Annotated in this window: 55 protein-coding genes and 1 tRNA gene (1 of these 56 running past the window's edge); 26 read left to right on the forward strand and 30 right to left on the reverse strand. The window is 60.6% G+C overall.

Annotated features, from left to right (window positions below; genetic code table 11):
* The 7 genes from HAD_RS16495 to HAD_RS16525 all read left to right on the forward strand — a co-directional run.
* Window positions 1-871, forward strand: an 871-nt coding sequence (locus HAD_RS16495) for an alpha/beta hydrolase (RefSeq protein ID WP_035573784.1), incomplete at its 5' end; no start/stop codon positions are given.
* A 68-nt stretch (window positions 872-939) separates the two neighbouring features.
* Window positions 940-1,614, forward strand: coding sequence for a response regulator (locus tag HAD_RS16500; RefSeq protein WP_035573785.1), 675 nt, complete (start codon window positions 940-942; stop codon window positions 1,612-1,614).
* Window positions 1,611-2,615: a sensor histidine kinase gene (locus HAD_RS16505; protein WP_035573786.1), complete on the forward strand. Its 1,005-nt coding sequence runs from the start codon at window positions 1,611-1,613 to the stop codon at window positions 2,613-2,615. The genes HAD_RS16500 and HAD_RS16505 overlap by 4 nt, the downstream gene beginning before the upstream one ends.
* 130 nt (window positions 2,616-2,745) lie before the next feature.
* Window positions 2,746-3,801, forward strand: coding sequence for an efflux RND transporter periplasmic adaptor subunit (locus HAD_RS16510; RefSeq protein WP_035573787.1), 1,056 nt, complete (start codon window positions 2,746-2,748; stop codon window positions 3,799-3,801).
* Window positions 3,802-3,806: 5 nt separating this feature from the next.
* Window positions 3,807-6,917, forward strand: coding sequence for an efflux RND transporter permease subunit (locus tag HAD_RS16515; RefSeq protein ID WP_035573788.1), 3,111 nt, complete (start codon window positions 3,807-3,809; stop codon window positions 6,915-6,917).
* A complete protein-coding gene (locus HAD_RS16520) occupies window positions 6,893-7,204 on the forward strand; it encodes a DUF3240 family protein (RefSeq protein WP_035573789.1) in 312 nt (103 codons plus the stop codon). Before HAD_RS16515 ends, HAD_RS16520 begins: the two co-directional genes overlap by 25 nt.
* Window positions 7,201-8,430, forward strand: a complete 1,230-nt coding sequence (locus tag HAD_RS16525) for a TolC family protein (protein ID WP_035573790.1) — start codon at window positions 7,201-7,203, stop codon at window positions 8,428-8,430. The genes HAD_RS16520 and HAD_RS16525 overlap by 4 nt, the downstream gene beginning before the upstream one ends.
* Window positions 8,431-8,500: 70 nt before the next feature.
* Here the strand turns inward: HAD_RS16525 and HAD_RS16530 are convergent, their stop codons facing one another.
* From HAD_RS16530 to HAD_RS16540, 3 genes are all read right to left on the reverse strand, one after another.
* Entirely contained in the window at window positions 8,501-9,100 is a 600-nt protein-coding gene (locus HAD_RS16530; protein WP_035573791.1) for a hypothetical protein, read from the reverse strand.
* 123 nt (window positions 9,101-9,223) lie between these two features.
* Window positions 9,224-10,126 (reverse strand): phosphatidylserine decarboxylase, encoded by a 903-nt coding sequence (locus tag HAD_RS16535; protein WP_035573792.1) that lies wholly within the window; start codon window positions 10,124-10,126, stop codon window positions 9,224-9,226.
* Window positions 10,127-10,169: 43 nt separating this feature from the next.
* Window positions 10,170-12,005 (reverse strand): ABCB family ABC transporter ATP-binding protein/permease, encoded by a 1,836-nt coding sequence (locus HAD_RS16540; RefSeq protein WP_035573793.1) that lies wholly within the window; start codon window positions 12,003-12,005, stop codon window positions 10,170-10,172.
* A 143-nt stretch (window positions 12,006-12,148) separates the two neighbouring features.
* Here HAD_RS16540 and HAD_RS16545 point away from each other — a divergent pair, with 143 nt between their 5' ends.
* Entirely contained in the window at window positions 12,149-12,712 is a 564-nt protein-coding gene (locus HAD_RS16545) for an LOG family protein (RefSeq protein ID WP_035573794.1), read from the forward strand.
* A gap of 16 nt (window positions 12,713-12,728) precedes the next feature.
* Here HAD_RS16545 and secF read toward each other — a convergent pair whose 3' ends face one another.
* From secF to HAD_RS16595, 10 genes are all read right to left on the reverse strand, one after another.
* Window positions 12,729-13,721: a protein translocase subunit SecF gene (gene secF, locus HAD_RS16550; protein WP_035573796.1), complete on the reverse strand. Its 993-nt coding sequence runs from the start codon at window positions 13,719-13,721 to the stop codon at window positions 12,729-12,731.
* A 16-nt stretch (window positions 13,722-13,737) separates the two neighbouring features.
* Complete coding sequence (secD, locus tag HAD_RS16555; RefSeq protein WP_035573797.1) at window positions 13,738-15,342, reverse strand: protein translocase subunit SecD; 1,605 nt, start codon at window positions 15,340-15,342, stop codon at window positions 13,738-13,740.
* Between the two features lie 52 nt (window positions 15,343-15,394).
* Window positions 15,395-15,766 (reverse strand): preprotein translocase subunit YajC, encoded by a 372-nt coding sequence (yajC, locus tag HAD_RS16560; protein WP_051596415.1) that lies wholly within the window; start codon window positions 15,764-15,766, stop codon window positions 15,395-15,397.
* A gap of 92 nt (window positions 15,767-15,858) precedes the next feature.
* The gene (locus HAD_RS16565) at window positions 15,859-16,512 is read right to left on the reverse strand and encodes a class I SAM-dependent methyltransferase (RefSeq protein ID WP_035573799.1); all 654 of its coding nucleotides are present in this window, start codon (window positions 16,510-16,512) and stop codon (window positions 15,859-15,861) included.
* Window positions 16,500-17,261, reverse strand: a complete 762-nt coding sequence (gene surE, locus HAD_RS16570) for a 5'/3'-nucleotidase SurE (RefSeq protein ID WP_035573801.1) — start codon at window positions 17,259-17,261, stop codon at window positions 16,500-16,502. Before surE ends, HAD_RS16565 begins: the two co-directional genes overlap by 13 nt.
* Entirely contained in the window at window positions 17,258-18,538 is a 1,281-nt protein-coding gene (gene serS / locus HAD_RS16575) for a serine--tRNA ligase (protein WP_035573803.1), read from the reverse strand. Before serS ends, surE begins: the two co-directional genes overlap by 4 nt.
* A gap of 46 nt (window positions 18,539-18,584) precedes the next feature.
* On the reverse strand, window positions 18,585-19,739 hold the full coding sequence (locus HAD_RS16580; protein ID WP_035573805.1) for an NYN domain-containing protein: 1,155 nt from the start codon (window positions 19,737-19,739) through the stop codon (window positions 18,585-18,587).
* Window positions 19,740-19,826: 87 nt separating this feature from the next.
* Window positions 19,827-20,651, reverse strand: a complete 825-nt coding sequence (gene tatC, locus HAD_RS16585; protein WP_051596416.1) for a twin-arginine translocase subunit TatC — start codon at window positions 20,649-20,651, stop codon at window positions 19,827-19,829.
* Window positions 20,648-21,112 (reverse strand): Sec-independent protein translocase protein TatB, encoded by a 465-nt coding sequence (gene tatB / locus HAD_RS16590; RefSeq protein WP_051596417.1) that lies wholly within the window; start codon window positions 21,110-21,112, stop codon window positions 20,648-20,650. The genes tatC and tatB overlap by 4 nt, the downstream gene beginning before the upstream one ends.
* A gap of 22 nt (window positions 21,113-21,134) precedes the next feature.
* Window positions 21,135-21,350: a twin-arginine translocase TatA/TatE family subunit gene (locus HAD_RS16595; RefSeq protein WP_035573808.1), complete on the reverse strand. Its 216-nt coding sequence runs from the start codon at window positions 21,348-21,350 to the stop codon at window positions 21,135-21,137.
* Between the two features lie 84 nt (window positions 21,351-21,434).
* Between HAD_RS16595 and xth the strand changes: the two genes are divergently transcribed.
* The gene (gene xth, locus HAD_RS16600; RefSeq protein ID WP_035573810.1) at window positions 21,435-22,211 is read left to right on the forward strand and encodes an exodeoxyribonuclease III; all 777 of its coding nucleotides are present in this window, start codon (window positions 21,435-21,437) and stop codon (window positions 22,209-22,211) included.
* Here the strand turns inward: xth and HAD_RS16605 are convergent.
* The 5 genes from HAD_RS16605 to HAD_RS16625 form a co-directional block, all read right to left on the reverse strand.
* A complete protein-coding gene (locus HAD_RS16605) occupies window positions 22,208-22,984 on the reverse strand; it encodes a hypothetical protein (protein ID WP_156942319.1) in 777 nt (258 codons plus the stop codon). The genes xth and HAD_RS16605 overlap by 4 nt on opposite strands.
* 14 nt (window positions 22,985-22,998) lie before the next feature.
* Window positions 22,999-24,597 carry an MFS transporter gene (locus tag HAD_RS16610; RefSeq protein ID WP_035573812.1) on the reverse strand — a complete coding sequence of 533 codons (1,599 nt, stop codon included), beginning with the start codon at window positions 24,595-24,597 and terminating at the stop codon, window positions 22,999-23,001.
* 110 nt (window positions 24,598-24,707) lie between these two features.
* Window positions 24,708-25,613 (reverse strand): alpha/beta fold hydrolase, encoded by a 906-nt coding sequence (locus HAD_RS16615; protein ID WP_156942320.1) that lies wholly within the window; start codon window positions 25,611-25,613, stop codon window positions 24,708-24,710.
* Between the two features lie 284 nt (window positions 25,614-25,897).
* Window positions 25,898-26,710 carry a metallophosphoesterase family protein gene (locus tag HAD_RS16620; protein ID WP_051596418.1) on the reverse strand — a complete coding sequence of 271 codons (813 nt, stop codon included), beginning with the start codon at window positions 26,708-26,710 and terminating at the stop codon, window positions 25,898-25,900.
* Window positions 26,711-26,795: 85 nt separating this feature from the next.
* Window positions 26,796-27,620, reverse strand: a complete 825-nt coding sequence (locus HAD_RS16625) for an enoyl-CoA hydratase-related protein (protein WP_035573816.1) — start codon at window positions 27,618-27,620, stop codon at window positions 26,796-26,798.
* Between the two features lie 232 nt (window positions 27,621-27,852).
* Between HAD_RS16625 and HAD_RS18835 the strand changes: the two genes are divergently transcribed.
* Entirely contained in the window at window positions 27,853-27,981 is a 129-nt protein-coding gene (locus HAD_RS18835) for a hypothetical protein (protein WP_277813281.1), read from the forward strand.
* 103 nt (window positions 27,982-28,084) lie between these two features.
* Here HAD_RS18835 and HAD_RS16630 read toward each other — a convergent pair whose 3' ends face one another.
* Together HAD_RS16630 and HAD_RS16635 are read right to left on the reverse strand one after the other, a co-directional pair.
* Window positions 28,085-28,552 (reverse strand): GNAT family N-acetyltransferase, encoded by a 468-nt coding sequence (locus tag HAD_RS16630; protein ID WP_035573817.1) that lies wholly within the window; start codon window positions 28,550-28,552, stop codon window positions 28,085-28,087.
* Window positions 28,553-28,573: 21 nt separating this feature from the next.
* Window positions 28,574-30,106, reverse strand: a complete 1,533-nt coding sequence (locus tag HAD_RS16635; protein ID WP_035573818.1) for an acyl-CoA carboxylase subunit beta — start codon at window positions 30,104-30,106, stop codon at window positions 28,574-28,576.
* Between the two features lie 212 nt (window positions 30,107-30,318).
* Between HAD_RS16635 and HAD_RS16640 the strand changes: the two genes are divergently transcribed.
* The 6 genes from HAD_RS16640 to HAD_RS16665 all read left to right on the forward strand — a co-directional run bounded on the left by HAD_RS16640 (window position 30,319) and on the right by HAD_RS16665 (window position 37,704).
* On the forward strand, window positions 30,319-31,059 hold the full coding sequence (locus HAD_RS16640) for a polysaccharide deacetylase family protein (protein WP_035573820.1): 741 nt from the start codon (window positions 30,319-30,321) through the stop codon (window positions 31,057-31,059).
* Window positions 31,060-31,129: 70 nt separating this feature from the next.
* Window positions 31,130-32,200 (forward strand): hypothetical protein, encoded by a 1,071-nt coding sequence (locus HAD_RS16645; protein ID WP_035573821.1) that lies wholly within the window; start codon window positions 31,130-31,132, stop codon window positions 32,198-32,200.
* Window positions 32,187-33,599: an MBOAT family O-acyltransferase gene (locus HAD_RS16650; protein WP_035573822.1), complete on the forward strand. Its 1,413-nt coding sequence runs from the start codon at window positions 32,187-32,189 to the stop codon at window positions 33,597-33,599. Before HAD_RS16645 ends, HAD_RS16650 begins: the two co-directional genes overlap by 14 nt.
* Before the next feature lie 124 nt (window positions 33,600-33,723).
* Complete coding sequence (locus tag HAD_RS16655; protein WP_035573823.1) at window positions 33,724-34,389, forward strand: hypothetical protein; 666 nt, start codon at window positions 33,724-33,726, stop codon at window positions 34,387-34,389.
* An 84-nt stretch (window positions 34,390-34,473) separates the two neighbouring features.
* Window positions 34,474-36,297 (forward strand): DUF1800 domain-containing protein, encoded by a 1,824-nt coding sequence (locus HAD_RS16660; protein WP_035573824.1) that lies wholly within the window; start codon window positions 34,474-34,476, stop codon window positions 36,295-36,297.
* A gap of 9 nt (window positions 36,298-36,306) precedes the next feature.
* Window positions 36,307-37,704, forward strand: coding sequence for a DUF1501 domain-containing protein (locus HAD_RS16665; RefSeq protein ID WP_084332030.1), 1,398 nt, complete (start codon window positions 36,307-36,309; stop codon window positions 37,702-37,704).
* A gap of 76 nt (window positions 37,705-37,780) precedes the next feature.
* Here the strand turns inward: HAD_RS16665 and HAD_RS16670 are convergent, their stop codons facing one another.
* Genes HAD_RS16670 through crcB form a run of 4 tightly spaced genes read right to left on the reverse strand, consistent with a single transcriptional unit; the run spans window position 37,781 to window position 40,662 of the window.
* Window positions 37,781-38,497 carry an ATP12 family chaperone protein gene (locus HAD_RS16670; protein WP_051596443.1) on the reverse strand — a complete coding sequence of 239 codons (717 nt, stop codon included), beginning with the start codon at window positions 38,495-38,497 and terminating at the stop codon, window positions 37,781-37,783.
* A 49-nt stretch (window positions 38,498-38,546) separates the two neighbouring features.
* Window positions 38,547-39,239, reverse strand: a complete 693-nt coding sequence (locus HAD_RS16675; RefSeq protein ID WP_241765397.1) for an HAD-IA family hydrolase — start codon at window positions 39,237-39,239, stop codon at window positions 38,547-38,549.
* Window positions 39,236-40,282 carry an RluA family pseudouridine synthase gene (locus HAD_RS16680; protein ID WP_035573825.1) on the reverse strand — a complete coding sequence of 349 codons (1,047 nt, stop codon included), beginning with the start codon at window positions 40,280-40,282 and terminating at the stop codon, window positions 39,236-39,238. Before HAD_RS16680 ends, HAD_RS16675 begins: the two co-directional genes overlap by 4 nt.
* Entirely contained in the window at window positions 40,279-40,662 is a 384-nt protein-coding gene (crcB, locus tag HAD_RS16685; protein WP_035573826.1) for a fluoride efflux transporter CrcB, read from the reverse strand. The genes HAD_RS16680 and crcB overlap by 4 nt, the downstream gene beginning before the upstream one ends.
* Window positions 40,663-40,756: 94 nt before the next feature.
* On the opposite strand from crcB, the gene HAD_RS16690 reads away from it, so the two are divergent.
* The 4 genes from HAD_RS16690 to HAD_RS16705 all read left to right on the forward strand — a co-directional run bounded on the left by HAD_RS16690 (window position 40,757) and on the right by HAD_RS16705 (window position 45,002).
* A tRNA-Gly gene (locus HAD_RS16690) sits at window positions 40,757-40,830 on the forward strand.
* 295 nt (window positions 40,831-41,125) lie between these two features.
* Window positions 41,126-43,450, forward strand: coding sequence for a TonB-dependent receptor (locus HAD_RS16695; RefSeq protein ID WP_035573828.1), 2,325 nt, complete (start codon window positions 41,126-41,128; stop codon window positions 43,448-43,450).
* A 48-nt stretch (window positions 43,451-43,498) separates the two neighbouring features.
* Window positions 43,499-44,410: a sulfite exporter TauE/SafE family protein gene (locus HAD_RS16700; protein WP_035573829.1), complete on the forward strand. Its 912-nt coding sequence runs from the start codon at window positions 43,499-43,501 to the stop codon at window positions 44,408-44,410.
* A gap of 124 nt (window positions 44,411-44,534) precedes the next feature.
* Entirely contained in the window at window positions 44,535-45,002 is a 468-nt protein-coding gene (locus tag HAD_RS16705) for a MaoC family dehydratase (protein WP_035573830.1), read from the forward strand.
* A 6-nt stretch (window positions 45,003-45,008) separates the two neighbouring features.
* Here HAD_RS16705 and HAD_RS16710 read toward each other — a convergent pair whose 3' ends face one another.
* On the reverse strand, window positions 45,009-45,929 hold the full coding sequence (locus HAD_RS16710) for a fatty acid desaturase family protein (RefSeq protein ID WP_035573832.1): 921 nt from the start codon (window positions 45,927-45,929) through the stop codon (window positions 45,009-45,011).
* 64 nt (window positions 45,930-45,993) lie between these two features.
* Between HAD_RS16710 and HAD_RS16715 the strand changes: the two genes are divergently transcribed.
* Both HAD_RS16715 and HAD_RS16720 read left to right on the forward strand, forming a co-directional pair.
* On the forward strand, window positions 45,994-46,812 hold the full coding sequence (locus HAD_RS16715; RefSeq protein WP_241765398.1) for a hypothetical protein: 819 nt from the start codon (window positions 45,994-45,996) through the stop codon (window positions 46,810-46,812).
* Between the two features lie 93 nt (window positions 46,813-46,905).
* Window positions 46,906-48,546, forward strand: a complete 1,641-nt coding sequence (locus HAD_RS16720) for an MFS transporter (protein WP_035573834.1) — start codon at window positions 46,906-46,908, stop codon at window positions 48,544-48,546.
* 9 nt (window positions 48,547-48,555) lie between these two features.
* Here HAD_RS16720 and HAD_RS16725 read toward each other — a convergent pair whose 3' ends face one another.
* The 4 genes from HAD_RS16725 to HAD_RS18240 form a co-directional block, all read right to left on the reverse strand.
* The gene (locus tag HAD_RS16725) at window positions 48,556-48,972 is read right to left on the reverse strand and encodes a c-type cytochrome (RefSeq protein ID WP_051596420.1); all 417 of its coding nucleotides are present in this window, start codon (window positions 48,970-48,972) and stop codon (window positions 48,556-48,558) included.
* 91 nt (window positions 48,973-49,063) lie between these two features.
* Window positions 49,064-50,788, reverse strand: coding sequence for an adenosylcobalamin-dependent ribonucleoside-diphosphate reductase (locus HAD_RS16730; protein ID WP_051596421.1), 1,725 nt, complete (start codon window positions 50,786-50,788; stop codon window positions 49,064-49,066).
* 24 nt (window positions 50,789-50,812) lie between these two features.
* On the reverse strand, window positions 50,813-51,268 hold the full coding sequence (locus HAD_RS18235) for a DUF3775 domain-containing protein (protein WP_051596422.1): 456 nt from the start codon (window positions 51,266-51,268) through the stop codon (window positions 50,813-50,815).
* A gap of 11 nt (window positions 51,269-51,279) precedes the next feature.
* The gene (locus HAD_RS18240; RefSeq protein WP_156942321.1) at window positions 51,280-52,185 is read right to left on the reverse strand and encodes a universal stress protein; all 906 of its coding nucleotides are present in this window, start codon (window positions 52,183-52,185) and stop codon (window positions 51,280-51,282) included.
* A gap of 72 nt (window positions 52,186-52,257) precedes the next feature.
* Here HAD_RS18240 and HAD_RS16745 point away from each other — a divergent pair, with 72 nt between their 5' ends.
* From HAD_RS16745 to HAD_RS16760, 4 genes are all read left to right on the forward strand, one after another.
* The gene (locus HAD_RS16745) at window positions 52,258-53,001 is read left to right on the forward strand and encodes an ABC transporter ATP-binding protein (protein ID WP_084332032.1); all 744 of its coding nucleotides are present in this window, start codon (window positions 52,258-52,260) and stop codon (window positions 52,999-53,001) included.
* Window positions 52,995-55,370: an ABC transporter permease gene (locus tag HAD_RS16750; protein ID WP_051596424.1), complete on the forward strand. Its 2,376-nt coding sequence runs from the start codon at window positions 52,995-52,997 to the stop codon at window positions 55,368-55,370. The genes HAD_RS16745 and HAD_RS16750 overlap by 7 nt, the downstream gene beginning before the upstream one ends.
* A gap of 2 nt (window positions 55,371-55,372) precedes the next feature.
* The gene (locus HAD_RS16755) at window positions 55,373-56,605 is read left to right on the forward strand and encodes an efflux RND transporter periplasmic adaptor subunit (protein ID WP_084332033.1); all 1,233 of its coding nucleotides are present in this window, start codon (window positions 55,373-55,375) and stop codon (window positions 56,603-56,605) included.
* Window positions 56,606-56,690: 85 nt separating this feature from the next.
* Window positions 56,691-57,128 carry a host attachment protein gene (locus HAD_RS16760; RefSeq protein WP_051596426.1) on the forward strand — a complete coding sequence of 146 codons (438 nt, stop codon included), beginning with the start codon at window positions 56,691-56,693 and terminating at the stop codon, window positions 57,126-57,128.
* A 5-nt stretch (window positions 57,129-57,133) separates the two neighbouring features.
* Here the strand turns inward: HAD_RS16760 and HAD_RS16765 are convergent, their stop codons facing one another.
* Window positions 57,134-57,671 carry the 3' end of an MgtC/SapB family protein gene (locus tag HAD_RS16765; RefSeq protein WP_035573835.1) on the reverse strand. The gene runs 716 nt beyond the window's last position, so 538 of the gene's 1,254 nt are visible here — the last part of the coding sequence; the start codon falls outside the window, past its right edge — the gene reads right to left on this strand; the stop codon is at window positions 57,134-57,136.

Below are 57,671 nucleotides of genomic sequence, written 5' to 3' on the forward strand. Positions count from 1 at the left end.
ACCGCCGCCACCACCACCGGCTGTCCCAACCAGCCAAACCGATGTGGTTTATGGGAGCGGCCTCCTGGCCAGCGGGTCGAAGTCCCTTCTTCTTGACGTTTATCAGTCCGGCGATGCATGTACCGCGGCCCGGCCGCTCGTCGTTCTTGTCCATGGCGGCGGATTTGAGGATGGAACGAAACAATCGGCGCCATGGCCTTCGATTGCCTCCGACCTGAGTGGCCAGGGCTATGTCGCCATTTCCATCGACTACAGGCTGGCGGGCGATAATCCCGTTCCGTCAGCAGAATTCTATCCAGTCCGGGACGCCATCCTGAATGCCGGCGTCAGCCCCATCATTTCGAACAATCAGACGGACCAGGCGAACATCATCACCAGTTCGATCGAGGACACGACGAAGGCGCTGCGCTGGATCGAGGACAACAGCGCTGACTTGTGCGTGGACATGTCCCGTTTCGCCATTTGGGGGGGATCTGCGGGATCGGTCATCGGCCTCCACATCAGCTACGGCCTGGACGAATATTCAATCTACGCGCCCAAGCCGGAGGTGATGATCGATTACTGGGGACGCTTTATCTATAGTGGCCTGATGGATGCTGGCGAACCGCCCCTTTTGATCCTGCATGGCGACCAGGATGATGTTGTGGACTATTCCTTCGCCCAGGCCATCCAAACTGAAGCCGACTCCAACAGTATATCCTACGCTTTTTATACCGTATCCGGAGCGCGCCACAGCTTCGGCGAAATTCCGATCAACAGTCTCACCATAGATGGCAAGACGCTGCTGCAGATCACTTACGACTTTATCGATGCACACCTGCAGGCGGGGACACCGGTATATGAAACGAGAACTGTGCCGCTAAACAACTGACGCAACCGGTCAGGACGGCGTCAGCTTTTGCTGATAGGATCCGAGAAAATCCCGGACTCCACGAACACATGCGAACGCTGATCATCGAAGACAATCACGAACTGGCCAGCCTGCTGGCGGAGCGGCTCGGCGCGCGCGGTATCGACAGTGATATCGCTGGCGGCATTGCTGAAGCGGACGATCACATGGCTGTTGGGCAGTTCGACGTGATCATGCTGGACCTCGGCCTGCCCGATGGCGATGGCATTGACTGGCTGCGCAGCCTACCTGCCGATCGTCCGCCCGTCCTGATTCTGTCGGCGCGCAGTACGCTGGATGATCGCGTCACAGGGCTGGACACAGGCGCGGACGATTATCTGGTCAAACCCGCCGAAATCGATGAAATCGCCGCTCGCCTGCGCGCCCTGATCCGCCGTCCCGGCCGCCGCGACCCTGTCGTCCTGACGGTGGGCGACGTCACGTTCGACACGACGACCCGGCAGGCAGAGCTTTCCGGCCGCCCGCTCGCGATCGGCCGGAAAGAAGCAGACTTCCTTGAAATCCTTTTGCGGAATGCAGGCAAGGTCGTCCCTCGCGAGCGGATTGAAGGTGCGCTGTACAGCGCCGCAGATCCGGTGACGCCGAATGCGCTGGAGGCCGTGGCGTCCCGCCTGCGCCGCCGGTTCGCCGAAGTGGGGGAAGACGACATCCTCCACACCGTCCGCGGCGTGGGCTATCTGTTCGGAAACCGGAGAGTGTCATGAACTCCATCGCTGGCAGATTGCTTCGTGGCCTGTTGATCTCAAGCTTGGTTGGCGGCGCCGTGCTGACCATCATGGTCATCTATGAATACGGCCTTCTCAGCGCGAACCCGCCCCCGCTCTGGAAAACGGTCCGCGAGATCACCGAACACGTGCTTGTGCCCTTCGGCGTCTTCCTCCTGCTCTTCGGCACCGGCGCGCTGCTGGTGGTGCGCCGCGTAGAGGGGCAATTGAAAGGAATCGCCGGCGATGTCCGGCAAGCCGCTCAGGAACTCCGCAGTTATCAGACGCCTCCCGACGCGCTGCCCAGAGAACTGACCCCCTTTACGGAAGCGGTGAATGAACTCACCAGCCGGTTGGCAGCCCATGCGCGGCGGCAGGAGGCCTTTGCGGCCGACGCGGCACATGAGCTCAAGACCCCGCTCTCGATCCTCGCGCTGTCCCTCGACAAACTGCCAGCGGAAGACGCTGCGCCTTTGCGGGCCCAGATCCGTGCTCTGTCAGACATGGTCGACCAGCTTCTGCTGCTGGCCCGCAGCAACGCGCCCGACACGGCACAGCGCCGGAGCCTGATTGAGCCTGATGCCCTCGCGCGCCGCATTGTGGCTGAACTCGCGCCTGCCGCGATCCAGGCCGGACGTGAATTGTCGGTGGAATCCGATCATCCGGCCCCTTTCCGGGGATTGGAGGAGGCGGTCGCCGCATCCCTCCGGACTTTGATCGTCAACGCCCTGCGCGCCGCGCCGGAAGGCAGTGAAGTGATTGTCCGCGCGGGCCCCGGTGCGAACCTCGCCGTGATCGACGGCGGACAGGGCCTGACACCGGACGAGCTGGACAAACTTAAAGCGCGCGGCATCCGGGCAGATCGCGCGCCGGGCGGAGAAGCCGGCCTCGGCCTCGCAATTGCGGACCGGATTGCCGATTCCCATGGCGGTGAACTGGTCACTTGCCAGCCGGCATATTCCGGACTTGCCCTTCGCTTCCCCGCCGCACGCCCTGCCTGATCTTTCAGCAAACTGTCACTGACATTATCGCATGCCACGCATGCAGATGCTCAATTCCTTGTCAGGATGGCGTCAGTGAGACCTGTCAGAACGTCGTCATGGACAGAAACCACGACACGGCGAGAAGACGATGGTGAATTGGGTATTGCGCACAGCGCTGGCGATAACTTCTCTGGCAATTTTAGGCGAACCGGCACTTTCCCAGACGGTTGAAGTGTCCGCCGCAAGCCGGAAAGCGCTTGGCATATCGACGGCCCCCGTTCGCGCAGAAAGCGCGATCGAAGGCACAAGGACGTTCGGAACGGTCATTACGCCGCCCGGCAACTCAACGCCGGTCGCCAGCCCGTTTGAAGCGGTTATTCTCGAGACGCTGGTAATCCCCGGCATGCAGGTGAAAGCTGGAGACCCGGTCGCCCTACTCTACAGCCCCGACTACGAAACGGCCCGCGCGGAACTCGAATCCCAGCGCATCATGGCCGAACATATGGACCACCTGCTCGAACGCGCCCTGGAACTTCGCGAGCTTGGCCTGCGCTCGGCGCAGGAAGCAGATGAAGCCGAGCATGACTCGAAAACAGCCCACCTAAACCTCGCTGCGTATCAGCGGCGCCTGAGCGCCGTTCGCAGCACCGGAGAGGCTGGCCGGTTCAAACTCGTTGCCCCCGCCTCCGGCACGGTCGCCAGCGTGTCTGTCGACGCCGGGGAAGCGGTTGGCATGTCCGAACCTTTCCTCTCCATTTTTGACGGCAAACGGTACTGGCTGGACGTCGCCTTGCCTGAGCGTGTGGCGAACACCTTCTCCATCGGTTCGACGGTGTCACTGGCAGGCTCTGCCGGAAAAGGCACCGTTGTGGCGATCGACCCGACCGTCGATGCGCGTCTGCAGTCAGTCCGGATAAAGATTGAACTTCCATCCTCGACCTCCTGGCGCCTCGGCCAACTGGTCAATCTCTCACTCGATGCGGCCGGCCAGGAAAACAATCTCATCATTCCCGCGCAGGCGATCGTCCGTATCAACGGCGTTGACTGTGTCTTTATTGATACCGGCAGCGGCTTCCGCCGCGCGGAAGTCAGCGTGCTGACCCGCAGCCGGGAAGATGCCGTATTGAGTGGTGGCGTCTCATCCGGCGACCAGGTTGCGGTCTCCGGCCTCGCTGCCCTCAAAAACCTTGCTGAAGGAGTCTGAGGACCGTGTTGGATCGCCTTGTCTCTTTCTCGCTGACACAGCGGATCTTCATCCTCGGTGCAGCCCTCCTTCTGGCAGTCTCCGGTCTGTATGCGTCGGCAAAGCTGCCGATCGACGCCTTTCCCGAGATTGCTCCGACCCAGGTCAAGATCATTCTCAAAGCGCCCGGCATGACGCCGGAAGAGGTCGAATCCCGTGTGGTCCGGCCGCTGGAAATGGAACTGCTGGGCATTCCCGACCAGACCATGATGCGCGCCAAGGCGAAGTATGCGATCGCTGACGTGACCATCGACTTCAAGGAAGGCACGGACATCTATTGGGCCCGCCAGCAGGTATCCGAACGCCTGACCGCGGTGAGCGGCGACTTCCCAGAAACCGTTTCCGGAGGTCTCGCACCGATTTCCACTGCCTTGTCGGAAGTCTTCATGTTCACCATCGAGAGCGATGACCTCTCGCTGGAAGAACGCCGGTCCCTGCTCGACTGGGTCATCCGCCCGGCCCTGCGTACATTGCCCGGCGTTGCTGACGTCAACGCGCTTGGAGGCCGGGTTCGGACATTCAACATCGCACCGGATGAAGCCGCCATGGCGATGGCCGGGATCAGTCTGGACGACATCCGCACTGTACTCCAAAACAACAATCGCAATGACGGTGCTGGCCGGATGTCCGAAGGAGAGGAGGCGCTCGTCGTCCGCTCCATCGGCGCAACCGAAAACGAGGACGACATCGGCGCACTCGTCGTTCGTGAAATGGACGGGCAAGTGCTTCGCCTCCGCGACATCGCAACGGTCCAGCTGGACAGCCTGACGCGCTATGGATCCGTTACCCGCGATGGCGAGGGTGAAGCCGTTGAAGGGATCGTCGTCGCCCTCCGAGGCGCGGATGCCCGGACGGTCGTCAAAGGCGTTGAAGACAAGCTCGCCGAACTCCAGAGCAGCCTGCCGGAAGGCGTCTCGATCGAAGTCTTCTACAACCGGTCTGACCTCATTGAAAAAGCCGTCTGGACCGTCACCGAAGCCTTGCTGATCGCTGTGGCTCTTGTGATCGCCCTCCTGATTGTTTTCCTCGGAGACTGGCGCGCGGCCCTGGTCGTGACGCTGATCCTGCCTGCCTCTGCGCTGGCAACATTCCTCCTGATGAAACTGTTCGGCCTGTCGGCCAATCTGATGAGCCTTGGGGGTCTCGCGATCGCCATCGGGATGATTGTCGACGGCGCGATTGTCGTCACCGAAAATGCGGTCGAGCGCCTGAATGAAAACCCTCAGGCAAGCAAGCTGCACGTGATCTACCGCGCAGCTTCCGAGGTCGCGCTTCCAACAGCCGCGGGCATCTTTATCATCTGCCTGGTCTTCGTCCCGCTACTCACTTTGCAGGGACTGGAAGGCAAGCTGTTTGCCCCGGTGGCGCTGGCGATCGTGTTCGCCCTCGGATCTGCCCTTCTGCTGGCCTGCACGCTGATCCCGGTCCTCGCATCTTTCCTGCTCAAATCCTCGGGGGCACATGAAACCTTCCTGATGCGGGTCCTCACCCCGGCCTATCGCAGCATGCTGAACCGCGTCCTGAACATGCCGGTGATCGTTTATGCGGTGGCCGCCATCAGCGTGGTGTTTGCCGCCTTCGCCTACACCGCAACGGGCAAAACCTTCATGCCCACGATGAATGAAGGCTCGGTGGTGATGCAGCTGGCCGCGCTTCCTTCCATCAACCTCAACCAGAGCGAAGCCGACGCCATGCGCGCCCAGGCAGCGATCATTGAGAACGTCCCGGAAGTTGAGCACATCATCGGCCGCATCGGCTCTGATGAGCTTGGACTCGACCCGATGGGCCTCAATGAATCCGACATGTTCCTGGAACTGGCCCCGCGCGAAGAATGGCGTGGTCCGGATACGGAATGGCTTGTGGGTGAAGTCCGCAGTGTCATGGAAAGCTTTGTTGGGATCGAATCTTCCTTCACCCAGCCAATCGAAATGCGTGTCTCCGAGATGCTGACCGGTTCACGGGGCGATCTGGCCGTAAAGATCTTCGGCCCGGACTCCAACGAATTGGCCGATCTGGCTGGCCGTGTGGAGCAAGCCATCGCAACCGTTCCCGGGGCTTCGGATGTCTTTACCGCCTCCAATGATGTATCCGAATATCTCCAGGTGGAAATCGACCCGGTCCGGGCGGGCCGGCTGGGGCTGGACGTCATCACCATCCAGGACGAACTCCGTTCGCGGCTGGAAGGCGTCGTGGCCGGTGAAGTGATCGAGCCGGGCCGGCGTACGCCCATTGTCATTCGCAAGGATCAGACGAAAGGCACCGCCGCCTACGACTTTGGAAACCTGTTGATCGTGAACCCGGCCGGGGAAATGGTGCGCCTCTCCGATGTCGCAACCGTATCCCGCGTTGCCGGGCTGGCGTCGGTTGCCCGGGAGAATGGCTCTCGCTACGCCGTCGTGCAGGCCTTCGTTTCGGGACGCGACCTGGTTGGCTTCGTGGCCGATGCGCAGGCCGCCGTCGATGCAATGGGCCCGCTCCCGGCTGGCTACACGCTTGAGTTCGGCGGCGAGTTCGAAAACCAGCGCCGCGCGTCGGCCCGCCTGTCCCTGATGGTCCCGCTGTCGCTTGCCCTGATCTTCGTCGTCCTGTTCGGCACACTAAGGTCCACGCGGCAGGCAATCCTGATCCTCGTGAACATACCGTTTGCGCTGGTCGGCGGTATCATCGCGCTCAGCCTGTCCGGCGAATATCTTTCGGTTCCGGCATCGGTTGGCTTTATCGCGCTCCTCGGCATCGCGGTTCTCAACGGACTGGTTCTGGTCACCTGCTTCAACGACCTGCGTGCGCTTGGGCTCGATACGGAGCAGGCCGTCCGGCAGGGATCGGAACGCCGCCTGCGTCCCGTCCTGATGACCGCTGCGACAGCGGCTCTCGGGCTCGTCCCGCTCCTGTTCGCCCACGGCCCCGGTTCTGAACTCCAGCGTCCGCTGGCGATCGTTGTGGTCGGCGGTCTCGTCTCATCTACCATTCTGACACTGTTCCTTATGCCGGTGCTTTACCGCCGCTTCGGTGTCGACCGCACGCCTTCCGGTGTGCCGCAAGGAGAGGTCCAATGGATACGCCCCTACGCAAACTGACCCTCGTCTGCCCTAAAAGCATCGAGCCGACCCTGCTCGATACGCTGGACGGACTGGATCCACCCCTGCCGGGCTATACCAGCCAGGACGGTCTCGGCCGCGGCAGCTCGATGGATCTCGCCTCGACGGCGGAGAAGGTGAAAGGCGCAATGAAAATTTTCACTGTGCTGATGGTTCTGCCGGAAAACGCCATCCCGCTCGTGCTGGAAGCTGTTCGCCAGGCCTGCCCACGCCGCCAGATCTCATACTGGATCGAACCCGTACTCGATTTTGGACGCCTCCAATGAAACTTCCCCTTCTCGCTGCCGCACTTCTTGGTTCTCTTTTCCTGGCCCTGCCCGCTGCCGGCCAGACCGATCCGGTCGTAGATCTGATGGAGCAGTCCATCCGGACGAGCCCGTCTTTCCGGTCTGCCCGGGCGGATATCGACAGGGCGAGCGCCTCGGCCAACCGGATCGCGTCGGGCCCTTATGAGTTCGAGGTGAATGCCAGCGGTGGCCAGCGCAAGATCGACGACCCGCTCGCTGCTGAAAACCGGTACACGGAATGGTCTGCCGGAATTTCCCGCACCGTGCGCCTTCCGGGCAAGCGGCAGGTGGACACCAATCTCGCCCGGCTGGAGATCGACCTTGCCGGAACCGGACTCGATCAGTCCCTGTTTAACGAGCGCCAGAAGTTCGCGACCCTGTGGAGCACATGGCGGCGGGCGGACCTGCTGTCGGAATCCTCCGCGTCCCAGGCTGCCGAGGCGTTGCGGATTGCAGAGCTGCAGCAGATCGCTGTGGACAAGGGCGCCGAGCGCCAGATCCGCGCGGATCAGCTGGCTGCGGAGGCCGGGCTGCTGCAGCTGCAGGCCGAGCAGGACCGGACAGCCACCCAGGTTGCTCGCGCGGCCCTTGTTGCCCGCTATCCCGACATCGTCTTTCCGGAGCGGACCACACCGCTTGATGTCTCCGACGAGATGATCACCCCACTCTTCGAGACCGATATCGAGAATACGCCGGCCTATCGCCGCGCTGGCCTGGTTGCCGAACAGGCCCGGCTGAAAGCCCAGCGGGCCAGGATGGAGAAGCGACCGGACCCCACTTTCGGCCTCGACTTCGGCAACGAGTTTGGCGGGTCCGAGACCAGCGTCATGGCCCGGGTCAGCATTCCCATCGGCGGGTCGGCCCGCCAGGCCTATGCGCGGGAAATGTCTGCCAGCGCTACGGTCGCCGAACTCGACCGCGTCACCGCCCAGCGGGAAGCCTTCCAGGCGGTCCAGTCGGCGCGGCAATCCATTGGCGCAGCCATGACACTTTACGAGAAATCCCTCGAAACGGCCGAGTCCTCCCGGAAGATCCTTGAGACGATCCAGAAGGGCTATGAGTATGGTGAGATCACCATCACCGAGTTCCTCAACGGCCGCCGGGCCTATATCTCGGCCCAGCGCATGGTGGCGGAACAACGCGCAAGGCTGGAAGGCGATGTGCTGCACCTGCTGGCGCTGACGGGCGGTCCGAAAGCGGAATAAGCATATCGCCCAGCACGTCCGCCCGGACACGCCTATGGCGCTCCGGCGAATCTCCTGATTGTTGAGAAACTCAGCTCGTGTCGGCGGCTGGCCAGTCGCGCAGCGCTTCGATCAGCTGCACAGTCAGCCCGCCGGAAACGATGCCGAGCGCGGCGGGCATGGCGTGCGTCCTGGGGATGGGCACAATGTAGGGCCGGGCTTCGCCTTCGGCTTTCCAACGCTGGATCGTGCGCGCGAGACAATTCGCCCGGCGCTTGTGATGTTTCAGCGTGTCGAGCATCGCCTCCCAGCGGGCGATCAGCGGCGCGGCGGGGACAGGGCCGCGCGTCGGCACGGTGATCGGGCCGTGGAGAAAATCCGGCGCTTCACCTGCAGGCACAGGCAAGACGGAAAAGACCACCTTGCGCGCTTCCGGTTCGCCGTCAGCTTTCTCGAAATAATTGCTTCCCGGACGCGGTTTCACCGGGGCCAGCTCCACCTGCAGCGCCATCAGGAAGATCAGACGGCGGAGCAGAACGGCCAACCGCTTCAGCTCTGCCGAGACGCGGCGCTTCAGCGTTTTCGGGATCAGTTCCGGATGTTTGAACAGGTCCGCATTCACGCCAGCTTCGGCCACGGCGCGGGCAATCGTGTAATAAGCGTGAGTCAGGAAACCGGTGGGATGTGTCATGCCGGGAAGCCTGGCATGAGGGATTATCGGGCGGATACGGTGTGGCCCTCACCTCCCACACGCGTTGGAAACGCACAGCGAAGCTGTGTCAGAGGTGAAGGATAAGCCCCGATCTGTCCCCGCTCAATCGCCCTCTTCGGACCGGCGGGCGGCTTCGCGGAGGCGGGCGAACAGGACAGCGGGGTCTTCTTCGGAGACTTCCGCTTCATCCGGGGAGACGTATTGCTCGTCATCCTCGTCCTCTTCCGCAATCACGGGTTCGAACGGGTCTTCCTCCGCAACACCGGCGGCGGCTTCACGCTGGACTTCGAACGCCTCTTCGATCTCGTCGTCATCCACTTCCCCTGCATCGGAGCGCAGGCGGCCGATGACGGTCTCGCCGCCGACAAGCGTCTGGCCAGGCCAGATGAGCTGGCCGGAACTGGCCGGGATGTAGAGGTCGCACCAGCCGCCAAGGCGGCGTGTCCCGCAGGGCTTGCCGAGGCGGGCAATGTCGCCCGCATTCACGTCGATCTCGATCCGCGGGCCGAACCCGCCGGACGCAAGGCGGATGCCGACCTGCTGGCCATGGCTTTCAAAGCACATCCACGCCCGGGCGAGGCCTTCATCATCCGCCCGCATGGCGATGGGGATGGAGGAATCGCCTTCTTCGAGCGTGACGTGTTCCAGGCTGCCGGAGATCGGCGTGTAGACCTTGTTGGTGGAAACAGGCGCCGACGAGATGCGGACGCGCGTGACCACCGGGCTGTGCAGCCGCAGTTCGGGCGGCGCTTCGACCTGATTGACCGACACGACGATGCCGTCGCACGGCGCGACGATCCCGCTGGCAAGCTCTGGCGGCGTCCGCTGCGACCAGCGAGTGGCCAGCAAGGTGGCGATGAAAGCAATGAAGCCCAGCCAGAACAGCGGCGCCCAGAGCCAGCCGAGCAGCAAGGCCCCCAGAAATACGGCGAAGGCCACGACAATGCCTTCAATGTCGAAGCCGCCATTCAGCCAGGGCGTGGACTTGTGGTCCAGATCATCCATGATTCAGCACGCTTTCTGTTTCGATCCCGACTTTTCAGGGCCCTTATTCGGCCGCGAGTTTGAGATTCGCACTGCGGGCCTGTCTTTCCCACATATCAGCATATTTCCCGTGCTTTGACAGCAGGGTTGCGTGATCTCCGCGCTCGATTACCTGCCCGGCTTCCAGCACGAGGATTTCGTCGGCCGACTTCACCGTGGACAGCCGGTGGGCCACCATCAGCGTGGTGCGGCCCTGAGAGGCCTCGTCGAGGGCTTCCTGAACGGCCTGTTCGGTGGCGCTGTCGAGGGCCGAGGTTGCCTCATCCAGCACGAGAATGGCCGGGTCGGAGAGAATGACGCGGGCGATTCCGACGCGCTGCTTCTCCCCGCCAGAGAGTTTCAGGCCGCGTTCCCCAACGCGGGTTTCCCAGCCCTCGGGCAGGCTTTCGATGAATTCCAGCAGCTGCGCCCGGCGGGCGGCGTTGCGGACGTCCTCATCCGATGCGTCCGGCCGTGCATAGGCAATGTTGTGCCGGATCGTGTCGTTGAAGAGGACCACATCCTGCGGCACGAGGCCGAGGGCACGGCGCAGGGATTCCTGCGTCAGGTCGCGGACGTCATGGCCGTCGACCAGGACCCGGCCGGACTCCACGTCATAGAAACGGAAGAGGAGCTTCAGCAGCGTCGACTTGCCGGCGCCAGACGTGCCGACAAAGGCGATCTTCTTGCCGGGCGCCAGCTCGAAACTGACATCCTGTACGCCGACGGCGCGGCCTTCATGGCTGAACGACACGTTCTCGAAGGCAACGCTGCCGACCGGATGGGCAAGCTCCAGTGCGTCTGGCGCGTCGGTGATCTCGGGCTTCATGCCGAGCAGGCCGTAGAGCTTCTCGAGGTCCACCGCGCCCTGCTTGATCTCCCGCCAGGCCCAGCCGAGGATGTTCAGCGGGGCATAGAGCGACAGCATCATCAGCATCACGGCCGTCAGGTCGCCGATCTCCATCTTGCCGTGGATGACGTTCCAGGCCGACAGGACCAGCACGGCGGCCAGGCCGCCATTCATCACCAATGCCTGCGTGGCATTCAGGATGTACATGGACCGCACGGTCTCGACATAGTGGTGGTTGTAATTGGCCATCGCCTTGCCGAAGCGGGACGTCTCGCGGCGCTCTGCAGCGAAGGATTTCACCGTCTCGAAATTGGTGAGGATATCGACCGACGTGGCGCGGAAATGCGTGTCCGCCTCGTTCATCTTCCGGCGCTGGCGCACGCGCCACTCAGTGATGATGACCGTGACCACGACATAGATGGCGATGGTGCCAACCGCGATCAGCGAGAGCTTGTAGTCATAGGCGACGCCCAGCGCGACCGAGGCCAGGATCAGGCGCACAAAGGTGGGCCCGATATTGAAGGCGAGGAAGCGGATCAGATAGTCGATGGCGCTGGCGCCGCGCTCGATCACACGGTTCAGGGCGCCCGTGCGGCGGGTCTGGTGGAAGTTCAGCGACAGGAGCTGCGCATGGCCGAAGGCGTCGACGCTGGCGACGCGCTGGGCGTCCTGGCTGACCGGCGAGAACAGCCAGTCGCGCAGCTGGGGCATCGCCCCGGCCGCAAAGCGTACACCGATCCCGAAGGCGAGCCAGATGGCTGCCGTGCCGAAAGCAGCCGGGGCGCCGCCTGCCGGAGCAACCTGGTTGATGGCATGGCCGACGACCAGCGGAGAGACGACCTCCAGCACGGACGCGCCGAGCGTCAGCAGGACCGCGATCGCAATGACAGGGCGCCATTTCGACAGTTCCGGCCGCCAGAGCAGCTTCAGAATGCGCACAATGGACGGGCCGAGGCCGCCATCGGCGCTTTCGATCGTGTCGTGGTTCGGGCTGGTGTGTGGAGGACTCATTCCCCGGGATATGGGGCCGTTTGAGCCCACAGGGAACCCGGAAGCGCCGCTTTGGGCCTGAAATGGCCTGAATTTCGCGCTAGCGCGGGCTGATGGCGCCCCATATGAGGGGAAGAATGAGAAAAACCAATGAGGGTCAGGGGATGTCGAATTTACGGTCAGTCTGCGTGTATTGCGGCGCGTCGGGCGAAGTGCGTCCGGACTATATCGCGCTGGCCGAACAGCTGGGCCGGGAACTCGCCAAGCGGGATATCCGGCTGGTCTATGGCGGCGGCGGCGTCGGCCTGATGGGCGCCTGCGCCCGCGCTGCGCATGAATCGGCCGGCGACGTGCTGGGCATCATGCCCCGCTTCCTGCTGGAGAAGGAACGCATGTACCAGGATGTGGAGCACCGCATCGTCGAAGACATGCACACCCGCAAGCAGATGATGTTCGACGAGGCCGATGCGTTCATTGTGCTGCCGGGCGGCATCGGCACGCTGGAAGAGGCGGTGGAGATCCTCTCCTGGGCGCGTCTCGGCCTGCACGCCAAGCCGATGGCCTTCCTGGACGAGGACGGCTTCTGGGCGCCCTTCTTCGAGCTGATGAGCCACATCATCGACGGCAAGTTCACGCCGGAAAGCTTCCGCGCTGCGCTGGTCCACAGCGACACGCCGGAAAAGGCGATCGACGCCCTGTGCGAACGGATCGTGATGCTGGGCCAGTAAGGCCCGGGGGCCTGCGTCAGACGCCGGTGAAGCCCTGAACTTCCTCAACCGTCTTCTTGGTGAAGTCCATGCCGAGCGACAGGACGAGCGCCGAAGCGATGAAGATTGACGAATAGGTCCCGATAAAGATACCGAAGATCAGCGCGAAGCTCATGCCCTGCAGCACGGGGCCACCGAGGAAATAGATCGCGAACAGCGAGATCAGCGTGGTGCCTGAGGTCAGCAAGGTGCGCGACAGCGTGACGTTCAGCGACAGGTCGATGACTTCGCGGTCGGGCATCTTCTTGTACTTGCGGCGGTCTTCCCGGATGCGGTCGAACACGACGACCGTGTCGTTCATGGAATAACCGATGATCGTCAGCAGCGCCGCGATGGAGGTCAGGTTGAACTCGATCTTCAGCAAGGCAAACATGCCGAGCGTGATGATCACGTCGTGCGCCAGCGCCGCAATGGCACCGACAGAGAACTGCCATTGGAAGCGGAACCAGATATAGACGAGCATCATGGCCAGCGCGACGACCAGCGCGGTGATCCCGTCCGTAAACAGCTCCTGCGAGACTTTCGGGCCGACCGAGTCGTTGCGCAGGAAATCCCCGTTCTCGACGCTCAGATTGAACTCTTTCGACAGGGTCTCGACGATCAGCTCGTTGGTGGCGCCGGAGGCGCGCTCCGCCTTCTGGTCTTCTGACAATGACTTGAAGTCTTCGCCCAGCAAGTCCGGCGGGGCTTCCCCGAATTTGACCACCACAATCTCGCGCCCGTCCGTACCGCGGGCACTGTTGACCTCGGCATTGATCGGCATCGCGGCGCGAACCGCCGGCACGGTGACCGTGTCGGTCTTCGCCAGTTCCATGACGGTACCGCCGGCGAAGTCGACGCCGAAATTGAGGCCGCGCGTTCCGAGCAGGAACGCCGAGGCGGCAATCAGGACCATGGAAAAGAGCGCCCCTGCGACCCGCAGGCTCATGAAGGGGATTTTTGTCCGGTCGGGCCAGTATCTGATCAGCATTGCGTCTCTCCTGCCCCTAGATTCCGAACCGCTTGGGTTTCATCAGTTTCATGTATCCGACCGTGATCATCCGGGTGACGACATAGGCCGTGAACACCGAGGTCACGATACCGATCGACAGGGTCACGGCGAACCCTTTCACCGGGCCTGAGCCCAGCAGGTACAGGATAGAAGCCGCGATCAGCGTGGTGATGTTGGCATCCATGATGGTCGAGAGGGCGCGTTCATATCCGGCCTGCGTCGCCGTCCATGGCGACCGGCCTTCCCCCTGTTCTTCCCGGATCCGTTCGAACACCAGCACGTTGGCATCCACCGCCATACCGATGGTCAGGATGATACCGGCGATACCCGGCAGGGTCAGCGTGGCCCCGACGCCGGACAGGCCTGCAAAGATCAGGACGATGTTGCAGGACAGCGACAGCACGGCGAAGAAGCCGAGCGTGCCGTAGATCAGCATCATGAAGACGGCGACCGCCGCAAGGCCGATCAGCGCCGCGGTGTAACCGGCATTGATCGAATCCTGCCCGAGGGTCGGGCTGACGGTCCGTTGATCGAGGAACTGAAGCTTGGCCGGCATCTCACCTGCCTCGATGATGGCGGCCAGGTCGATCGCTTCCTGCTGGGTGAAGTTACCTGTGATGCGGACGTTGCCGCCGGGAATCGGCTCGTTGATGTTCGGCGCCGACATGACATGGTCGTCCAGCACGATGGCAAACCGTTTGCCGGTGTTCTTGCTGGTCGTTTCATAGAACTTCCGCGCCCCGTTGCCGTTCAGGCGGAACGTGATCTGCGGGCGGTTCTGCTCGTCAAAGCCTTGCGCAGCATTGGCGATGTCGGAGCCAACAATTTCAGGAATATTCTTGACCAGAAGCGGCCCCGTCTCGTCACCCGTCAGCAGGCGGTAGCCGGGCTTCACAGCACCCGCCTGCGCTGCCTGGACGGCCGCAGGGCTGGCATCGACCAGGTTGAAGGTCATCCGGCCATCGCGGTTCAGCAGGTCCTTGATGCGCTGCGGGTCCGGCTCACCCGGTGCTTCCAGGATGATGCGGCTGTTGCCCTGCGGCGTGATCGAGATTTCAGACACGCCTTCCGGGTCGATGCGGCGGCGCACGATGGTCATCGTCTTGCTCAGCGCATCCTTCAGCAGCGATTCCTCGGCGGCCTGCGGCACGGTGATGGTGATCGTGTCCTTGCCGGAAATCCGCATGTCGTACATCTGCGCGCCGCCGATAACGCCGCCAACGGGGCCGTTCAGCTTCTCAAGGCGCTTCAGCGCGTCCCCGGTGCGGAAATTCCCATCGGCATCCGGGCGGGTCAGCCGTACGACCAGTTGCGTGCCCTTCACTTCCGGCAGGTTGAAGATCCGGTCGGATTGCGGCGTGGTCAGCGTGGAGGAGACATCGCGGGACAGGACGTCCAGCCGGTTGGCCACCACCTCATCCGCCTGGATTTCCATCATCAGGTAGACGCCGCCCTGCAGGTCCAGCCCCAGATTGACGCCCTTCTTCGGCATCCAGCCCGGCGCGCCGGACATGTTCACCACATTCGGAAGCGCCAGGATGACGCCCCACACAAGAACCAGGAAAATCAGGCCTAACTTCCAGGGTGGAAACTGAAGCATGTGGGAATCCTTGAATGGCCGCGCCGGTGGGCGCCGGGCTCAGTCGTTGGGCCTAGTCGTTTGCGGCGACCGGCTCGGCTTTGCCGCGCACCTCGATCACCATGGTCTTGATCACGCGAACCTTCACGTTTTCACCCAGGTCGAGGGAGACTTCGTCATCGAACACCTTGTTCACCTTGCCGACGAGGCCGCCGGAGGTGACGACCGTGTCGCCCCGCTTGAGCGCGGTCAGCATGGACGAATGCTTCTTGGCGCGCTGCTGCTGCGGCCGGATCAGCAGGAAGTAGAAGATGGCAACCAGACCGATCGGCATGATCAGCAATTCGAACATGCCGCCGCCCGGACGGCCGCCTGCTTCCTGGGCAGCTGCCGGAAGCGCTGACAGGGCAGCCCCGATAAGCATCGCAACGTGCTTGTTCGTCATGATTTTCCTCTCTAAAGGCCCCAAAAAAGATACGCCCCTATAGCTGTGGCCGCGGGGATTGGCAAACAAGGGCTGCAGGCGCGAAGTCGCAGTCAAAGCGCCTGTGCGGGGCCTTCGCGCAACAGGGGCAGCGCATGCCGGAAGCCCAGCCGCTCGCGTTCCCCATTCTCGTGCAGGCGCATCAGCACCTGCCCGTCCGGCGCCGCCACAGGCGCGACAAGCAGGCCGCCCTTTCCCAACTGGCCGAGCAGCGCATCCGGAATGTCTTCCACGGCCCCGGCGAGCAGGATCCGGTCGTACGGGCCCCGTTCCGGCCAGCCCAGCAAGCCGTCGCCGCAGCGCACCGCCAGGTTGGACAGTTCGAGGTCCAGGATCCGGCGCCGGATCGCCCCGGTCAGCGCGTTGAATCGCTCAACCGCGAACACGTCAGCGGCCAGCTGAGCCAGCAGCGCCGCCGTGTAGCCGGAGCCCGCCCCGATCAACAGGACACGGGATTCATTGCCTTTTTCCAGGTCGAGCGCCTGAATGAGCTGGCCCGTGGTCACGGGGCGCGGAATGATCTGCCCGCACGGGATCGGCACCATGGCATTCTCGAAAGCGAGATTTGTCAGCTCCGGGTCGTCGATGAAAGCGGCGCGGTCGATGGTTTCCATGGCCCGCAGCACACCATCATCGGTCACGCCCTCCTGCCGCAGGTGGAGGACGAGCCGGGCGGCTCGGAAAGGATCGGCGATCAGGCCTGCCATGACTCCCGGAGCTTTTGGAGGAACGCCTCGTGCGTCAAGTCCACATGTAGCGGAGACACCGAAACATAGCCCTCATAGATCGCTCTCAGGTCAGTTCCTTCGTCCGGCTTCGACAATTTGCCCTTGTAGCCGATCCAGTAATAGTCGTTGCCGCGCAGGTCTTCCCGCCGGTCGGTGTGGATGATCGACTCATCACGGAAGCCCTGGCGGGTGATCTGGATGCCGCGGACATCTTCCGGCTCAACGTCCGGGAAGTTCACATTCATCACCACGTCGTCCGGCCAGCCCATGTCGATCAGCGGGCGCAGCGTTTTGGCGCCCCAGGTCCGCGCCGTGTCCCATGGCAGCGACCCGCGCTCGCGGAAATTCTGGGACTGGCTCACCGCGATGGATGGAATGCCCAGCTGCATCCCGAACATGGCCGCGGCGATGGTGCCGGAAAAACTCGTATCCTCGGCGATGTTCTGGCCGCGATTGACGCCGGACAGGACGAGGTCAGGCTTGTCGGGCATCAGGTCATGCGTTGCCAGCAGCACACAGTCAGACGGCGTGCCGGTGATCGCGAAGGCGCGGGCGCCGACCTTGCGGGTGCGCACCGGATGTGTCAGCGAGATCGCGCGGCCCTTGCCGGACTGCTCCTCCTCCGGCGCGGCGATCCAGATATCGTCCGACAGCTCCCTGGCGATCTCCTCCAGCACCGACAGGCCGGGGGCGTTGATGCCGTCATCGTTTGTGAGGAGGATTCTCACGCGATCACCTCAAGCCCGCCCATATAGGGCCGCAGGGCTTCGGGCACGGTGATGGAGCCGTCTTCGTTCTGGTAGTTCTCGATCACGGCGACCAGCGTGCGGCCGACAGCGAGGCCGGAGCCGTTAAGCGTGTGCACGAATTCCGGCTTGGCGCCGGCTTCCGGGCGATAGCGCGCATCCATGCGGCGGGCCTGGAAGTCCCCGCAATAGGAGCAGGAGCTGATTTCGCGATAGGTGTTCTGTGACGGCAGCCAGACTTCGAGGTCATAGGTCTTGCGCGCCCCGGCGCCCATGTCGCCCGTGCAGAGCAGCATACGGCGGAACGGCAGGTCGAGCCGCTTCAGCACAGCCTCGGCGCAGGTCGTCATGCGCTCCAGCTCCGCCAGCCCCTCTTCCTCATTCGCGACCACCGAAACCAGTTCCACCTTGTTGAACTGGTGCAGCCGGATCATGCCCTTCGTATCGCGCCCTGCACTGCCCGCTTCCGACCGGAAGCACGGCGTGTGTGCGGTGAAGCGGCGCGGCAGGTAGGATGCTTCGATGATCGTCTCACGGACGATGTTCGTGAGGGGGACTTCCGCGGTGGGGATGAGCCAATGGTCGGCCGTCGTCTTGAAAAGGTCTTCCGAGAATTTGGGCAACTGCCCGGTGCCGACCAGCGCCTGGTCTTTAACCAGGAATGGCGGTGAGCATTCCGTGTACCCATGTTCGAGGGTCTGCAGGTCCAGCATGAACGAGGCGAGTGCCCGTTCCATGCGGGCAAGCTTGCCGGAGAGCAGCACGAAACGCGCGCCGCTCATCTTCGCCGCCGTCTCAAAATCCATCATGCCGAGGGCTTCGCCGAGGTCGGCATGGTCTTTCGGACCGTTCAGCCGCTTCGGATCGCCCCAGCGATGCTGTTCGACGTTTGCTTCTTCGTCCTCGCCTTCCGGCACATCGTCCAGCGGCAGGTTCGGCAGGCCGTAGAGCAGCTCGTTCAGCTCCTTGCGGGCGGCCTCTTCCTGCTCGGCGCAGGCCTCGATCGTTTCCTTCGCGTCGGCCACCACTTTGCGCAGGCGCTCGAACTCCGCCTCATCGCCGGAGGCTTTCGCCTTGCCGATCAGCTTGGACGTTTCATTGCGCAGCTTTTCGGCTTCCTGCTTGTCGGTCAGGGCCGTACGCAGGGCCGCGTCGTGGCGGTGAATATCGTCCACCGCATCGCCAAGCCCCGGCTTGCGCCGGTTCCAGGCCTTGCGGAAGGCTTCGGGATTCTCGCGGATCGCGCGGAGGTCAAACATCGGATCGGGCCTTTGATGACTTTAGGGTCTTCTACAGCCCCTGCCTCTAATCCGCTGCGGCGGATGCGTCCACTCGCGTTTCCGCCGCAGACGGCTTTTCGTCCTGTTTGTTGGCGGGTTTGTCGGCAGAGCCGTCGATCACTTTTTCCGGCGCTTTGCCATTGGTTTTCCCGTCAACTGGTTGCGGGGCCGCCTCTGATGCTTCGTCCGGGACATTCCTGGACGGTTTCTTCGGCGGCGGGCCGAGCGGCGACGGCACACCGACCATGCGCCCGCGCCGTCCACGCGGCCCGCGGACGCGGCACACGATCCGCACCGTCTTGTCGGCCAGTTCGGTGACTTCGATGTCCGGGTTTTCCTGCGACAGCTTGCGCATCAGGGTTTTGAAATTCTTCTGCCCCAGCCAGGGTTTGATCCGGTTGCCATACTTTGTCTGGAAGCCTTCGACGCCCTCCAGCGCGCGGATCACCTTGTTCCGCGGCAGCGGCTGGTCCGGCGTCCGGGCGCCGAGCTGCATCACGATCTCCGCGGCGAGGCGAATTTGCTGCACCGCGCCCGGCGTGCCGTTTGCCTTTTCCACACGCACGGCGTCGCGCACCTTCTTCATCAGGGGCGAGCGCCGTTCCGCCTGTTGGCGCAGCGGGGCGATGACCGGTGGATCAGAGCGCAGCCTGTACCATTTGCGGGGCGCGCGCTCGTAATCGAAGGCCGCCTTCAGCGCACCGATATGGATCACGCCATCGGCATGTTCGGAATAGAGCTGGTAGGTCGGGTCCGTTTCCTTGCCGGCGGTCACGACACGCAAGCCGGCCAGCTGCAGCCGGTTCACCACGGGCACGAAATCGGAATCGGTGGTCAGGATGACCATTTCGTCGATGCCGCGCATCGTGTGGCGCAGCTCGATCGCATCCATGGTGATGACGATATCGGCCGAGGACTTGCCCGAGGCGATCTTTGTCTTGGCATGGGCCCGGCAGTCAAACGTGTCGAATCCTGCGGCCTTGAAGGCTTCCCGGTGAACATCATACTGGCTGTTCCAGTAGACGCGCTTGGAAACAAACTTCCGGCGTTGTCCCTTCTCCGACAAGGCACCATCGGCCAGCCACAGAAGCCAGTTTGGCAACGTGTCGACCATGGCCATGCCCGTGGCAGCGAAAATATTGTCGAAATCCACGAGCAGTACGCTCTTCAGGCGCGCCACGGTCTACTCCTTGCTTCTCAAGGCCAGGCTCGAATGCAGGGTTCTACATCCGGGCGGTCATTTCAACAGCGGCCGACAGCGCAGCGGTCATTCCGCGGCGGAAGTCGCCTCCCGCTCGGCTTCTTTCTTCTCAATCATCTTCACGCTCAAGATGCCGATCTCATAGAGAAGCAACACGGGCGCCGCCAGAAGGATCTGTGAGATCATGTCCGGCGGGGTAAACAGGGCGGAAAACCCGAGAATGCCGACAACTGCGAATTTACGGCCTTTGGACAGTCCTTCGGAGCTGACCACGCCAATCTTGCCCAGCAAGGTGAGGACGAGCGGCAGCTGGAAGGAAATGCCGAAGGCCAGCATCAGCGCCATCACAAGGGACAGATAGTCCGCCACCCTGGGCAGCATCGTGATGTTGGCGACTTCGCTGTCGGTCAGTTCCATTCCCACGGTGAAGCGGGCCAGCATGGGCAGCATGATATAGTAGACAAAGGCCGCCCCGGTCGAAAACAGGATCGGCGCCAGAACCAGGTACGGCCAGAACGCGCCGCGCTCATTCTTGTAGAGACCGGGCGCGACGAACGCATAAACCTGCCAGGCGATAAAAGGGAATGCCACGAAGATGCCTGCAAACACGGCCAGCTTCAGCTTGGCGAAGAAGAACTCCATCGGCGCGGTGTAGATGAAGTCCAGCTTCGTACCGCGGATCTCCTGCGCCATGCGGGCGAAGGGGTTCAGAAGAAATTCGTAGATGTCCTGGGCAAAGAAGAAACAGCCGATCGTCGCGACAGACAGGGCCAGCAGGCTCCAGATCAGGCGGGAGCGCAGCTCTGTCAGGTGTTCCAGCAGCGGCGCGCGGGAGGTCTCAACCTCGTCCACGATTTCCGGCTGTTCGTCTTCCGGGGGCGTATGGGTCATGCCGTATCCCCCTTCGGTTCAGCTGCGGGGCCTGTGTCTGGCTCTGAGTCTGGCCCGGATTTCGGCCCAGATTCCAGCTTGGCGTCCGGCCCGGCTTCCAGTTCGGATTTAGCCTCAGGCGTTTCCGGCGAGGTCTGCTGTGCCAGCTTGTCTGCCGCTTCCGAGCGGGACTCGGCCATGACGGCAGAGTTCACGTCCTTCTCATAGTCGGACAGGTCGTTCGTCGCCTGTTTCAGGGAATTGGACAATTTGAGGTCCTCGATTTCCTTGCGCAGGTCGTCGAGTTCGCTTTGCCGGGCAATATCATCGAAGGCAGCCTGAAATTCGCGCGCCATGGCGCGGCCCTTGCCCACAAACTGGCCAAGGCGGCGCATCATCATTGGCAGGTCCTTGGGCCCGACAATAATCAGGGCCGCAACGGCCAGCACCATTAATTCGGTAAAACCGATTCCGGGCAGCATGGGGTGCGCCCTCCGTCAGGGTTCAGGACGAAGCCTTGGTCTCGTCCTTCTGGGGCGTGACATCGACCATGTCTTCCTTGTCGACGGCCTTCGGATCGTCTTCATCCTTGAGGCCTTTGCGGAAGGCGCCGATGCCTTTGGCCATGTCGGTCATGATACCGGAAATCCGGCCCCGTCCGCCAAACAGCAGTAGCGCGACGATCACAACGATCAGCATTTGAATCCAGCTGGGGGCCATGCCGGGTGTCTCCTTGAAGTTTCTGCAAGTATAAGCGCCGTGACTGTCTGGAACAATGGGGCGAAGCTGCTTAAAGGTCAGCTCATGCGTATTGCCACTTGGAACGTCAATTCGATCAAAGCGCGCTTCCCCACTGTGCAGGAAGTGCTGCAGAACATCGATTGTGATGTCGTCTGCCTTCAGGAACTGAAGTGCGAGACAGATGCCTTCCCATACATGGAACTGGAAGAAGCGGGCTGGAACTGCGCCGTTCTGGGCCAGAAAAGCTATAATGGCGTCGCCATTCTCTCGAAATATCCGCTCGAGGATGTGACGAAAGGCCTCCCCACCATGGAGGACGACCAGGCCCGTTTCGTCGAAGCGCTGGTCCTGGCCGACCGGCCCGTGCGCGTCGGCGGGCTCTATCTGCCGAATGGCAACCCGGCGCCGGGCCCGAAATTCGACTACAAGCTCGAATGGATGGCGTGCTTGCTGGACCACGCGCGGGAGCAGCTGAAGGCCGAGGAGCCTTATGTTCTCTGCGGCGACTACAACACGATCCCCACGGCGGTAGATTGCTGGGACGAGACCAAATGGGCGGACGACGCCCTCGCCCTGCCCGAAACGCGCGAAGCCTTCCGCCGGATCACGAACCTCGGCATGGCTGATGCCTTCGAAATCACCGACGGTCGCGCCCACCAGTACACATTCTGGGACTATCAGGGCGGCGCCTTCCAGAAGGACCACGGCATTCGGATCGACCATTTGCTGGTCTCCCCGCAGGCGGCAGACAGGCTCCAGTCCGTCGAAATCTACCGCAAGGCCCGCAGCCTGGAGAAGCCGTCAGACCATGTGCCCGTGATCGGCGTGTTTGAGGACTAGTTCACCGAGCCGTAGGTTGCACCGGCGTCCTGGAAGTAAGCGCGCCAGAAGCCTTTTACGTCTGCGACCGGCAGATCATAGATCTGGCGTGGCACGACGCGGGCGACGACGTCGACGCCTTCCAGTTTGGGCTTCGTCTTGGCCAGTTCCGATTCCAGATAGGCGTCATAGTCGGCGCCCATCTTGTAGAAGGAGAAGCCGCCGGAATGCTGCATCAGGTCTGACACCATTACGACGCGGCGCCCGGCCTGTTGCGGCTGGAAGTCTGCCCGGTCGGAGATGGAATAGATCGCCTCGCTGAGCGGAGAGCTTGGCTGCTCCTTGTCCATCAGCGCTTCTTCCACCGTGCCGACCAGGGGCTGGTAGAATTTGTTCTGCCAGGCCTGTTCGATCATCTTCGGATTCTGCGTGATCGGGTTGGCGGCAGCGGCACTGCCCGGAGAGCAGGACGTATACAGAACTTTCGGATTGTACGGCTCGGCTGCGTTCGGGACCATGACGCTCAGCTTGCCGTATTTCGGCAGGGCGCGGGCTTCATCGTTCACCAGCTCGCGCACCCAGTCCATGTCGTTCGGATTGAACGGATCCGACTGGTCGATCAGGAGGATCGTATGCGCCGGGTCCTTGCGGTCCACCCGGCAGTTGTTCTCCGGCATCACGGCAGGCGGCTGGCTGAAAGCAACCAGTGCGAACAGGCCGAACACGCCGGCCAGCATGGCACCAATGGTACCGCGCCAGAACCAGGGACCTCGAGTACTCCTGCGTCTTGCCATGACCAGTTATCTCCTCAGGCGCGGCGGGCCTGATCAACAGGGACATGGGTGGAACCCTTGACCTGCTTGACCTCACGGACCTTGCCGATTTCTTCAGCAACTTTTTTCTCGATAGACGACAGGCCCTGCTGAACCTGCTGGATATGCTGTTCCAGCCACTCACGGCAGATGTTCAGGGCCGTGATGTTGTTGTCGATCGTCTGCATCGCGGCCTGTGCCTGCTCTCGTTCCTTGGCCATCTCGTAAGACGGCAGCTGGGGCGTGACGATTTCATCAAAATAGGCCGGGCACGGCGCCTGGTCGCCCAGACGGTCACGATTGGCGTTGCGAGCGCGGCGGTGCGCCTGCCGGTACGCCACTTTCAGGCTACGCTCCTGATCCGCAGCGCGCGAAGCAATCGCGATGGCAAAGTCACGGCGGGCATCGAGCAGGTTCATCGCCTTCTCGATTTCACGCTTGGCCGCGACATGGCGTGACTGTTGAGTCTCGAACCACTGGCGGCAGCTGGTGAAATAGTCCGACAGGTCATCCCGCACGGCGTTACGCACGGCCTGACGGCGCTCATAAGCCTTGCGTTCCTTGCGCCAGACACGGCCATAGCCGGGATAGCGATCCGAAATCCGGTCATAGCCTTCATAGACGGCCAGTCCGAAAACGGTCAGCCCCATGAACAACAGGCCGAGGGCGACAAAACTGTCGAGCGCGAAGATGTTCGGGAACATCGAGATGAACACTTCCGTCGGCGAAATCGAGAAGAGTGAGAACCCCCCCACCTCTCCGGCCGCGTCAGCCGTATGCAGCCCCGTTTCCACGGCGTCGCGGAAGTGCGCCACGAAGAAGTTCAGCAAAAGACCGGCCAAAATGCCGACCGTCGCGATTGTCCCGCCAAAGATCCGCCAGCCGATATTTGCATGGTTGAAGGCATATCTCAGGCCGAAGAAGCCGGCGACGACACCGATGCAAACATTCACAGCACTCACGCCGAAGGCGATCATCATGCCACCGATCAGGCCGTTCGCCTGGGCGTCCTTGAACAGGAGCGCATTGAAGCCGCCCTCAAGGATCATGATGAAGACAAGAATCGCGATCGCCTGCTCGACATTCTTCTTGATGTCCGGGGTCCGGTCACCAATGCGGTCACCATGGCGGGCACGGAACTGCTGAAGTTCCACGATCGCCGCGGAATGCGATTCCTTGGCTTCCGTCGTGTCATCCGTCTCGTAGTGACGATATTCGTTTTCTTCCGATTTGATCGCCTCACGCAATTGATCAGGATGAATATCGATGGGCGTGTAGTCGGCCACATAATTGCGAACCGTGGCAGACGCCGAAGACATCCAGGTCCCCAGACCGCGCCGCACTTCCTCGGCACGCTCGGCAACCATCTGCTCGCGTTCGCTCCACTGGTCCTGCGTCAGGGCTTCTGACACAGGCAATCCATCCTGAGCATCAGCCCTGGCTTCCTTGCGCGTCATGTGGCGGCTGATTCCCAGCTCACCCTTCGCACGCTTTCCTTTCAGGCCATGTTCGGCCAGGTCGTTGCGAAGCTCCAGTGGCTTCACCTTGGTCTGACAACCGACATCTGCGCCCCAGCGCACAGTGTTCTTCGCCATAACGCATCCTCATTAACAATACGGGCAAGAAAATTAACTGTCCGCAGAATGCGCAGGCTTGGTTACCAACTAGCTAAAGGCACCGTGTTATGTGCAATTCGTAATGTTGATCAGAGCGCGTCGGCCACAATCTCGAAGAACTCGCTGGCAGATTGGTAGATCACCGCCATATCGCCCGAAGACAGATACGCGACAGACGGCAGGCCAAGCCGCTTCACTTCCTTCTCAATGCCATTCTTCCAGCTACCTGTCGTCTCAGTGCCTGAAACAGTCATCGCCGGAACGCCCCTGAAACAGCCGTCAGACAGAATCGGATCGTCATTCAGGGCATTCCCGAGTTCGAACGTGAACGTCGGCACATCAAGCCGCGCCTGCAGCATTGATATGGCTTCATACATAAGCTCAGGATTGTTTCGAAGAAAAGCGATGTCGCCGAGGCTCTTGCGCCACAAATTCTCGAAAACCCATGTCTGACCGAAGATGCCCCAGGAACTCTTGAGGGCCATCAGGGACAGCCGTCCGCCAGCCGGGCTGGAAAGGGCTTGCTGAAGGGCCTTCGAGATCCATTCCGGCTGGAACTCGTTTGCCTGGTCGTAATTAAAGCCGCAGTTCGCGAAGACGGTGAACCCAATCCGCGAGTCCCCGGAAAGCGTCACACGCTCGCAAATCGGGTTCGAACTGCCGAGTCCGACTAGAATTACGTCTTGAAGGTCCTTTTCCTCGAGAAAATTCCGGACCAGCTCCGCCTGTGACTCCCGATCCGTCAGCGGAGAATTGGCACCGAATCCCGGACGGCGGACAGAGATGACACAAAAGCCTGCCGCATTTGCAGCCTGGCAGAAGCTCTCTGCCGGCCAGCAGCAGATATCCAGCGACTGCAGGATGACAAGGGGACGCAATTGCCGAGCCCCAACCACCATGAATTCAAGAGACGCCTGGTCGTTTTGAAAACGCTGCACCTCCCGCCCGAACGGATCGACCGACGCCGGCCAGGTCGGAACGACACGTTGATCCATCCCCAAGATGCGCCTGTAATCCAGCATCGCCACCATCCGTTACAAAAAAGGCAGATTGAGCATGGGCAGAATACCCGGCTGCGAATCGTTGCCATTTTACGACACATTGCCCTCGGCTGAAGGCCTCCGGGTCAAAATTGTCCCATTCTTTCGCGCAAACCAGCGCATGCTTGCCTGTCACGTCAGGCAAGGCGCCATGAAGCAGAACCTAATCCGGATTGCCGGTCTCTGTCGACCGCGCTGGTTTTTGGCTGCTCGGCAAGGGACGCGGATAGCCGGAAGAGTCACGGGCGGATGAGCTTCAACGCGCCGCCCGGGTGATCTGGCCATTCGGCCGTTTTACGAGGGGCGTAGTCGATACCGGGGACGCTTTTGAAGTACGGCGCGCCCGTTTGCGGCAGGACAAGGGCTGTCAGAGTCCCGCCATGAACCGCTGCCGTATCGAGACCTGTGGCATGCGCGAAGCAGGCCGGGCCGTCCAGCCAGGGCTGATGGCCAAAGATGACATGGCCGAACCGCCCGTCGTAGACCTCCGCCCAGAACGGGTCGTCCGGCTGGTTCGCACCCAGCGCGAGATACTCGCCCGTTTCTGCCGAGACATATCGCGTTCGCAGGATTTTCCGGAACGCCTTGGCCCGTCGGCCATGCCACAGGCTGGCCTGCTCCACGGTTTCGGGAAAGCTGCGATGGGTGCCGGGAATGCCGCCATGCACGACCAGTGCGCCCCATTCCGGCAGGTGGAGGAACGGAACGGCCGTGGCGAGAAAAGCGCGGTCGCTTGCTGACAGTTCAGCATCCAGCGCAGTCAGTTCCGGCGCGTCGGCCGCCATGGTGCGTGCCACCTTCGGGCGCTCGGCCGTATTGATATGATACCGCCGGTGCCGGTCTTCGTGATTGCCTTCGATGAGGATCACTTCATAGGGGGCCGTTTCGCTCAGCTTGCGGACGAATTTGACCACGCCAGCGGAGTCCGGGCCCTTGTCGACCAGATCGCCGACAAACACCAGCCGGTCACCCGCGCAGAGGTCAAGCGCCGCCACCAGCGCCTGAAGCGGTCCGATTGCGCCGTGCACATCTCCGATGATCGCGGTTTTCATGTGCTGGCCCCTTTCCTGCCACAGGCGACATCTCCAGCCATGTGGCGCTCATGGAGCCAGGCATCAAGGCCTGAGCCGGCGCCGGTCAGCGCCCCTGGAACACAGGCTCCCGCTTTTCAACGAATGCCTTGGTCGCGTTGCGGTGATCCTCGGTCTGGGCGCAGTGGACGTGGTGGGTGGCTTCCAGATCCATACAGTCGAAGACATCGCCGGACGACATGGCCCGGTTCAGGTTTTCCTTCATGTAACGATAGGCAACCGACGGACCGGAGGCGAGGCGTTTCGCGATCTCCATTGTCTTGTCCACCAGCTCTTCCGGCTCGCATACCCAATTGGCGAGGCCGAGGGCCTGCGCCTCGTCCGCCGAGACGCGCTCCGACAGGAAGTAAAGCTGGCGGGCTTTCGCCTGGCCCACCAGCTGGCTGAGGAAGAATGTACCACCATAATCGCCGGAGAAACCGACGCGGGCGAACGCCGTGGTCATGATGGCGTTGCGCGACATGATCCGCATGTCACAGGCGAGCGCGAGGGACAGGCCCGCCCCGGCCGCCGCGCCCGGCAAAGCCGCAAGGGTCGGTTTCGGGATCGTGTAGAGCTTGCCCGCGGTGGCACGCTGGTTGAGGCGCTGAGTGTGGATCGCCTCGTCGATCGTGGTCTGGCGCTCTTCGCCCGTGTTGCGCGCGTTCATGCCTTTGACGTCACCGCCCGCGCAGAAGCCCTTGCCGGCACCGGTCAACACGATGCAGCGCACCTCGGGGTCCAGCTCCGCTTTCGCCAGCGCCGCGCCCAGCGCCGCATTCATCTCGCCCGACATCGCATTGCGCGCCTCGGGCCGGTTCATCGTCAGCGTCAGCACGCCGCCATCCAGCGCGGCGAGCAGGTGATCGGTTCCGGTGTTCGTGATGGTCATGCGCGTTCCTCCTGATTTTGGAGGAATGTGTAGGACATGGGGCGGGTTTGTATAGAGCGGGCCGTCCCTTACAATCGCAGCTGTTCGGGCCTATGTATGTACCACGCCATTGCGCCCGATTCGGCGCAAGCATGCGGCGTGGTTCTCCCCGACAAAATACCAGACGGACCTGATGTCCGCACACCGGGCGCCCGGTTCCCCGCCCCGACTCTCTCCCCAAAGGATCAAGACCATGGCCAAAGGCCAGAAGAAATCGAACAAGGAAATCCGCAAACCCAAGGCCGACAAGCCGAAGACCAATGCCTCAAACCCGACGCTGAAGACGGATTCGATGCTGGGCGTGGAGAAGAAGCGGCGCTGAGGCCTCTGAAGCTCGCCCGCTTCACAGGGGAGGATGAAGGCCGGAAGCGCGGCATGGTCATCCTCCACCGCCTACGGGGGAGGTGCCCCGTCTTCCCCTCACCTCAGCCCAGTATTTTCTCAAGCAGGACGGTCGTCAGACCACTGTTCCATTCGAGGTCCGGGTACTGGTCGATCTCGCGGAAGCCGCGGGCGGCGTAGAAGGCGCGGCTTCTTGTGTTGAACGTGTCCGTTTCGAGCCGCGCAGTGGCGTGCCCCGCGCGGCCGATCTCGCTCTCGGCGAGGTCCATCAGCTGCGTGCCGACGCCGGTGCGGGCATAGTCGGAATGGACATGCAGCGCGTGAACGAAATCATCCCGCCAGTGAACAAAGCCAGCAACAATGCCCACACGTGGCACGATATGGAATTCCTGCCAGCACTGACCAACATAGGTCTCCGGACGCTTCGACGCCCTGAAAGATTCAGCGGCCTGCTGGGTGATGTTGGGCCGCCACGTGCTTTCGAACGTGTCGTAGAGGATGCCGATCAGGGCATCCTTATCCGATGGGTTTGCAGAGCGCGTTACGTCTATCCCGTCACCTCGTGACCCGCCTTACAGCGGAATGTTGTCGTGCTTCTTCCAAGGGTTTTCCAGCTGCTTGTTCTTCAGGCTACGGAGGGCCTTTACAACGCGGCGGCGGGTTGAGTGGGGCATGATGATGTCGTCGATATAGCCCTTGCGCGCGGCGACGTACGGGTTCGCGAAGTTGTCTTCGTACATCTTCGTGTGCTCAGCGATCTTGTCGGCGTCGCCGATGTCCTTCCGGAAGATGATCTCGACCGCACCCTTGGCGCCCATCACGGCGATCTCGGCCGTTGGCCAGGCATAGTTCACGTCGCCGCGAAGGTGCTTGGAGCTCATCACGTCATAGGCGCCGCCATAGGCTTTCCGTGTAATGACGGTGACTTTCGGCACAGTGGCTTCAGCATAGGCGAACAGGAGTTTCGCGCCATGCTTGATGAGGCCGCCATATTCCTGCTTGGTGCCCGGCATGAAGCCCGGCACGTCCACAAAGGTGACGATCGGAATATTGAAGCAGTCGCAGAAGCGCACGAACCGCGCCGCCTTGCGGGAGGCGTCGATGTCCAGAACGCCGGCCAGCGTCATCGGCTGGTTGGCGACGAAGCCGACCGTGGAGCCTTCGATACGGCCGAAACCGCACAGCACGTTGGCGCCGAATTTCGGGCTGATCTCGAAGAAGTCGCCTTCGTCGGCCACTTTCTCGATCAGCTCGCGCATGTCGTAGGGTGAGTTCGGGTTCGGCGGGATCAGCGTGTCGAGGCTCTCGTCCACGCGCTCGACATCGTCGAACACGTCACGCACCGGCGGGTCTTCGCGGTTGGAGCCTGGCAGGTAGTCGATCAGGCGGCGCATCTGCACCAATGCTTCGATGTCGTTCTCGAACGCCCCATCCACCACACCGGACTTGGCCGCATGCACCGATGCCCCGCCGAGCGTCTCGTGGGTCACTTCCTCGTTCGTCACGGTTTTCACCACGTCCGGGCCGGTGACGTACATGTAGGACGTATCTTTCACCATGAAGATGAAGTCCGTCATGGCCGGGGAATAGACGTCGCCACCGGCGCAAGGGCCCATGATGACAGAGATCTGCGGGATCACGCCGGAGGAGAGCACGTTCTCCATGAAGATATCGGCATAGCCGGCGAGGCTGTCGACGCCTTCCTGAATACGCGCACCACCTGCATCGAAAATGCCGACCACCGGGGCGCCGACGCGGGCAGCCGCCTGCTGGACCTTCACGATCTTCGCCGCGTGCGCCTTGGACAGCGAGCCGCCGAAGACGGTGAAGTCTTTCGAGAAGACGTAAACAAGGCGGCCATTGATGGTGCCCTGCCCCGTGACGACGCCGTCGCCGGGGATACGCTGGCTTTCCATGCCGAAATCGGAGCACTGATGCTCCACGAACATGTCATACTCTTCGAAGCTGCCTTCATCGAGCAGGACGGCGATCCGTTCGCGGGCCGTCAGCTTGCCTTTGGCGTGCTGGGATTCGATCCGCCGCTCGCCGCCGCCGAGGCGGGCCTGTTCGCGTTTCTGCTCCAGTGCTTCGATCACATCCTGCATCCGACCCGGGCTCCTTGCCAAAAGAGTGTCATATATTTTGTACGAGTTGCTTGATAATCGCACCACATGGCTTGGCAAGTGCAAGCTGCTGGCAATCTCGCCGCTGCCCTCGCGGATTGCCCCTGCGTCAGTGTATCTTCGCTCTGGCCTGCTGACACGACGGCCCGTTCCTTGCTACCGTCCGGCCAACCCTTCCGGAACGGGATTCTCCGATGCAAACTGCCCTGCGCCCCTTGCTGCGAGCAACCGCCATTGCGGGCCTGATCCTGTTATCTGCTTGCCTTGAAGGCGCTTCAGAAGCCGAGTGCGGACCGGACGCGCTCGGTGTCTCGCGTACGCTGACGCTGACAACAGAGTCCCGCCCTCCCTATGAGCTGCTGAAACGCGACGAAGTCATCCTGACGTTTGATGATGGTCCGGCCTGGTCCCGCACCAAACGGGTGATGAAGGAACTGTCGAAGGAATGCACGCGGGCCACCTTCTTCCTTCAGGGAAACCAGGCTGAAACCTGGCCTGGCATCGCAAAGTCGATCCGCGAGGCGGGACACACGGTGGGCAGCCACAGCTGGGATCATGCGAATCTGGCTGAGCTTCCCCTGCCGGAAGCCATCGAAAACGCGAAACATGGCCAGTCTGCCGTGTCCGCCGCGATCGGGCAGGAAACGCCGCTGTTTCGCTTCCCCTTCATCGCCACGACGCCGGAATTGTCCGAAGCGATCCATGCAGCCGGCTTGATCGACGTGACCGTGACCGCAGATGGGGCAGATTGGACTGATATTTCCCCGGAAGACGCAGTCGCCCAGATCCTGGCCATGCTGAAACAGCACGACAGGCGCGGCATGGTCTTGCTTCACGACCCGTTTTCGAAGTCTGCCAGACGGACCCGCCTTCTGTTGCAATCATTGAAGGCTGAAGGTTACAGCGTCGTTGCGCTGGAGCAGCCGGAAGGCTAATTCCCGTATCTGGCGAACTGGCACACATCCTGCACCGCCTGCCCGATACGAAACTCCTGCTCCGGCTGCCATGATTACCCAGATCCGAACTGCCCTGTTTTCTGCCATCCTGTTCGCTGTCGGCTTCGTCGTCGTGGCGGTACCGCTGTCACTTGGCCTGCGCGCTGCGACGCCCATGCCGGACCTTCTGGTCCTCAGCCCCAAGCTGGATGCCTACAAGGCGGCGCCGGAGAAATACGATACAGTGTTCATCGGCAGCTCGCGCACTTTCTACCACATTCTGCCGGACGCCGTGGAACGCGGCGCGGCAGAGGCAGGCTGCCCCGGCTGGAACGTCTACAATCTCGGCGTTTTCGGTCTGACCGGCGCCGAGCAGGACTGGATGATCGACCAGGTTGTGGCTGCTGGCGGAGACTCGCTGAAGCGCATCGTGATCGAAGACGCCCTGCCAAACGAGCGCACACTGGACGGCGTCACCACCAACCGGGCGCGCTATTTCAACAGCCCGGACATGTGGCCCGCGCAGATTGCCAGCATCACATCCTATCCGGAATCCCTGCCGAAACGCGTTTTCCGGGCAGGCATGCTGACACTGGGCGCAGGATTTGACCTGTCAGGCGTCGGCCGGGGGTCTGAGCTCCTGTTCCCGCCGGGTGATGCGCCCGAGCCGAAAGACTTCGACCTGTCGAATGACGGCTTCGAAGCGCTCGGCTCGATCATGACGCCGGATATTGAAGCCCGCCGCAAGGATTTCGAGGAGAAGCCTGAACAGTTCGAACAGGACCTCGCCCTCTACGGTGCGCATAGCGACGAAGATGTCAGCGCACGCGCCGCCTACCTCGCCAAAAGGCTGGACCAGCTGTCGGCCCGGGGCCTGAACGCAGCGCTCTACATCTCGCCCGACCTGCCGGAACTCGACCGCACGCCCCGCACGGGCGAGGCCGTGAAGGCACTCGGCGATTACAAGGTCCTGAATTTCAACAGGCCAGATGTCTACCCGGACCTGTTCGACCGCGACCTCTGGTTCGACTTCAGCCATTTCGGCGAAACCGGTGCGCGCAAGCTGAGCCTCAAAGTCGGTGCGGAATACTGCGCCATGTCCTCCACCGGAAAGGAATCGGTCGCCAATGCTCTTCGTTGAAGCCCGCTTTTTCCTGTTTTTCGGCCTCGTTTTTGGCCTCGTCTGGGCGTTGCGCAGCAATCTGTGGCGCAAGCGAGTCCTGACGCTGGCCTCATACGTATTCTATGGTGCCTGGGATTGGCGCTTCCTCGGCCTGATCATGATGGTGACGATTGTCAGCTACCTGGTCGGCAATGCGGCCACCCTGCCTGAGTCAGAAACGAAAAAACGCAAATGGGCGTTGGGGACCGGTATCGTCTTTGCCCTGATCGTGCTCGGCCTGTTCAAATACTTCAACTTCTTCGCTGACAGTTTCGTCGATTTCGCGGGCCTGATGGGTTTCAATGCCGGTCATGTGACGCTGAACCTCGTCCTGCCGGTCGGCATCAGCTTCTATACCTTCCAGGCCATCTCCTACATGGTGGACGTGCACCGCGGCGTAATCGGCGCACGGCGCAGCTTCCTTGATGTCGCTTTTTACATCGCCTTCTTTCCCCAGCTTGTCGCTGGCCCGATCGTGCGCGCCTCAGACTTCATCCCCCAGATGGACACCGCGCGGAAGTGGAGCGATGTGGCCGTGCGGGCGAGCGTCGCGCTGTTCCTGGTCGGCTTCTTCAAGAAGGCCTGCATATCGGACAATATTGCGCCTTATGTCGACCTGATCTTCGCGGATCCCTCCGCCTACACCGCGCATAGCGTCATCGCAGGTGTGCTGCTGTACGGCATCCAGATCTATTGTGACTTCTCAGGCTATTCTGACATGGCCATCGCAACGGCCGGCCTGCTGGGGTACAAATTCCCACCGAACTTCAACTCGCCATACCTGTCGCGGGACATCCAGATCTTCTGGCGCCGCTGGCATATCTCGCTGTCCAGCTGGCTGCGTGACTATCTCTACATTCCGCTCGGCGGGAACCGGAAAGGCGATATGCGCCGCGATGTGAACCTGATGACGACGATGGTCCTCGGCGGACTGTGGCACGGCGCCTCTTTCAACTTCATTATCTGGGGCTTCCTGCACGGCCTCGCCCTGATGGTCGAACGGACCTGGAGCGACCATGTGGCCAAACGCTTCAACCCGATGGGCCTGATCGGCATCATCATCGGCACAGCGATGACCTATTACTGGGTAAATCTCGCCTGGATCTTCTTCCGCGCACCGACACTGGAAGAATCCCTGGCCATCGCAAAAACATACCTGACATTCAGCTCGGAAGGCGTTCAGAACCTGCCCGCCGTCGTGTGGCCATTCATCCTCGCCATGGGCGTGTTCCATATCTTCAGCCACCGGATCAAACTGGGCGAGATGCTGGCGCAGATCCCGCCTGCACGGTTCGCCCTGACGACCGGCGCATTGGCAGCCCTTGCCTTGTCCTTCGTGCCGCTCGGCTACCGGCCCTTCATCTATTTCCAGTTCTGATACCTGCCTGACATCGCATTCTGACAAGAAACGCCCCGGATGTTCAGTCCGGGGCGTTCCCAATGTTTCCGTCAGTCCGACAGGAAAGATTTATCCGCGGCTACCAGCGTCTGTCGCGGCGGTCATGGCGCCGTTCACCGCGGTGATGAGGGATGCCCTGTATATCCGTGACGTGACCACGACGAATGGTGCAGCTCACACCTCGTTCAAAGTCATGCCGGCGGCCCTCAAATTCCACTTCCCTGAAGCGTACGGTATATCCGTGTCGACCAAAAGGTTGGGCCCAGGCACGGCTATCAAAGTCTACGTCACGGAATCCCAGCCTGCGCGCTTCGTGCCGGATGCCTTTCCGGCAAGCCTGAATAGCCTTGCGGCTCAACCGGTCACGATGGTTCGGCGCATATCCTTGTTTGGCGCCGCGATAGCTATAGGCAGCCGGACGATAATCATGCCCGCCATGCCCGACCTCGATGAAGAGGGTGGAATTGTCACCAATACTGGTGGCAACAGCCGCCCGGACCGGCGGACTGTCCGCAGCAGCGGGGAGTGCGATGAGAGCCGACGCAGCAAAGGCAACGGCGGCCGCTCCAGAAGTTATGACGTGTTTCATCATGCCATTCAGAAAACATGCCGTACCGGAACCGTGCCTGAAATGAGCGTTCATATCCCGTTGCCGGACGAATTGGGCAAGCCCCATTCGTTTCGACACAAAAACGACCACATTGGCCACAATTCGCGTTTCAGGCGAACAAAGTGGCGCGCAATACGTGTGCAGCTGCTTTTTTTCTAACCATTCCGATATTTAAGGTGACGAAACTTCGTGACACAGGCATGCGAGGGGATAAACGGACAATCCAGAACGGATGGTGGAGCCATGAACAAATCATTGGCCTGGAAAATTACGGCTGTGTCCCTCGCGGTACTGATGACTGCGTGCGGCGGCGGTGGAAGCGGCACAGGCAGCGGTGGCGGCGATGGGGGCGTGCCAACGCCTGTTTCTCCACCACCTCCACCGCCACCTCCTCCCCCGCCACCGCCCGCTACTCAGGGCGATTCCGGTTTTGCCACACAGGAGAGCACGTCCCGCCTTCTGACACAGGCAACATTCGGACCGACTACGGAAGATATCAGCGCCTTGACCGGCACCAGCGCCTCCCAATGGCTGGTGCAGGAGTTCGCCAAACCGGCGAGCCTCAACCTCAATTGGGTCGTCAATTACATGGACCTGCCGAATTCGCGCACGGTCGACGGCTACATCAATGATCGCGGCGGCGAGGCGCCAACCTACTCCTTCTGGATCAACGCCATCACGGCGGACGACCAGCTGCGCCAACGCGTCGCTTATGCCTTGTCCCAGATCATCGTGGTCTCCCACCACGAAACCGCCAGCGCGACCTACAACCGCCCCCGGGCCGTTGCGTACTATCAGGATATCCTGACACGGAACGCTTTCGGCAATTATCGCGACATTCTGGAAGAGATCACCTACTCTCCGGCGATGGGTCTTTATCTGACATATTATCAGAGCCAGAAAGAAGACCCGGCCACACAGCGCATGCCGGATGAAAACTACGCGCGCGAAATCATGCAGCTGTTCACAATCGGATTGAATGAGCTGAACCATGACGGCACCGTCAAGACCGGGGGCGACGGTCAACCGATACCAACCTATGACAATACCGATGTTACGGGACTGGCAAAGGTCTTCACCGGCCTGAGCCTCGACAGCGCAGACTTCTTCGATTCCATATGGAACCTGCCGGAAAGCCTGCAATCGACGCCTATGAAAGTGTTCCCGGAATACCACTCAACATCGGAAAAGTCGTTCTTGGGCACAACCATTCCGGCCGGCACCAGCGGAACGCAGAGCATCGAGATCGCGCTCGACACATTGTTCCAACACCCCAATCTGGGGCCCTTCATCAGCCGGCAGATGATCCAGAGAATGGTCACAAGCGACCCGTCGCCTGCTTATGTCGGCCGCGTCACAACGGCGTTCGAAACAGGTCGCTACACCTTGCCGGATGGCACGGCCATTGGGGATGGTAAGCGCGGAAACATGCAGACCATGGTCGCAGCCATCCTCATGGATGCCGAAGCCCGGTCTGACGAGATGCTCGCCTTCGACACGTTCGGCAAAATCCGCGAGCCAGCGATCCGCTTTGCGCAATGGGCCCGGGCATTTGATGCCTCCGGCGTTACACCGCAAAACTCATTCGACCCGTATGACCCGACAACGCGCGCTGAACTCGGCCAGGAGCCTTACAAATCGCCATCGGTGTTCAACTTTTACCGGCCCGGCTATGTTGCACCAGGCAGCGCGACCGGCGCGGCTGGCATGACGGTACCGGAGCTGCAGATCACAAACAGCTCCACGCTTGTTGGCTATGCCAATTTCATGGCGCACTTCGCTTTTGCCGAGGCGTTGAACGGGAACGACCAGCACAGCTCAAGCTTCATTCCGGATTATACGGATGAACGCGCGCTGGCGAACGATCCCGCAGCCCTGGTGGATCATCTCGACATGTTGCTGGCATCCGGCCAGCTGACAGACACGACCAAGAACAACATTGTCCAGACGGTACAAGCTATTCCGCTGACCAACGAGAACATCTTCAACTATGACGGCCCCCTGACCCGGATCGGCACCGCCGTTCTCATGGTCATGACGTCCCCAGAATACCTCGTACAGCGCTAGGAGACGGACATGAGCATTTCGCGGAGACATCTCCTCAAAGGCATTGGTGCTGGCGCTCTCAGCGCAGCAACGCTCACAACACTGGGCAATGCCATGCATGGCTTCCAGTCCGCCAATGCCGCGGAAGTCACCGACTACAAGGCGCTGGTCTGCATATTCATGCTGGGCGGGTGCGACACGCACGACGTGTTGCTGCCTTACGATCAGGCCTCGTACGACAGCTTCCGGAATATCCGGGCATCCATGTTTGGCGGATACAATGGCAGCCGCGACCGCAACCAGCTGTTGCCGCTTTCGCCGGTGAATTCCGGTGACTTCGGCGGACGTCAGTTTGCCATGCCGCCAGAAATGAGCGGCCTGCACGGCCTGTTTGAGTCAGGTCAGGCTGCTTTCGTCGCCAATACCGGGCCATTGATCAGCCCGCTCAACCGGACTCAATGGCAAAGCGGCTCAGTCCCTGTTCCCAAACAGCTTTTCTCTCATAACGACCAACAGTCCACATGGGCAGCGAGCGCACCGGAAGGTGCACAATTTGGCTGGGGCGGACGCTTTGCCGATGCCGCCGTCACCTCTGGTGCAAACACCAACCGGGAGTTCAGCACAATCACGGCAGTGGGTAATGAGCTGTTCCTGACGGGACAGGAAGTCCTGCCTTATCAGATCGGTCTCAGTGGCGCTGACGAAATCAATCTGTTGAGCGAGTTCGACAATGCCAATATCTCGAACCTGCTGCGACGGCACTTCTCAGCCACGGACTTCAACCAGAGCAATCTGATCGGACGCGACGTCGCGCAGATTGCGGATAAGTCAGTGGTTCTGAACGAATCCTACAACCAGGCGGTCGCCAACCTCATTCCGCTTTCGACGCAATTCCCTCAGTCCTATCTCGCATCACAACTGCGTGCGATTGCGAACACAATCGCAATCCGGGACAGCTTGTCGGTACGCCGCCAGGTCTTCTTCGCCGCCGTCGGCGGGTTTGATACGCACTCCACCCAGGCGGCCGATCTGCCCGGCCACCTGTCGGACGTCTCCGCCGCGATCACCGCCTTCCACTCCGCCATGCAGGAGCTCGGCGTCGGAAGCAGTGTGACGACATTCACCGCATCTGATTTCGGTCGCACACTGGCAGCGAATGGTGACGGCACAGACCATGGCTGGGGGTCGCACCACCTCGTGGTCGGCGGCGCGGTACAGGGCCAGCGCATTTATGGTGACGTTCCTCCATCGGAGTTCGGACACGCGCAGGATGCTGGCAGTGGCCGCATGATCCCGACCATTTCGGTGGAGCAATATGCCTCACCGATGGGCCGCTGGTTCGGTTTGAACGACAGCGAACTTGCCGCGGCATTGCCAAACCTCAGCACGTTCACCGCGGCGAATCCGGTTCAGAACATCCTCGTATAAGCCGCTCCTGAGCGGGGGCCAGACGACGAAAGCAGGTCGTGGTCACCCGCCAGCGCGGGTCGTTCTTAATGTCAGCTCAGCCGAGCCCGCGCATCCACGTTTCCAGCGCGCGCGCCTCTTTGCGGCGGGCCTCTGTCACCTGCTTGGCCTCTTCGTCCTCGCCCCACTGTTCGATTTGCCAGACCTCATCGACGCGGGAGACTTCGAACGCATCGGCCGCAGACAGCTGGCCTTCAGCCACCGCCAATGCCAGCAAGGCGGAGCCGAATAGACCGCAACCAAACAACGCGCCGGTGAGACGAAAATCATCCATCTCAAGTGCCACCTGCCGGGCCGCTTCGAGCGAGGCATCCGGTTGCGGAGATGGAATCACGCCCTCAACCGGAACCAGCAGGATATCCAGCTCCTGGCCCGCCCAGTCGCGCACAGGTCTCCAGTATGCGTCCTGCCGCTCGACCAGTTCGACCGGGCTTTCTGCAAGATGGCACAGCAAGTCTGTCTCGCAGTAGCGGGCCATTTCGTCCGCCATTTCCTCCCGCACTTCCGGTGTACGGTCGATGGCGACGTTCGCGAGGCGCGTCAGGTGCATGGCGGCGAGATCTATACTCTCGCCTTGTTCGTTCCACTCGGCGGCCACTGCACGCGCCAGGCGCTGGCTTGGCAGGCAGAGTGCGGCCCGGGCCGGCGTCTTGATGGTGCGCCCGTCAAGGGCGACCGTCCAGCCGCCCGGCATCTGTTCGGCGGCGGCCTCTTTGTAAAAGCGCTTCGGATTGTCGGAAGGAGAAGTCATCATGGCCGCGCATGTACGCCGTGCGAACGCGGTTTCCAAGAGGCAACTGCGTTCAGCCGCGCGTGTCCTTCGAGACCGGATTGAAATTCAGGACACTGCCGCGAAGAGTATCGAAGGCATGGTGCACCTCGTGTGCGCCCGCCTCTTCCAGTTCGTGGGCAGCGCCGAAACCCCAGCTGACGCCGAGGGTCCGCACGCCCGCGGCACGCCCCATGGCGATGTCGTGGATGGCATCGCCGATCATCAGGCTCGCCCCCGGTTCCACACCGAGTGCGTCCATGGCCTGCTCCACCATGTGGGGATGCGGCTTGCCCGGGCCGTCATCCGCGCACCAGATCGTGTCAAAGAAATGCTCCAGCTTGTGAAGCTCAAACAGGCTCTGAATGCCGCGCCGTGTCTTGCCGGTGGCCATGGCGATCAGCCAGCCTTCATTCCGCAGGGATTCCAGCGTTTCCAGCGCACCGTCATAAAGCGGCTGGGAGAAATCCGGCCGGGCGCGAGCGCGCACCCAGGTGCTGCGGTAATCGGTGACCAGCCGCTCAATGTCATCTTCAGAAGCACCGGGCGCCAATTGCCCGCAAGCTTCGTGAAGGCTGAGCCCAACGATCCGTCGCGTGGCATCATATTCCGGCGGGGTCAGGCCGGACTGGCGAAAGGCCTCCACCATGACATTGTGGATACTCTCCCGGCTGTCGACGAGGGTTCCGTCAACATCCCAGATGGCAAGACGCAGCTCAGTCATCATACGAAAGGCGCCAGCGGATCCTTGCCTGCTTCCTGCTCAAGGAACCCGAGTGCCTCAAAAGTCTGCTTCATATGTGGGGGCAGCGGCGCCACGATCTGAAGTGGCTTCGCATTCGGACGCGGTATGAGGAGTGCACGGGCATGCAGGTGCAGGCCTGGCGCAAGGCCCTGAGGCACTTCCCGGCGGCATTGATATTTGAAGTCGCCGAGGATCGATGTGTTCATCTCCAGCATGTGGAACCGCAGCTGGTGCATGCGCCCGGTCAATGGCTTCAGGGCAACCCATGCGGCACGCTGGCCTGCCGTGGAGATGACCGCATAGTCGGTGATCGAGTGGCGCGCGCCCTCAACGCCCTGCGCCGAACGGAACATGCGTTCGCGATCAGAATCCCGGCGCCCGCGCGCTTTCGGGTTCACGACGCGATAGCCGTCTTCTTCATGCTCGTCCGGCACGCCCTTCACCATCCAGCAGCGGATCTGTCCGAAGGGAGGATTTGGTACGGCAATGGTGACGGCCCAGTAGACCTTGTCCATATCGCGGCTGCGGAACAGTTCGGCCAACCGGGCTGCCGCCGCCGGATGCTTCGCGACAAGGAGGACGCCCGATGTGTCCTTGTCGAGGCGGTGCACCAGGACCGGCCGATGTGTCCCATCACTCAGAGACGCCAGCATGCCGTCTATATGCTTGCCCTGCCCTGAGCCCCCCTGCACGGCGAGACCGGCAGGCTTATTGAGGGCGATCATGTCGTCATCTTCGTAGAGCGTGATCTCGCGCAGGAAATCGCGATCTTCTTTCGACAGTTTGGTGGCCTTGTCCGGAGGAGGCTTGGTCGCATCGCCGCTGAGAATCGGCAGACGCACCTGCATGCCGGCAGACAGGCGCGTGTTGGACTTCGCCCGCGCGCCATCAACACGGATCTGTCCGGTACGGAGCATCTTCTCCACCTGGCCTTGAGTCAGCTGCACCCGGCGCTTGATCCAGCGATCCAGCCGCGTGCCCTCTTCCTTGGGGGTTACGGTTTCGGTGACGATCTGGCCGCTCATGCGAACGCTTTCCGGGCCAGCCACAGGCCAAAAAACAATGCCATCAAGCCCAGAACGACCGACAGGGCGGCGTAAGCCGCTGCTCTCGTCATGTCTCCGGCGCGAACAAAGTTCGCCACTTCAAGCGAGAAGGCTGAGAATGTCGTGAAACCGCCAAGCAGCCCTGTTGCCAGAAACAAGCGCAGTTCCTGTGGCCCGCCTTGCCCGCGAAAGGCCAGCCAGCTGATCAGGAACCCCATGAAAAAGCTGCCCACAATATTCACCGCAAATGTGCCATAGGGCCAGTGATCGGGCATGTGGCGCACCACGACCTGGCCCACCCCATGGCGCATGGCCGCGCCAAGGGCGCCGCCTGCTGCAACTGCAAGAAATCCGTTCATGCCCCGCCTTCTAGCCCTAACTGTCGCCCGGCGCCAGCGACATGCCCAGCCCTCTTGCGCTGGCACGGAAACGAGCTCTAATACCCCTAGGCACGCGGGTGTAGCTCAATGGTAGAGCAGCAGCTTCCCAAGCTGACGACGAGGGTTCGATTCCCTTCACCCGCTCCAGTCTGTCCCGGAAGACGGACCTGACCGGCCAGCAATCCACGCAAGCAAATCCCCGCTCCCGGGAGCCTTTGATTGTGCCGTGTCCACCTCAGATTGCCCAAACGCTAACCATCGACTCAACAATGTCCGGATCCGCGTCGTGATGCATTGCACAAGAAACATTCAGGTCTGCTCATTTACGCCCGAATGCAGGCACGGGGCCGCTTTTAACATGTGCACTTTATAGTGCGCAGTTCCCGCATCCCCTCCCCGCAGACATTTTGCGCGCATTCAATCTGCTACTTGGAGTAAAGAGATGCGTCGCCTGACCAATCACCTGAAATTCGGAATATGCCTTGCCTCGCTGATCGCCGCGTCGATGACGACCGTCGCGAATGCACAGGAAACAGCCGATGCAGAAGAACAGGCCACGATGAAAGCGGTGGTCGTCCAGGGCCGCCGGGTCTCGACCGCTGATACCGCTATCGGCCAGGGTGAAGCGACCAACACCGTCGCCGTCACCCGGGACGAACTTCTCTCCGCGCCGGGCGGCATCTCCGGCCTGAAAATGCTGGAATCCCTGCCGGGCTTCAACGTGCAGACAGACGGTGCGCTCGGCCTCTACGAATTCGGCAACTCGGTCACCGTGCGTGCCTTTAACCTGCAGCAGATCGGCTTCGTGCTGGACGGCGTGCCGATGGGCCGCTCCGATGCCTTCGGCGGCAGCCCGATCTTCCGCTATGTGGACAATGAAAACCTCGGCTCCGTTGTCGCGTCCCCGGGCGCCGGCGACGTCTCCCTGCCGAGCTACTCCTCGCTGGGTCCGATCGTCTCTTATAATACGGTCGACACGTCTGACACGCCCGGCGGCATGATCTCCTACACGATGGGCGACGACAATCTCGAGCGTAGCTTCATCAAGCTGGAGACCGGCAACTGGAACGGCCTGTCGGCCTATGTCAGCCGGTCCAAGACGGACAGCGACCTGTGGCGCGGCCCCGGCACGATCGACCGCGAGCACATCGAGGGCAAGATCAAGTACGAGTTCGACGAAGATACGTTCATCAAGTTCGGCTACGTCCACAATGACTTCCACGACTACGACTCACCGTCTGCCCCGGAGTCTGTGTTCGACAACGACTATTACTACGCCTACCTGGATGCCATTCCGGAAACTGGCTGTATCGAACCGATTTCCAACGTCTACGACTATAATGGCGACAGTGTCATCGACGGGAATGACTTCTCGCCGATCTTCACCGGCTCGGCCTGTACCAGATATTATGAGGACCGGATCAACGTCCGCGACGACAGCCTCTACTCGCTCAACTTCCAGACTGACATCACACCGAACCTGATGTTCACGGCCACGGCTTATCAGGAAGAAAAGGACGGCTTCGGTGTTTCGCCGGACAGCTACTCCAACTCGCTCGGCATCTATGAACGCCAGGTGCTTGCCGGCCTCGACGTCGTGCACCCGCGCGGCGTGCAATACGGCCTCTCCGGTGTTGGCGGCACGCGCAAGGGCGCCGTCGCCGGTCTGGAATGGCAGGTCGCCAACCACAAGGTTGAGTTCGGCGCCTGGTATGAAGACGAAGACTACAACCGCACCCAGCAGCGTCTCAACAAGACGAACGGCTCGGCTGACGGCGACGTGATCTGGGATGAAGTGGCCTACTACCGCCGCAATTACACCTCGACCCGCAAGACGACCCAGCTGTTCCTGAAAGACACGATCAGCCTGATGGAAGACAAGCTGAACCTCGAAGTCGGGGTGAAGAGCCTCAGCGTCGATTACCAGCTGAGCGGTTATCGCGACTATAACGACTATGAAATGTTCGGCCCGCAGACGGTCGGCGAAGATTACAGCGACAACTTCCTGCCCATGCTCGGCGCAGTCTACGACATGAACGACAGCGACCAGCTGTTCGCTTCCTACTCGCAGAACTATGCGCTCCCGCGCGGCGCGGACGACATCTTCTCCATCGCGTCCACCGATGCATCGACCGAACCGCTGCCGGCACCGAAAGGTGAGGAGTCCCAGAACTTCGAAATCGGCTACCGCACCAACCGCGCGCAGTTCTATGGCTCTGCCGCGCTGTTCTTCACCAGCTTCGACAACCGTCTTGTGGCTGGCAGCGTCATCAACCCGGCTACCCAACAGCCAGAAGCCTTCTACATCAACGCCGGCAAGACCGAGGCTTACGGCTTCGAACTTTCAGGCGTCTATCAGCCAGCATTCCTTGACGACAAGGTCTACCTGGACGGCAATCTGACATACAACCACGCCGAAGATGAAAGCGGCTTTATCCTGGCCGACAGTCCGGAATGGCTGTTCACCGGCGGCGTAACTTACGAACCGACCGAATGGATGGTTGCCAACATCTCCGGCAAATACACCGGCAAACGTTATGCCGATTATACCGAGGGCTACAAAATGGACAGCTACGCCGTGCTGAGCGGTTACCTGGACCTAGGTGGCCCGAACGATTTCGGTGTGCCGGAAAATGTCAGCCTGCGGTTCAACGTCGACAACCTGCTCGACGAGGAAGTGACGACGGCCTTTGTCTTTGCCGGCTCCGCCTATTTCCGTCCACTGAACCCACGCACGTTCCAGGCAACCCTCACGGTCCGCTTCTGATCGTGCCGGACAGCAAAATGACTTCACAAACATCACCGAGTAAAACCAATGTTAGCTGATGCTCTACCACTAATTCTCTCCATGCTGGTTGCCGGTGCTTTCGCCGGCCTCCTGGCGGGACTGTTCGGAATCGGCGGCGGCTTTGTCGTCGTGCCGGCTCTCGCAGCGGTCTTCACCATCCTGTCGACAACGGGGCAACCGATGTCTGAGGACAAAATCATGCACGTGGCCATCGGCACCTCGCTGGCCACGATCATTTTCACCTCGCTCCGGTCCGTGCAGGCACACGCAAAGCGAGGGGCTGTGGATTTCAATATCCTCAAACAATGGGCGCCCTGGGTTGTCCTCGGCGTCGTGCTGGGCCTCAGTGTCGCCCGCTTCCTGGACGGTAAATCGCTGAAGATCATCTTCGGGGTCGGCGTGTTCATCATGGCCTGGCACTTCCTGTTTCCGATCCTGTCCAAGCGGACCGTGTCAGATCAGATGCCGAAAGGCATGGCCCGCGGTGGGCTTGGCAGTTTCCTCGGCGGGTTCTGCACCCTGCTGGGTATCGGCGGCGGAACACCGGCCATTCTGATCATGACTCTGTCCGGCCAGCCGGTGCACCGGGCCATCGCGACGGCGGCAGGCTTCGGGACGATCATCGCCGTACCCGGAACCATCGGTTCGATTATCAGCGGCCTCGGCGAGACCGGCCTGCCCTTCGGTTCGGTCGGCTATGTGAACGTTGTCGCAATGCTGGCAATCATCTCGATGAGCATGATCACGGCACCAATCGGCGCGGCACTGGCCCACAGCCTGGATTCCGCAAAGCTGAAAAAGGCGCTCGGCATCTACCTGCTGTGCACCTCCAGCCTGATGCTGTGGACAGCGTTCCACCATGCTCCTGCCAAGAATCCGCTGACAACAGCTTCAGCTGTCCAGGTCACGACGGAACTGCCACACATGGGCGGGCGCTAAGCTTATCTGGCTCCGGACGCTTCCGTTCAGGGAGCGGCCGGAGTCACTGCTTGGCATCCTTGCCTGACGTAACGCGAGCCGCGCCAATCAGGCGCGGCTTTCTTTTGGGATCAAGGACCTGCTCATGCGGTATTATGAAGACCTGGTGATTGGCACGCTCACAAAATCTGAACTGACCTACGAGGTCACACGAGAAGAAGTCATCGACTTTGCAGGAAAATACGACCCTCAGCCGTTTCACCTGGATGACGACGCAGCGGCGAAGACCCATTTCGGCCGCCTGTCTGCATCCGGCTGGCACACTGCAGCAATGGTCATGCGAATGATGGTCGAAGGATGGAGCACGCAGGAACCAACCGCCTCACTCGGCTCACCGGGTGTGGACGAACTGCGCTGGCGCAAACCCGTTTATCCGGGCGACACATTGCGCGTGGAATCGAAACTCATCGGCAAGCGCCGCATGAAAAGCCGCCCGGACATGGGCCTGACGAAGACAGAGCAAACAGTCTACAATCAGGACAATGAAATCGTCATGACCATGGTGTCGAACGGCTTGGTACAGGTTCGTGATCCGGAAAGCAGCGCCGAATAAGTCGACCTATTCTGCAGGCACCATAGCCGGTTTATCGTCCGGTCGCACGGCACGGCGGATGACATCGACATAGTCCTTTGAGATACATTCAAAGCCATCATAATAGCCGCGAGAAGCCAGCAACTGGTGCAAACGTTTCAACCGGTAAGGCGGGATGGAAGCGAACATGTGATGCTCCAGATGATAGTTCACATCATTCGGAGCGATCAGCACCCTCTGCCAGAACGGGGCCGTCGTGGTACCGGTATTGAGACGCGGATCCAGTTGAGTACGGTCCTTGGCGGTGCCGTGTTCGCCAATCTGGCGCAGACGCACGATGGCCGGATAAACAAAGAGTTCCGCAGCCCACCACATCAGGTATGCCCACGGCGCTCCGGCCAGCGTCAGCGTCCCCAACAGCAGGATGTGGAATGAAAGCCACGGCCAATTGCGCGAGAGTTTGAAATTCCGGATTTTCCGAATCGTGTCGCGGATGCCGGTACGTCCAGTGAAATCACGCACGAACTTGCGGCGAAGGCTGTCCTTCGAGACCGGGTAATTCTTCACAAACACGATATCCGGGTCATCCGGCGTGCCGGCATATTTGTGATGTTTGAGATGATAGGCCCGATAGGCCGGCAGCGAGATGTTCATCGGCGCCCCAACGACAAAGTGACCAACAAATTCGTCCACCTTCGGGTTCTTGAAGAAAGCGTGGTGAGCACAATCATGATTGATGATGCCAAGACCCAACTGGCGTCCACCCAGAATGATTATCCCCGCCAGGATGGTCAGTGGGTTTGGCCAAATGATCGCCACAGCAAACGCCGCAGCGATCAGGGCCCAGTTCCAGCTCAGTGTGGCAAACGCCCTCAAGTCAGACTTCTGGCGCAATTCGCGCAACTCGTCTTTTGTCAGCACATCAGATAGTTTGAGCTGGTTCGCCACGGCAGTTTTCTCCCATTGAACTCTTTTAACGAATATTACGCACTTTAGCAGTATGAGTCAATCTGTGTATTATTTTAAACCTCTCGATCCGAAAGACGTGTCGCCTCGTGCGCTGGTCTTGTCATTGATGAGCAGCGCGTTCACGGCGCCGCAATCGATCAGCCGCCTTATCAGCGCTGCAGCACTTTTCGACATCGAGCCGGCAACTTTGCGCGTGGCCGTGACCCGTCTTCTGAAAGATGGCCTGCTGGAAAGCCCGGACCGGGGCGTCTACAAGCCGGGACCAAAATCGAAGGCGCTGACCAGACGTGTGCAAGGCTGGAAAGATGTCGCAAGCCGGATCGTTCCATGGAACGGCGACTGGCTGGTTGCACTGACCGGGCACCTTGGACGTACTGACCGCAAACAGCTGCGATTACGCGAGCGGTCGCTCGCACTGTCCGGCTACAAAGAGACAGACGCCGGCTTTTGGGTTCGGCCAGCCAATCTGGCACGCGGGCTTGAAGACCATCGCGCAGACCTGATTGGCATCGGGGCGGACGATGGCATCTCTCTGCTGCGCGTCAGTGATCGGGCCCTTCCGGAAGGCGGTCGCTGGGAATCCCTCTGGTCGACAGACGAATTGGCTCACACCTATGCGGAAGCCAATGATGCCATGATGAAAAGCCTGGAACGGCTGGCCAGCCTGCCCTGTGACCAGGCCGCGCGGGAATCACTGCTGATCGGCCAGGCCGTGATCCGCACCATCAATTTCGATCCCCTTCTACCACCCGAACTCGGCAACCAAGACGCATTCCTGCGGATGGTGGAGACAATGGTCCATTACAACAATGTCGGCCGGAAATGCTGGCAGGCGTATTACACAGCAATGGACGGGGCGTGAGGCTTGCCCGGATCGGCACACCGTGAAAACGAAGCCTTGAACCCCGCCGAATTCACTTCCACGATTGCCTGCCGAGACTCACTACAGGACATCATGCCAGACAATTCCGCCCCGCCGCCCTTTTCCATCCCGCTTTATCGGCGGATCTGGGTAGCAAATGTGGCCTCGCAGTTTGGCAGCCTGATCCAAAGTGTCGGCGCAGCCTGGCTGATGGTCGAGCTGGGCGGCACGAAGACACAGATCGCCCTCGTGCAGGCATCGGTGACCCTGCCCATCATGATCCTGGCGCTGCTTTCCGGCGCGATCGCGGACAATTATCCCCGCCGCCTTGTCATGCTTGTTTGCCAGAGCTGGATGTTCGTCTTGTCCATTACACTCTGCGCCTTTGCCTGGTTCGGGCACCTGACGCCCTGGGCATTGCTTGGCTTCACCTTCCTGATCGGCTGCGGAACGGCCATGAACGCGCCGTCATGGCAGGCAACCGTCGGCGACATCGTTCCCCGCGGTACAATTGCCGGCGCCGTCGCAATGAACTCCATGGGCTTCAACATGGCCCGCACCGCAGGTCCGGCGCTTGGCGGCGCAATCGTCGCAGCATTCGGATCGGCCGCGGCATTTACAGTCAACGCCTTCAGCTATCTTGGGATCATTTGGGTCCTGTTCAGCTGGCGTCCCGAAAAGCCGACCAGGCCATCCCTTCGCGAAGACCTGGGAACCGCAATGACTGCCGGCGTGCGATATGTCGTGCTGTCCCCTCCCATCCGGCGTGTCTTGTTCCGTTCGGCCTTGTTCGGGTTTGCTGCAGCCAGTGTCCCCTCGCTGCTGCCTCTGGTGGCCAGTCATCTTGTTGGCGGCAGCGCAGTGACCTTCGGAATCCTGTCAGGCTCCTTCGGTATCGGCGCAGTGGCCGGCGCCTTGTCGAACCGGCCTGTGCGCGCACGCCTGACAAACGAGGCCACCACCCGCCTGACTGTCATCGCCATGATTGCAGGGGCTATTGTCATTGCACTCAGTCCATGGCTCGCCCTGACCGTGGGCGGACTCATCGTGTTTGGATGGGGCTGGCTGCTGACCATGGCAACGATGAATGTCACGGTTCAGATGTCCGCGCCCCGTTGGGTCGTTGGCCGGGCGCTGTCGCTCTACCAGATGTGCGTGTTCGGGACGATGGCGGGCGGAAGCTGGATGAGTGGCTGGCTCGCGGAACAGCATGGGATAGCAGAAGCAATCCTGATCATGGCGGGCGTCCAGGTCATAGGCCTTGTCATGGGCTTCTTCCTTCGCCTGCCGGAAGTACAGGACCTCAATCTGGAACTGGTCGGTCGCTGGAAAGTCCCAGATGTCGAGTTGCCGATCGAACCCCGAGCGGGACCGGTCCACATAGCAGTGCACTATCGCATACTTGAAGAAGATGTGCCGCGGTTCCTGGCGGCCATGAATGAAAGCCGCCGGGTGCGCTTACGTGACGGGGCCCGCAATTGGGCATTGGTCCGGGATTTGAGTGATCCCGATGTCTGGATCGAGAAATACAGGTTCGGCCGCTGGATGGATTATGTCCTGCACAATGAACGCCGTACGCATGCCGACAGGGACAACCTCATCATCCTCCACACGCTGCACCAGGGCAGCTGGCCACCACCGATCGTACGGATGCTGGAGCGCCAGGTCACGGGCGTCACCTTGGACCCGGATCTTTCGACAGAAACGACTAATGATCCGACGCGCAGTGACTAGCATCAAGGCTCAGGCTGGGTGTGGCTCCTGGATGCTCTCCAGATAAGTGATCAGCGCGTCGATTTCATACGGGCTCAGTACGAACATGGGCATGTCCGGGTGACCGACGACGATCCCTTCCGCCAGCGCTTCCTCAAGATTCCGGACCGGATAATTCTCGGACAATTGCCGGAAAGGTTTGGCGTCCTGATGCGGACTGCTCCCGGTCGGGCCGATCGCATGACAAGTGGAACAGCGAGTTTCCGCAATCAATTTGCCGACCTTCACCTTACTGTCATAGGCAAACTCTTCGCCATCTTCCTCCGCTGTAGGTGCGACAGACACAGAATCGTCGGCATCGGGGACAGACGTTGAGTTACACGCCGCAAGCATGATCAGACCTGTCATGAGGCCGGAAGCGAGAAGTCCATTACGTCGCACAAGCATGTGAATCCCTTTCAGTCAGAGGCACCATTCTAGTCGCGCTGCGGGAGAACGCCTAGCGTTGCAACATTACACCCAGGAAAGACCTCGCGGGTCAGCATGTATCCGACATACACTTGGCGCCTTCCGTCACGGTCGTGAGAACATCTTCCCCCCGGCTGCCCTGACGATAAACCGTACAACCCTTGAGACCCAAATCGTAAGCCCTTCGGTATACATTCGCGAATGTTTCGAAAGCTATGTCGGCGTTTGCGTTGATCGTCTTTGAGATGGCATTGTCGATGAAGTCCTGCGCGGTTGCTTGCATGGCGAGATGGGCTTCAGGCGATAAACCGCCTGCTGTCACGAACGCTGGCGGTAATCCTTCTCCGCCCGTTTCCCGCCAGAAGCGGCAAGCGAAATCCTCTATGTCGACCACATCATACCCGCCATCGGATCTTCGCATGCGGCGACTGACATTAGACGCAAAGACAGGCTCTATGCCTGCAGAAACATTTCCGGCGAGGAGACTGATCGATCCGGTCGGGGCAACCGCCATCAGATGGCTGTTGCGGATTCCCTTCTTGCGGATTGCACGTCTCAATTCTTCCGGAAGACGCCTCGTAAATGGACGATCCAGGAATGCGTCCTTTTCGAACAAAGGGAAACTGCCCTTCTCATCTGCCAGTTCAACAGATGCTTCATAGGCAGCGTTCCGCATTGTACCGAGAACGCGCGCAGTGAACTCACGTCCGTCATTGCTGTCATAGGCCAGCCCCAACATGATCAACGCATCGGCAAGTCCGGTGATGCCGAGCCCAATACGTCGGCTCTCGTGAGCTTGCTGCGCCTGCACATCCAATGGGTAGTGAGAAACATCCAGAACATTATCCAGGAAGCGCACACCCAACCGCGCGGCGTTGGCCACCTCGTTAAAATCAAACGTCGCGTCGGGCGTAAGCGGCTGGCGAACAAAATGCGTCAGATTGAGTGAGCCAAGATCACACGCCCCATAGGGTGGCAACGGCACCTCCCCACATGGATTGCTCGCGTGAATCGATTCCGTATAACCAAGATTATTCTCTTGATTGATACGGTCGATGAACAGGATTCCAGGCTCTCCCGTATCAAAGGCAGAGCGCAGAATTTTCATCCACAGTGTTCGTGCCTTCAGAACACGGATCACCTGGCCCTCAATAACAAGCGGCCAATCCGAGTCGGCATCGACAGCCCGGATAAACTTGTCAGTCACAAGCACAGACAAATTGAAGCGGGACAATGCGCCCGTCTGAATTTTAGCGTCGATGAAAGTTTCGATATCCGGATGATCGCAACGCAGAACGGCCATCATGGCGCCGCGACGGGCCCGGTCGGCAGTCATTGTCTCGCACATTGCATCCCAGAGATGCATGAAAGAAACCGGGCCGCTGGCGATGTTGCCTGTGCGCACCGCCGCGGCGCCTGCGGGCCGGACCGGTGAAAAATCAAGACCGATCCCACCCCCAGCCTGCAATGTAATCGCGCTTTCCTTCAGGGCGTCAAACAGGCCGTCAATAGAGTCATCCAATCGCCCCATAACGAAGCAGTTCAGCAGCGTTGCATTCCGCTCCGTTCCGGCATTCGCGAGAATCCGCCCTCCTGGTAAGAACCGATAATCGGACAAGAGTTCATGAAACCGGCTTGCCCAGACGTCCTGGTCCACAGGCTCGGCCGCTGCGACGGCTTTCGCCACGCGCTCCCATGTCTCTTCAACACCGGTTTCACTCCCGAACCGGTATTTCCTGCGCCATATGTTTTCTGACACCGGCGCAGGCGAATTCGGAGGCGGCAATGAATTCACAACTGCCGGCCTCCTCTCGCGATCTCAGGACAACTCATCCGGTGGCGAATAGCCAAGAGATTCCAGTGCATTCTCGATGTAGTCGCTCCCCATCTGCAATTCTTCCAGATAGTCGGTCACATCAAAAGGTTCAGCCTCGCGGGCAGCGCGGCGCGCCGAAGCCCAATCTCGGGCCTCATAGTCACCCCGTCCGACCCATATCAGGGCAAGCAGATCATGCTTTGCATCGACATTGAGGCCGCGGATCAACCCTTCCAGCTCATCGTCCGAAACGTCCTCGTGAGGGTTCTCCGCCTCATCGGCGATGGCCTCAACATCCGTTATCGGATCGTCCCCGATATCGCTATCGACCACATCGTCCTCTTCCATCGGCATGATGCCCTCTCCTTGATAGGACTGGGCAAGTACAGCGATCCGATAAGCGACTTCCGGGTCTATGGTCAGGTCAAAGGCGCGATCACCCTGAATGACTTTCTTCATCCGATCCCCCGTCAGTGCGACAACAGCAGAGGCACTTTTGCCTCGCTGAGAAGAGTGCGTGTTACACCCGGCAGGAATGCCTGTTGCAAGCGGGAGTGGCGATACCCCCCCATAACGATCAGGTCCGCGTCGAAAGAGGTTGCGACATCCATGAGCGCCTCGGCGGTAGAACGTCCGATGCTGTCCTCATTCCTGACTTCCACATCAGCGACATGCCGCGCGAGGTGTGCACCGATATCCCATGCCGGACCGGCACCGTGGCCGGTATCTCCCGGCTTCGCGTCCACCGTCGTAACGCAGACTTTTGCGTCATCCTGCATCAACAAGAGACTGTCATGCATGGCCCGGGTTGCTTCGCGGCTTGCATCCCATGCGATCATGGCGCGTTTCCCGACTGTCGTTCCGGTCCACCCTTCCGGCACAATCAGTACGGGCCGGCCGCCACCAAGCAAAACGCCCTCCAGCATGTCGGCATGAGGCTGCTCATCGGATTTTCCCGGAGCCCGGACAACAACAATATCTGCATGGCGTGCATTCATCGCTGACAACGCCTCAACCCGGTTTGGGAACGCCTCAATGCGGCGCATTTCCACAGGCGGGTCCTGAGTGTTCAAACGTTCCTCGAACTTCGCCCAGGCACCGGACATGGTGTCCCGCGTCTGCTGAACAATGGACGCATAAACTTCACCCGCTGACCCATCTCCATAACCAAGGATCATTGGCGGCAGTACCGTGAACGCCGCGCAACTCAGATGTGCATTATTGGCCGAGGCAAGCGCCTGAGCAAAATCGTAAGCCGCCTTGTCACCATCGGGTGAGGCCATGCAGACGCTGATATCCTTGATTTTCACTTGAAATCTCCATTTCTGGTAAAACCGATCTGGTAACACACCATAGCGGAAAAACTTCTGTTTCAATACGCGTCCCTACGTAGCAGAAATTCCTGGAACTATTGGTTATAAACGACGCGTTAGGGTGGAATTTCTTTTATGACCACTACCGTAAATACTCGCCAACCGCCTGCCGAACCGGATATTTTATTGGAAGGCAAAGGCTTGGAACGCACCTTCATGACAGGTGAAGTGGCCGTCCGGGCGTTGCGCGGAGTGGATATTACCCTGGCGCGCGGAGAACTGGTTGTGCTGCTCGGTCATTCGGGAAGCGGCAAGTCGACCCTGCTGAACATCCTCGGCGGCCTGGACCGGGCCACTTCTGGTTCGCTGCAGTTCGAAGGTAAAGACCTGACCCACGCAAACGACGCAGAGCTTACACGCTACCGCCGGAGATCTGTTGGTTTTGTATTTCAATTCTACAATCTCGTTGCCGGCCTGACAGCGCGCGAAAATGTTTCGCTGGTTACCGAGATCGCCAACCATCCAATGAAACCGGATGAAGCGCTTGAGCTTGTGGGCCTGGGAGAGCGCGTAAAACATTTCCCGGCGCAGCTGTCCGGCGGGGAACAGCAACGCGTCGCCGTTGCCCGCGCCATCGCCAAGCGACCACAGATCCTGTTCTGCGACGAGCCAACCGGCGCGTTGGACAGCGCAACCGGCATTCACGTGCTCGAAGCACTGGACCGTGTAAACCGGGAACTCTCCACAACCATGCTCATTATCACCCACAATGTTGGTATCGGCGACATTGCTGACCGGGTTTTGCGCATGCAGGACGGAGAAATCATCGAAGAAACAAAACCCAATCGGCGTCTCAAGCCTGCGGAGATATCGTGGTGAAGGGCCTTTCGCCTCTCGATATCAAATTGCTCCGCGACATCTGGCATATGCGCGGGCAAGTAATCGCTGTCGGCATTATCGTGGCCTGTGGCGTCGCAATCATGGTGATGGCGCTCGGCACGCTCAGCACCCTGAGCGCCAGCCGCGACGCTTACTATGAACGCTATCGCTTCGCCGACGTCTTCGCATCTGTCCGCCGCGCTCCGGAAAACATCGCATCGCGGCTGCACGAGATCAGTGGCGTGCAGACGGTAGAAACACGCATCGTCCGGCTTGTTATTCTTCGTATCCAGAACGTCGAAGAACCCGCCAATGCGCAGATTGTGTCTCTGCCGGATGAAGGCGAAAGCATTCTGAACCGCATTGTCCTTTTTCAGGGACGTTATCCGGAACCGCGTTCGCCCGATGAGATCATCATCTCCAACGCCTTCGCTGAGGCCAATCGTCTGGACACCGGGGACGCCATTGAAGCGGTGATGAATGGACGCCTCAGATCTCTTACCATTGTCGGCATCGGCGACAGTCCGGAATTCATCTACGCACTCGGCCCAGGCACGCTACTGCCGGACGACCGTTTATTCGGTATCTTCTGGATGCGCCGCCGTGCAATGGAAGCCGCCTTCGATCTGGACGGGGCCTTCAACAATGTCAGCTTGACTGTCGCGCCCGGGACCGACACCGACACTGTTATTGACCTGGCGGATGACGTGCTGGCCCCATATGGGGGAACCGGCGCCTTTGACCGTTCAGACCAATTGTCGAATGCGTTCGTCGATTCCGAAATGAACCAGCTGAAAACAATGGCGCAGATCATTCCCGCCGTTTTCCTGATCGTCTCAGCTGTCCTGATACATTCCATCCTGAACCGATTAATTCAGACAGAGCGCCAGCAAATCGGCCTGATCAAGGCATTCGGCTATTCTCGCAGCGAAATAACGTGGCACTATCTGAAATTCGCGATCGCCATCACGGCGGGAGGAGTGATTGCAGGCTTCGCCCTCGGCTTTGTCCTCCAAAATCTCATCACTAATTTGTATGCAGAGACATTCCGCATTCCGGACCTCACATGGCGCGTGGACGGATTTGCATTGGTCGCCGGAGCCATTGCCGCACTCGGGTCAGCCATTGCCGGCTCAATGAGCGCATCGCTCGGCGCGGCAAGACTGTCGCCCGCCGAAGCCATGCAACCCGCTCCGCCCGTCAATTACCATCAGGGTTGGCTCCGCTACATTCTTCAGATGCGCTGGCTCGACGAACCGACCCGGCTAATCCTGCGTCACATCTTCCGATTTCCTGCACGCACGGCGGCGAACCTGTTCGGTATCGCGGCGGCCGTAACGCTGCTGATCGGCACCCTCTTCAGCTTCGATGCCATCGACGACATGATGGACCAGATGTTCTTTCGAACCAATGCACACGATGCTGCGGTGACTTTTTTCGAAGCCCGCAACGAAGCAGCCGTCTCAGAGCTTTCCCGCCTGCCCGGGGTGATGACAGCGGAAGGGGTGCGTGATGTACCAGCACGACTGGTATCGGGCTACCGCTCAGAAAGGGTCAGCATCACAGGCTTGCCTTCTGATGCACAATTAAGGCGCGTTCTGTCTGCAGACGGACGGTATGTCGATATGCCATCCGCCGGGATAGTCCTGTCTTCTCAGCTGGCTGGCATGCTCGATGTGACGACGGGAGATACCGTGACTGCCCATATTCTGGACGCTACCCGCCCGGTAGCCGATCTGCCAGTCACCGCAATCATCGATGAAGCGGTCGGCACACCGGCTTTCATGGACCTGACGGCGATGAACGCCCTGCTTGATCAACCGCCCACAGTGTCCGGCGCTTACCTGAAACTGGACCCCCGACGACAGAAGGAATTCGAAGACAGCGTGATTGAGCGGCCCGGCATTGCAGGAGTCTCGCTACGCGCGGCAGCCATCGCCTCGTTCGAAGAGACCCTTCAGGAAACGATCTACATCATGATGGGGATCTACGCCGTGATCGGCGGAGCGATCGCCGCAGGTGTGGTGTACAATGCCGCGCGCATAAGCCTGACGGAAAGGGGTCGGGAGCTGGCCAGCTTGCGCGTATTGGGCTTCACGAACAATGAAGTTGGATACATCCTGTTGGGCGAACTGGCGATCGTGGCCCTTATCGGAATCCCTCTGGGTTGCATTGGCGGAGTTGCTCTCGCCCACCTGATTGCAACAGCCATGGCAACGGAACTTTATCGGATTCCTGTTACCGTGAACGCATCAACGCTTGGCATTGCGGCATTAATTGTCCTGTTGTCATCAACGATCGCAGCATTGTTTGTAGTCCGGAGGGTCCGGTCGCTGGACCTGATCGCGGTACTGAAGACGAGGGAATAAAGATGCCATCAGTCCGAATTCGAATTTGGATCGGTCTTGCCGTATTGACCTTGTTGGGCTTCGCATGGGCTTTCTCGCCGCGCGCCGTGGAAATTGATGCCTCCTACGTCACCAGGGATGACATGACCGTCACCGTCTCGGACGATGGCATGACCAGAGTCCGCGACGTCTTTGTTCTTTCTGCGCCACTTGATGGGACGATGTCCCGCGTGGACGTCGAACCCGGCGATCAGGTGCAAGTGGGCGAAACTGTTATCTCCACGATCCGCCCCCTGCTACCGCCGCTTCTGCCCGCGCGCACGACCGCGCAGCTCGAGTCGAATGTATCTTCCGCCGAAGCAGCCCTCACCGCCGCGCGCGCCGACGCCGAACGCTTGCGCGCCGAACACAACCGTCTCAAACGTGATCTTGATCGTGCGAAAAAGCTGCTTGTGTCTGCAACCATCTCTCAGCAGGCCGTCGACAATGCCGAAGCGGCCGAACGCGAAGGCTACCTTGCCTTGCGCTCCAGCGAAGCCGTGATTGGCGTGCGGCGGCAGCAACTGGCTGCGGCTCGCGCTGCTCTGATGCCCAGTGAAACCCAAAACGGTAGCGACACTGTCACCATTATCGCCCCTTTGTCAGGCCAGATCCTGGCGGTCGACCGTGAAAGCGAAGGCCCCATCGCACAGGGTACGCCCATCGTCGAAATTGGAGACCTGAATTCATTGGAATGCGTCGCCGACTTTCTTTCCGAGGAGGCTGTGCGTGTGAAGCCGGGAGATCCTGTTATGTTCACGGACTGGGGAGGCCCTCCTCTGCCTGGCCGGGTACGGCGTGTAGAGCCGGCCGGCTTCACCAAGGTTTCCGCCCTCGGCATTGAAGAGCAGCGCGTGAATATCATCATGGACCTGAATGATCCGTCTGCGCGGCAAAATCTCGGCCATGGCTACCGCTTCGTCGCCAATATCGCTGTTTGGGAAGGCACAAACCGGTTGGTTGTTCCCATGTCTGCCCTGTTCCGTGATGCCGATGGCTGGGCGGTCTTTGTTGTCTCGAAGGGACGGGCTGAATGGCGTAGCGTTTCGGTGGGGCACACCAATCGAACCTATGCGGAAATTCTCGGTGGCCTTACAGAAGGAACCCGTGTCGTTGTTCACCCGCCGCGCCAACTGGAGCGTGGCGCGAAAGTGAAAATCCGCACAGCTCCCAAAGCGAACCGTGCGATTGACAGCGCCGTTACGACATCCGGCTGATACACCGTCCGGAAAGTTACGCATCGTCATCTCAGCTACCCTGCGGTATTCTTCTCTCCGGAGGAAACAAACAGGGAGATTGGTGATGCACCTCAGAAACGGAGATTGGGTCGTCGTTTGCGATGGCGGCAAATACGTTGTCTACGAAAACCAGGGAGATACGGACCGGCTGGACCTGCGCATCGTCAGTTTCGACGATCACGTCAATCCGCCCACGCATGAGCAAGGAACGGACAAGCCAGGCCGGTTCAAGAGCCCGGATGGGCAGACCTCATCTGCAGAAAATACAGACTGGCACGAACAGGAAGAAAAGCGATTTATTGGCGCGCTGGCGAAACAAATGGACGGCTGGGCAACTGCCGAACCCGGGCGCCGCTTTGTTCTGGTAGCCGATCCGCGTTCCATGGGAACCCTGCGGCAATCACTAAACGAACATACGTTGAGCCGTATCGAACAGACTGTAACAGGCGACCATGCTCATCGCACGGTCACAGAGATTGAGGCGCTGATCAACAGAACCTGAAAGTATCAGAGCCAGCCAAACGAGAGCGCGGCTGTCACCGCAAGCAAACCTGACGAGATGGTGATTGCACCGGTCATAAGGACCATGTTTCGGAAACGTTGCGTCCCTACCCCAAGCGCGAGGGCGACTTTGAAAAGCGTATTGACCACAACGCCGATGACAATTGCGCGGGCCGCCACCTGATCTGACAATTCTCCCGCGCTCAACCGTCCCATTGAAAGGGTCACCGCATCCGCATCCACTGCCCCGGCAATTGTGGCGACGCCGAAAACGCCACTTTCGCCCCAGGCCGCCTGTGCAACACGCGACAGGACGAGCGCAAGCGTCAGAACCGCCGCAAACACAATCGCAGACTTCAGGTCCAGAGGGTTCGGCAATGCCAGCTTGGCTTCGGTCTTGGACGGCTGGCGCCATAGCAAGGCGCCAGCGACCAGAAGTGTTGCCGTGAGCATTGCGGCCATTGGCAACCATAACATCGGCAACAGCGCCGGGCGGATGGCAGCAACAATCAATACTGTACGCATGACCATAACGGACCATGCC

This window comes from Hyphomonas adhaerens MHS-3 (assembly GCF_000685235.1).
GTDB lineage: Bacteria > Pseudomonadota > Alphaproteobacteria > Caulobacterales > Hyphomonadaceae > Hyphomonas > Hyphomonas adhaerens.

Coding starts and splice junctions, on each gene's coding strand:
- HAD_RS16500 (WP_035573785.1), top strand. CDS start 940: ATGCGAACGCTGATCATCGAAGACAATCACGAACTGGCCAGCCTGCTG.
- HAD_RS16505 (WP_035573786.1), top strand. CDS start 1,611: ATGAACTCCATCGCTGGCAGATTGCTTCGTGGCCTGTTGATCTCAAGC.
- HAD_RS16510 (WP_035573787.1), top strand. CDS start 2,746: ATGGTGAATTGGGTATTGCGCACAGCGCTGGCGATAACTTCTCTGGCA.
- HAD_RS16520 (WP_035573789.1), top strand. CDS start 6,893: ATGGATACGCCCCTACGCAAACTGACCCTCGTCTGCCCTAAAAGCATC.
- HAD_RS16525 (WP_035573790.1), top strand. CDS start 7,201: ATGAAACTTCCCCTTCTCGCTGCCGCACTTCTTGGTTCTCTTTTCCTG.
- HAD_RS16530 (WP_035573791.1), bottom strand. CDS start 9,100: ATGACACATCCCACCGGTTTCCTGACTCACGCTTATTACACGATTGCC.
- HAD_RS16535 (WP_035573792.1), bottom strand. CDS start 10,126: ATGGATGATCTGGACCACAAGTCCACGCCCTGGCTGAATGGCGGCTTC.
- HAD_RS16540 (WP_035573793.1), bottom strand. CDS start 12,005: ATGAGTCCTCCACACACCAGCCCGAACCACGACACGATCGAAAGCGCC.
- HAD_RS16545 (WP_035573794.1), top strand. CDS start 12,149: ATGTCGAATTTACGGTCAGTCTGCGTGTATTGCGGCGCGTCGGGCGAA.
- secF (WP_035573796.1), bottom strand. CDS start 13,721: ATGCTGATCAGATACTGGCCCGACCGGACAAAAATCCCCTTCATGAGC.
- secD (WP_035573797.1), bottom strand. CDS start 15,342: ATGCTTCAGTTTCCACCCTGGAAGTTAGGCCTGATTTTCCTGGTTCTT.
- yajC (WP_051596415.1), bottom strand. CDS start 15,766: ATGACGAACAAGCACGTTGCGATGCTTATCGGGGCTGCCCTGTCAGCG.
- HAD_RS16565 (WP_035573799.1), bottom strand. CDS start 16,512: ATGGCAGGCCTGATCGCCGATCCTTTCCGAGCCGCCCGGCTCGTCCTC.
- serS (WP_035573803.1), bottom strand. CDS start 18,538: ATGTTTGACCTCCGCGCGATCCGCGAGAATCCCGAAGCCTTCCGCAAG.
- tatC (WP_051596416.1), bottom strand. CDS start 20,651: ATGACCCATACGCCCCCGGAAGACGAACAGCCGGAAATCGTGGACGAG.
- tatB (WP_051596417.1), bottom strand. CDS start 21,112: ATGCTGCCCGGAATCGGTTTTACCGAATTAATGGTGCTGGCCGTTGCG.
- HAD_RS16595 (WP_035573808.1), bottom strand. CDS start 21,350: ATGGCCCCCAGCTGGATTCAAATGCTGATCGTTGTGATCGTCGCGCTA.
- xth (WP_035573810.1), top strand. CDS start 21,435: ATGCGTATTGCCACTTGGAACGTCAATTCGATCAAAGCGCGCTTCCCC.
- HAD_RS16605 (WP_156942319.1), bottom strand. CDS start 22,984: ATGGCAAGACGCAGGAGTACTCGAGGTCCCTGGTTCTGGCGCGGTACC.
- HAD_RS16610 (WP_035573812.1), bottom strand. CDS start 24,597: ATGGCGAAGAACACTGTGCGCTGGGGCGCAGATGTCGGTTGTCAGACC.
- HAD_RS16615 (WP_156942320.1), bottom strand. CDS start 25,613: ATGGATCAACGTGTCGTTCCGACCTGGCCGGCGTCGGTCGATCCGTTC.
- HAD_RS16620 (WP_051596418.1), bottom strand. CDS start 26,710: ATGAAAACCGCGATCATCGGAGATGTGCACGGCGCAATCGGACCGCTT.
- HAD_RS16625 (WP_035573816.1), bottom strand. CDS start 27,620: ATGACCATCACGAACACCGGAACCGATCACCTGCTCGCCGCGCTGGAT.
- HAD_RS18835 (WP_277813281.1), top strand. CDS start 27,853: ATGGCCAAAGGCCAGAAGAAATCGAACAAGGAAATCCGCAAACCCAAG.
- HAD_RS16635 (WP_035573818.1), bottom strand. CDS start 30,106: ATGCAGGATGTGATCGAAGCACTGGAGCAGAAACGCGAACAGGCCCGC.
- HAD_RS16640 (WP_035573820.1), top strand. CDS start 30,319: ATGCAAACTGCCCTGCGCCCCTTGCTGCGAGCAACCGCCATTGCGGGC.
- HAD_RS16645 (WP_035573821.1), top strand. CDS start 31,130: ATGATTACCCAGATCCGAACTGCCCTGTTTTCTGCCATCCTGTTCGCT.
- HAD_RS16650 (WP_035573822.1), top strand. CDS start 32,187: ATGCTCTTCGTTGAAGCCCGCTTTTTCCTGTTTTTCGGCCTCGTTTTT.
- HAD_RS16655 (WP_035573823.1), top strand. CDS start 33,724: ATGGCGCCGTTCACCGCGGTGATGAGGGATGCCCTGTATATCCGTGAC.
- HAD_RS16660 (WP_035573824.1), top strand. CDS start 34,474: ATGAACAAATCATTGGCCTGGAAAATTACGGCTGTGTCCCTCGCGGTA.
- HAD_RS16665 (WP_084332030.1), top strand. CDS start 36,307: ATGAGCATTTCGCGGAGACATCTCCTCAAAGGCATTGGTGCTGGCGCT.
- HAD_RS16670 (WP_051596443.1), bottom strand. CDS start 38,497: ATGATGACTTCTCCTTCCGACAATCCGAAGCGCTTTTACAAAGAGGCC.
- HAD_RS16675 (WP_241765397.1), bottom strand. CDS start 39,239: ATGATGACTGAGCTGCGTCTTGCCATCTGGGATGTTGACGGAACCCTC.
- HAD_RS16680 (WP_035573825.1), bottom strand. CDS start 40,282: ATGAGCGGCCAGATCGTCACCGAAACCGTAACCCCCAAGGAAGAGGGC.
- crcB (WP_035573826.1), bottom strand. CDS start 40,662: ATGAACGGATTTCTTGCAGTTGCAGCAGGCGGCGCCCTTGGCGCGGCC.
- HAD_RS16695 (WP_035573828.1), top strand. CDS start 41,126: ATGCGTCGCCTGACCAATCACCTGAAATTCGGAATATGCCTTGCCTCG.
- HAD_RS16700 (WP_035573829.1), top strand. CDS start 43,499: ATGTTAGCTGATGCTCTACCACTAATTCTCTCCATGCTGGTTGCCGGT.
- HAD_RS16705 (WP_035573830.1), top strand. CDS start 44,535: ATGCGGTATTATGAAGACCTGGTGATTGGCACGCTCACAAAATCTGAA.
- HAD_RS16720 (WP_035573834.1), top strand. CDS start 46,906: ATGCCAGACAATTCCGCCCCGCCGCCCTTTTCCATCCCGCTTTATCGG.
- HAD_RS16725 (WP_051596420.1), bottom strand. CDS start 48,972: ATGCTTGTGCGACGTAATGGACTTCTCGCTTCCGGCCTCATGACAGGT.
- HAD_RS18235 (WP_051596422.1), bottom strand. CDS start 51,268: ATGAAGAAAGTCATTCAGGGTGATCGCGCCTTTGACCTGACCATAGAC.
- HAD_RS16745 (WP_084332032.1), top strand. CDS start 52,258: ATGACCACTACCGTAAATACTCGCCAACCGCCTGCCGAACCGGATATT.
- HAD_RS16755 (WP_084332033.1), top strand. CDS start 55,373: ATGCCATCAGTCCGAATTCGAATTTGGATCGGTCTTGCCGTATTGACC.
- HAD_RS16760 (WP_051596426.1), top strand. CDS start 56,691: ATGCACCTCAGAAACGGAGATTGGGTCGTCGTTTGCGATGGCGGCAAA.